The sequence below is a fragment of the Rhizobium sp. 768_B6_N1_8 genome (genome assembly GCF_051811225.1).
GTDB lineage: Bacteria > Pseudomonadota > Alphaproteobacteria > Rhizobiales > Rhizobiaceae > Rhizobium.
Genome location: NZ_JBPWPV010000001.1, coordinates 2725646 through 2780619, shown reverse-complemented (window position 1 = coordinate 2780619; position 54974 = coordinate 2725646). Strand labels below are relative to the sequence as shown.

The 54974-nt window shown below is 61.1% G+C and carries 58 protein-coding genes, 1 other RNA gene and 1 riboswitch (2 of these 60 running past the window's edge); of the genes, 29 read left to right on the top strand and 30 right to left on the bottom strand.

Annotation, left to right across the window (positions count from 1 at the left end):
* Nucleotides 1–1277, top strand: partial view of an FAD-binding oxidoreductase gene (locus AB8B33_RS14335; protein WP_439015898.1) — the 3' portion only. Its footprint begins 136 nt before the window's first position; only the last 1277 of its 1413 coding nucleotides appear in the window; its start codon lies off the left edge, out of view; it ends in the stop codon at nt 1275–1277.
* A gap of 89 nt (nt 1278–1366) precedes the next feature.
* Nucleotides 1367–5080, top strand: a complete 3714-nt coding sequence (locus AB8B33_RS14330) for an AsmA family protein (RefSeq protein ID WP_113325499.1) — start codon at nt 1367–1369, stop codon at nt 5078–5080.
* A gap of 22 nt (nt 5081–5102) precedes the next feature.
* On the opposite strand, the gene AB8B33_RS14325 is transcribed toward AB8B33_RS14330, so the two are convergent.
* The 4 genes from AB8B33_RS14325 to ssrA form a co-directional block, all read right to left on the bottom strand.
* Nucleotides 5103–5324: a ribbon-helix-helix domain-containing protein gene (locus AB8B33_RS14325; RefSeq protein ID WP_113325498.1), complete on the bottom strand. Its 222-nt coding sequence runs from the start codon at nt 5322–5324 to the stop codon at nt 5103–5105.
* 82 nt (nt 5325–5406) lie between these two features.
* On the bottom strand, nt 5407–5595 hold the full coding sequence (locus tag AB8B33_RS14320) for a DUF4169 family protein (RefSeq protein WP_439015897.1): 189 nt from the start codon (nt 5593–5595) through the stop codon (nt 5407–5409).
* A gap of 47 nt (nt 5596–5642) precedes the next feature.
* On the bottom strand, nt 5643–6155 hold the full coding sequence (locus AB8B33_RS14315) for an SspB family protein (RefSeq protein WP_113325497.1): 513 nt from the start codon (nt 6153–6155) through the stop codon (nt 5643–5645).
* A gap of 131 nt (nt 6156–6286) precedes the next feature.
* Nucleotides 6287–6663: a transfer-messenger RNA gene (gene ssrA, locus AB8B33_RS14310) on the bottom strand.
* Nucleotides 6664–6777: 114 nt separating this feature from the next.
* Between ssrA and AB8B33_RS14305 the strand changes: the two genes are divergently transcribed.
* The 6 genes from AB8B33_RS14305 (at nt 6778) to AB8B33_RS14280 (ending at nt 12657) form a co-directional block, all read left to right on the top strand.
* A complete protein-coding gene (locus AB8B33_RS14305) occupies nt 6778–7572 on the top strand; it encodes a thymidylate synthase (protein WP_439015896.1) in 795 nt (264 codons plus the stop codon).
* Between the two features lie 114 nt (nt 7573–7686).
* On the top strand, nt 7687–8355 hold the full coding sequence (locus AB8B33_RS14300; protein WP_439015895.1) for a dihydrofolate reductase: 669 nt from the start codon (nt 7687–7689) through the stop codon (nt 8353–8355).
* 192 nt (nt 8356–8547) lie between these two features.
* The gene (gene hflK / locus AB8B33_RS14295) at nt 8548–9648 is read left to right on the top strand and encodes an FtsH protease activity modulator HflK (RefSeq protein ID WP_113325494.1); all 1101 of its coding nucleotides are present in this window, start codon (nt 8548–8550) and stop codon (nt 9646–9648) included.
* Nucleotides 9649–9651: 3 nt separating this feature from the next.
* Nucleotides 9652–10617, top strand: a complete 966-nt coding sequence (gene hflC, locus AB8B33_RS14290) for a protease modulator HflC (protein ID WP_113325493.1) — start codon at nt 9652–9654, stop codon at nt 10615–10617.
* A gap of 11 nt (nt 10618–10628) precedes the next feature.
* Entirely contained in the window at nt 10629–10814 is a 186-nt protein-coding gene (locus AB8B33_RS14285) for a DUF2065 domain-containing protein (protein ID WP_113181050.1), read from the top strand.
* Between the two features lie 103 nt (nt 10815–10917).
* The gene (locus AB8B33_RS14280) at nt 10918–12657 is read left to right on the top strand and encodes a Do family serine endopeptidase (RefSeq protein WP_113325492.1); all 1740 of its coding nucleotides are present in this window, start codon (nt 10918–10920) and stop codon (nt 12655–12657) included.
* A gap of 292 nt (nt 12658–12949) precedes the next feature.
* Here the strand turns inward: AB8B33_RS14280 and serB are convergent, their stop codons facing one another.
* Nucleotides 12950–13840, bottom strand: a complete 891-nt coding sequence (gene serB, locus AB8B33_RS14275) for a phosphoserine phosphatase SerB (protein ID WP_439015894.1) — start codon at nt 13838–13840, stop codon at nt 12950–12952.
* Between serB and miaA the strand changes: the two genes are divergently transcribed.
* Both miaA and AB8B33_RS14265 read left to right on the top strand, forming a co-directional pair.
* A complete protein-coding gene (miaA, locus tag AB8B33_RS14270) occupies nt 13839–14735 on the top strand; it encodes a tRNA (adenosine(37)-N6)-dimethylallyltransferase MiaA (protein ID WP_439015893.1) in 897 nt (298 codons plus the stop codon). The genes serB and miaA overlap by 2 nt on opposite strands.
* An 81-nt stretch (nt 14736–14816) precedes the next feature.
* Nucleotides 14817–15074, top strand: coding sequence for a hypothetical protein (locus AB8B33_RS14265; protein WP_113323372.1), 258 nt, complete (start codon nt 14817–14819; stop codon nt 15072–15074).
* A 7-nt stretch (nt 15075–15081) separates the two neighbouring features.
* Here the strand turns inward: AB8B33_RS14265 and AB8B33_RS14260 are convergent, their stop codons facing one another.
* Nucleotides 15082–17127: an ATP-binding protein gene (locus AB8B33_RS14260; protein ID WP_439015892.1), complete on the bottom strand. Its 2046-nt coding sequence runs from the start codon at nt 17125–17127 to the stop codon at nt 15082–15084.
* 342 nt (nt 17128–17469) lie between these two features.
* Between AB8B33_RS14260 and AB8B33_RS14255 the strand changes: the two genes are divergently transcribed.
* The gene (locus AB8B33_RS14255; RefSeq protein WP_439015891.1) at nt 17470–19263 is read left to right on the top strand and encodes an acetolactate synthase 3 large subunit; all 1794 of its coding nucleotides are present in this window, start codon (nt 17470–17472) and stop codon (nt 19261–19263) included.
* Nucleotides 19264–19289: 26 nt separating this feature from the next.
* A complete protein-coding gene (gene ilvN / locus AB8B33_RS14250; protein WP_113323364.1) occupies nt 19290–19862 on the top strand; it encodes an acetolactate synthase small subunit in 573 nt (190 codons plus the stop codon).
* A gap of 58 nt (nt 19863–19920) precedes the next feature.
* Here the strand turns inward: ilvN and AB8B33_RS14245 are convergent, their stop codons facing one another.
* Both AB8B33_RS14245 and AB8B33_RS14240 read right to left on the bottom strand, forming a co-directional pair.
* Complete coding sequence (locus AB8B33_RS14245) at nt 19921–21015, bottom strand: SAM-dependent methyltransferase (RefSeq protein WP_439015890.1); 1095 nt, start codon at nt 21013–21015, stop codon at nt 19921–19923.
* Nucleotides 21016–21068: 53 nt separating this feature from the next.
* Complete coding sequence (locus AB8B33_RS14240) at nt 21069–21914, bottom strand: aldo/keto reductase (RefSeq protein ID WP_439015889.1); 846 nt, start codon at nt 21912–21914, stop codon at nt 21069–21071.
* A gap of 151 nt (nt 21915–22065) precedes the next feature.
* Between AB8B33_RS14240 and AB8B33_RS14235 the strand changes: the two genes are divergently transcribed.
* Nucleotides 22066–22659, top strand: a complete 594-nt coding sequence (locus AB8B33_RS14235) for a LysE family translocator (RefSeq protein ID WP_439015888.1) — start codon at nt 22066–22068, stop codon at nt 22657–22659.
* Here AB8B33_RS14235 and AB8B33_RS14230 read toward each other — a convergent pair.
* From AB8B33_RS14230 to AB8B33_RS14220, 3 genes are all read right to left on the bottom strand, one after another.
* On the bottom strand, nt 22651–23121 hold the full coding sequence (locus AB8B33_RS14230) for a DUF2269 family protein (RefSeq protein ID WP_310387561.1): 471 nt from the start codon (nt 23119–23121) through the stop codon (nt 22651–22653). The genes AB8B33_RS14235 and AB8B33_RS14230 overlap by 9 nt on opposite strands.
* Entirely contained in the window at nt 23121–24404 is a 1284-nt protein-coding gene (locus tag AB8B33_RS14225; RefSeq protein WP_439015887.1) for an SDR family oxidoreductase, read from the bottom strand. Before AB8B33_RS14225 ends, AB8B33_RS14230 begins: the two co-directional genes overlap by 1 nt.
* A gap of 99 nt (nt 24405–24503) precedes the next feature.
* Nucleotides 24504–25196 carry a hypothetical protein gene (locus AB8B33_RS14220; RefSeq protein WP_439015886.1) on the bottom strand — a complete coding sequence of 231 codons (693 nt, stop codon included), beginning with the start codon at nt 25194–25196 and terminating at the stop codon, nt 24504–24506.
* A 255-nt stretch (nt 25197–25451) separates the two neighbouring features.
* Between AB8B33_RS14220 and nthA the strand changes: the two genes are divergently transcribed.
* The 4 genes from nthA (at nt 25452) to AB8B33_RS14200 (ending at nt 27878) form a co-directional block, all read left to right on the top strand.
* Nucleotides 25452–26123, top strand: coding sequence for a nitrile hydratase subunit alpha (gene nthA, locus AB8B33_RS14215; protein WP_439015885.1), 672 nt, complete (start codon nt 25452–25454; stop codon nt 26121–26123).
* Nucleotides 26120–26779: a nitrile hydratase subunit beta gene (nthB, locus tag AB8B33_RS14210; RefSeq protein ID WP_113323357.1), complete on the top strand. Its 660-nt coding sequence runs from the start codon at nt 26120–26122 to the stop codon at nt 26777–26779. Before nthA ends, nthB begins: the two co-directional genes overlap by 4 nt.
* Nucleotides 26766–27137, top strand: a complete 372-nt coding sequence (locus tag AB8B33_RS14205; protein ID WP_439015884.1) for a nitrile hydratase accessory protein — start codon at nt 26766–26768, stop codon at nt 27135–27137. The genes nthB and AB8B33_RS14205 overlap by 14 nt, the downstream gene beginning before the upstream one ends.
* A gap of 183 nt (nt 27138–27320) precedes the next feature.
* The gene (locus tag AB8B33_RS14200) at nt 27321–27878 is read left to right on the top strand and encodes a hypothetical protein (RefSeq protein ID WP_439015883.1); all 558 of its coding nucleotides are present in this window, start codon (nt 27321–27323) and stop codon (nt 27876–27878) included.
* 27 nt (nt 27879–27905) lie between these two features.
* Here AB8B33_RS14200 and AB8B33_RS14195 read toward each other — a convergent pair whose 3' ends face one another.
* The 4 genes from AB8B33_RS14195 to AB8B33_RS14180 form a co-directional block, all read right to left on the bottom strand.
* Nucleotides 27906–28688, bottom strand: coding sequence for an anti-sigma factor family protein (locus tag AB8B33_RS14195; protein WP_439015882.1), 783 nt, complete (start codon nt 28686–28688; stop codon nt 27906–27908).
* A complete protein-coding gene (locus tag AB8B33_RS14190) occupies nt 28685–29200 on the bottom strand; it encodes an RNA polymerase sigma factor (RefSeq protein ID WP_439015881.1) in 516 nt (171 codons plus the stop codon). Before AB8B33_RS14190 ends, AB8B33_RS14195 begins: the two co-directional genes overlap by 4 nt.
* Before the next feature lie 10 nt (nt 29201–29210).
* The gene (locus tag AB8B33_RS14185; protein WP_439015880.1) at nt 29211–29591 is read right to left on the bottom strand and encodes a COG4315 family predicted lipoprotein; all 381 of its coding nucleotides are present in this window, start codon (nt 29589–29591) and stop codon (nt 29211–29213) included.
* A gap of 91 nt (nt 29592–29682) precedes the next feature.
* On the bottom strand, nt 29683–30714 hold the full coding sequence (locus AB8B33_RS14180) for a sensor domain-containing diguanylate cyclase (protein WP_113323351.1): 1032 nt from the start codon (nt 30712–30714) through the stop codon (nt 29683–29685).
* A 172-nt stretch (nt 30715–30886) separates the two neighbouring features.
* Nucleotides 30887–30967, top strand: a riboswitch (ZMP/ZTP riboswitch).
* 20 nt (nt 30968–30987) lie between these two features.
* Here AB8B33_RS14180 and AB8B33_RS14175 point away from each other — a divergent pair.
* Together AB8B33_RS14175 and AB8B33_RS14170 are read left to right on the top strand one after the other, a co-directional pair.
* Nucleotides 30988–32289 carry a bifunctional folylpolyglutamate synthase/dihydrofolate synthase gene (locus tag AB8B33_RS14175; protein ID WP_439015879.1) on the top strand — a complete coding sequence of 434 codons (1302 nt, stop codon included), beginning with the start codon at nt 30988–30990 and terminating at the stop codon, nt 32287–32289.
* A gap of 59 nt (nt 32290–32348) precedes the next feature.
* Complete coding sequence (locus AB8B33_RS14170; protein ID WP_113323371.1) at nt 32349–33476, top strand: ATP-dependent DNA helicase; 1128 nt, start codon at nt 32349–32351, stop codon at nt 33474–33476.
* A 68-nt stretch (nt 33477–33544) separates the two neighbouring features.
* On the opposite strand, the gene AB8B33_RS14165 is transcribed toward AB8B33_RS14170, so the two are convergent.
* A complete protein-coding gene (locus AB8B33_RS14165) occupies nt 33545–34237 on the bottom strand; it encodes a MerR family transcriptional regulator (RefSeq protein ID WP_007817771.1) in 693 nt (230 codons plus the stop codon).
* A 447-nt stretch (nt 34238–34684) separates the two neighbouring features.
* Between AB8B33_RS14165 and AB8B33_RS14160 the strand changes: the two genes are divergently transcribed.
* Nucleotides 34685–35437, top strand: a complete 753-nt coding sequence (locus tag AB8B33_RS14160; protein ID WP_310387543.1) for a pyridoxine 5'-phosphate synthase — start codon at nt 34685–34687, stop codon at nt 35435–35437.
* A gap of 150 nt (nt 35438–35587) precedes the next feature.
* Here AB8B33_RS14160 and AB8B33_RS14155 read toward each other — a convergent pair whose 3' ends face one another.
* Nucleotides 35588–36475 (bottom strand): SDR family oxidoreductase, encoded by an 888-nt coding sequence (locus tag AB8B33_RS14155; RefSeq protein WP_439015878.1) that lies wholly within the window; start codon nt 36473–36475, stop codon nt 35588–35590.
* 119 nt (nt 36476–36594) lie between these two features.
* Here AB8B33_RS14155 and AB8B33_RS14150 point away from each other — a divergent pair, with 119 nt between their 5' ends.
* Nucleotides 36595–37041 carry a winged helix-turn-helix transcriptional regulator gene (locus AB8B33_RS14150; protein WP_113323347.1) on the top strand — a complete coding sequence of 149 codons (447 nt, stop codon included), beginning with the start codon at nt 36595–36597 and terminating at the stop codon, nt 37039–37041.
* 88 nt (nt 37042–37129) lie between these two features.
* Here AB8B33_RS14150 and AB8B33_RS14145 read toward each other — a convergent pair whose 3' ends face one another.
* The 4 genes from AB8B33_RS14145 to AB8B33_RS14130 all read right to left on the bottom strand — a co-directional run bounded on the left by AB8B33_RS14145 (nt 37130) and on the right by AB8B33_RS14130 (nt 40817).
* The gene (locus tag AB8B33_RS14145; RefSeq protein WP_439015877.1) at nt 37130–38338 is read right to left on the bottom strand and encodes an MFS transporter; all 1209 of its coding nucleotides are present in this window, start codon (nt 38336–38338) and stop codon (nt 37130–37132) included.
* Between the two features lie 93 nt (nt 38339–38431).
* The gene (locus AB8B33_RS14140) at nt 38432–39055 is read right to left on the bottom strand and encodes a TetR/AcrR family transcriptional regulator (RefSeq protein WP_439015876.1); all 624 of its coding nucleotides are present in this window, start codon (nt 39053–39055) and stop codon (nt 38432–38434) included.
* A 59-nt stretch (nt 39056–39114) separates the two neighbouring features.
* Nucleotides 39115–40032 carry a bifunctional helix-turn-helix transcriptional regulator/GNAT family N-acetyltransferase gene (locus AB8B33_RS14135; protein WP_439015875.1) on the bottom strand — a complete coding sequence of 306 codons (918 nt, stop codon included), beginning with the start codon at nt 40030–40032 and terminating at the stop codon, nt 39115–39117.
* 62 nt (nt 40033–40094) lie between these two features.
* Complete coding sequence (locus AB8B33_RS14130; protein WP_439015874.1) at nt 40095–40817, bottom strand: aspartate/glutamate racemase family protein; 723 nt, start codon at nt 40815–40817, stop codon at nt 40095–40097.
* Between the two features lie 149 nt (nt 40818–40966).
* Here AB8B33_RS14130 and AB8B33_RS14125 point away from each other — a divergent pair, with 149 nt between their 5' ends.
* The gene (locus tag AB8B33_RS14125; protein WP_310387529.1) at nt 40967–41431 is read left to right on the top strand and encodes an Lrp/AsnC family transcriptional regulator; all 465 of its coding nucleotides are present in this window, start codon (nt 40967–40969) and stop codon (nt 41429–41431) included.
* Nucleotides 41432–41440: 9 nt separating this feature from the next.
* Here AB8B33_RS14125 and AB8B33_RS14120 read toward each other — a convergent pair whose 3' ends face one another.
* Nucleotides 41441–42415, bottom strand: coding sequence for an aminoglycoside phosphotransferase family protein (locus AB8B33_RS14120; RefSeq protein WP_439015872.1), 975 nt, complete (start codon nt 42413–42415; stop codon nt 41441–41443).
* Between AB8B33_RS14120 and AB8B33_RS14115 the strand changes: the two genes are divergently transcribed.
* Nucleotides 42404–43684: an NAD(P)/FAD-dependent oxidoreductase gene (locus tag AB8B33_RS14115; RefSeq protein ID WP_439015871.1), complete on the top strand. Its 1281-nt coding sequence runs from the start codon at nt 42404–42406 to the stop codon at nt 43682–43684. The two genes, AB8B33_RS14120 and AB8B33_RS14115, sit on opposite strands and share 12 nt — an antisense overlap.
* 57 nt (nt 43685–43741) lie before the next feature.
* On the opposite strand, the gene AB8B33_RS14110 is transcribed toward AB8B33_RS14115, so the two are convergent.
* Nucleotides 43742–44788, bottom strand: a complete 1047-nt coding sequence (locus AB8B33_RS14110; protein ID WP_113323340.1) for an NAD(P)-dependent alcohol dehydrogenase — start codon at nt 44786–44788, stop codon at nt 43742–43744.
* 197 nt (nt 44789–44985) lie between these two features.
* Between AB8B33_RS14110 and AB8B33_RS14105 the strand changes: the two genes are divergently transcribed.
* Entirely contained in the window at nt 44986–45894 is a 909-nt protein-coding gene (locus AB8B33_RS14105) for an AraC family transcriptional regulator N-terminal domain-containing protein (protein ID WP_439015870.1), read from the top strand.
* Between the two features lie 18 nt (nt 45895–45912).
* On the opposite strand, the gene AB8B33_RS14100 is transcribed toward AB8B33_RS14105, so the two are convergent.
* Nucleotides 45913–46269 (bottom strand): DUF4087 domain-containing protein, encoded by a 357-nt coding sequence (locus tag AB8B33_RS14100; protein ID WP_439015869.1) that lies wholly within the window; start codon nt 46267–46269, stop codon nt 45913–45915.
* A 174-nt stretch (nt 46270–46443) separates the two neighbouring features.
* Here AB8B33_RS14100 and AB8B33_RS14095 point away from each other — a divergent pair, with 174 nt between their 5' ends.
* The 4 genes from AB8B33_RS14095 to AB8B33_RS14080 all read left to right on the top strand — a co-directional run bounded on the left by AB8B33_RS14095 (nt 46444) and on the right by AB8B33_RS14080 (nt 49006).
* Complete coding sequence (locus AB8B33_RS14095) at nt 46444–47094, top strand: TetR/AcrR family transcriptional regulator C-terminal domain-containing protein (protein ID WP_113323337.1); 651 nt, start codon at nt 46444–46446, stop codon at nt 47092–47094.
* A 47-nt stretch (nt 47095–47141) separates the two neighbouring features.
* Nucleotides 47142–48161, top strand: coding sequence for a ketol-acid reductoisomerase (gene ilvC, locus AB8B33_RS14090; protein ID WP_007817741.1), 1020 nt, complete (start codon nt 47142–47144; stop codon nt 48159–48161).
* A gap of 96 nt (nt 48162–48257) precedes the next feature.
* Nucleotides 48258–48464: a hypothetical protein gene (locus tag AB8B33_RS14085; RefSeq protein ID WP_439015868.1), complete on the top strand. Its 207-nt coding sequence runs from the start codon at nt 48258–48260 to the stop codon at nt 48462–48464.
* On the top strand, nt 48461–49006 hold the full coding sequence (locus AB8B33_RS14080; protein ID WP_439015867.1) for a hypothetical protein: 546 nt from the start codon (nt 48461–48463) through the stop codon (nt 49004–49006). The genes AB8B33_RS14085 and AB8B33_RS14080 overlap by 4 nt, the downstream gene beginning before the upstream one ends.
* Nucleotides 49007–49055: 49 nt before the next feature.
* Here AB8B33_RS14080 and AB8B33_RS14075 read toward each other — a convergent pair whose 3' ends face one another.
* From AB8B33_RS14075 to AB8B33_RS14060, 4 genes are all read right to left on the bottom strand, one after another.
* Nucleotides 49056–49631 carry a class I SAM-dependent methyltransferase gene (locus AB8B33_RS14075; protein WP_439015866.1) on the bottom strand — a complete coding sequence of 192 codons (576 nt, stop codon included), beginning with the start codon at nt 49629–49631 and terminating at the stop codon, nt 49056–49058.
* Nucleotides 49628–50005, bottom strand: a complete 378-nt coding sequence (locus AB8B33_RS14070) for a type II toxin-antitoxin system VapC family toxin (protein ID WP_439015865.1) — start codon at nt 50003–50005, stop codon at nt 49628–49630. The genes AB8B33_RS14075 and AB8B33_RS14070 overlap by 4 nt, the downstream gene beginning before the upstream one ends.
* On the bottom strand, nt 50005–50214 hold the full coding sequence (locus AB8B33_RS14065) for an AbrB/MazE/SpoVT family DNA-binding domain-containing protein (RefSeq protein ID WP_439015864.1): 210 nt from the start codon (nt 50212–50214) through the stop codon (nt 50005–50007). Before AB8B33_RS14065 ends, AB8B33_RS14070 begins: the two co-directional genes overlap by 1 nt.
* A gap of 200 nt (nt 50215–50414) precedes the next feature.
* Nucleotides 50415–51515 carry a branched-chain amino acid aminotransferase gene (locus tag AB8B33_RS14060; protein ID WP_439015862.1) on the bottom strand — a complete coding sequence of 367 codons (1101 nt, stop codon included), beginning with the start codon at nt 51513–51515 and terminating at the stop codon, nt 50415–50417.
* A 315-nt stretch (nt 51516–51830) separates the two neighbouring features.
* Here AB8B33_RS14060 and AB8B33_RS14055 point away from each other — a divergent pair, with 315 nt between their 5' ends.
* Nucleotides 51831–53048: a PLP-dependent aminotransferase family protein gene (locus AB8B33_RS14055; RefSeq protein WP_439015861.1), complete on the top strand. Its 1218-nt coding sequence runs from the start codon at nt 51831–51833 to the stop codon at nt 53046–53048.
* Between the two features lie 39 nt (nt 53049–53087).
* Here the strand turns inward: AB8B33_RS14055 and AB8B33_RS14050 are convergent, their stop codons facing one another.
* Nucleotides 53088–54131, bottom strand: coding sequence for a DUF2278 family protein (locus AB8B33_RS14050; RefSeq protein WP_439015860.1), 1044 nt, complete (start codon nt 54129–54131; stop codon nt 53088–53090).
* Nucleotides 54132–54227: 96 nt separating this feature from the next.
* On the bottom strand, nt 54228–54974 hold the 3' portion of the coding sequence (locus AB8B33_RS14045; protein WP_439015859.1) for an aldo/keto reductase. It continues 312 nt past the right edge of the window; 747 of the gene's 1059 nt are visible here — the last part of the coding sequence; its start codon lies beyond the right edge, outside the window; its stop codon occupies nt 54228–54230.

Sequence of the window (54974 nt, the reverse complement as noted above, 5' to 3'; positions counted from 1 at the left end):
CATATATTCCCGCCCAGCTACCCGACGGCGTGCTTTTTGCCGAGACCGCTGACGATGTGAAGACCGCTGTACGGGCCTGCGCCGATCATAAAGTGCCTGTTATCGGTTTCGGCACCGGCTCCTCGCTTGAGGGGCAGGTCAATGCGCCAAATGGCGGAATTTCCATCGATTTCAGCCGAATGAACCGGGTGCTTGAAGTCAATCCGGAGGATCTCGATTGCACGGTCGAGCCGGGCATCACCCGCGAAGCGCTCAACATCCATCTGCGCGATACCGGCCTGTTCTTCCCGATCGATCCCGGCGCCAACGCCTCGATCGGCGGCATGACCTCGACACGGGCGTCCGGCACCAATGCCGTTCGTTACGGAACGATGAAGGACAATGTGCTTGCCGTTACGGCAGTGACCGCTTCCGGCGAGGAAATCCGCACGGCGCGGCGGGCGCGCAAGTCGTCGGCCGGTTACGATCTCACACGGCTTTTCGTGGGTGCGGAAGGCACGCTCGGCATCCTGACCTCGGTGACGCTGCGCCTGCACGGCATTCCGCAGAAGATCGCCGGAGGTGTGTGCGCCTTCCCGAGCGTCAAGGCTGCCTGCGACGCCGTCATCATGACGATCCAGATGGGCATTCCGGTGGCGCGTATCGAGCTTGTCGATGCGCTGCAGATGCGCGCCAGCATCGCCTATGCCGGCCTTCCCTATGAGGAGAGCCCGGCGCTCTTCCTCGAGTTCCACGGCACGGACGAGACGGTGGCTCTGCAATCGGCCGCCTTTGCCGAGATCGCGGCCGAATGCGGCGGCGGCGAATTCAAGTGGGCGGCGAGCCCGGAGGAGCGCACGAAGCTCTGGAAGGCGCGCCATGATGCCTACTGGTCGGTGCGGGCGCTCGCGCCCGGACTTGCCGTACTTTCGACCGATGTTTGTGTTCCGATATCGCGGCTTGCGGATTGCGTTGCCGAAACGCAGGCCGATATCGAGGCGAATGGTTTGCTGGCGCCGATCGTCGGCCATGCGGGCGACGGGAACTTCCATGTGCAGCTTTTGTTCGACGACAAGAGTGCCGCGGGGATTGCCACGGCCGAGGAGTTCGTGGCCCGGCTGAATGTGCGGGCGCTGGCAATGGATGGCACATGCACCGGCGAACACGGGATCGGGCAGGGGAAAATGGCATTTCTAGAGCAGGAGCTCGGGGGTACGGTGGACCTGATGCGCCAGATCAAGCGCTCGCTTGATCCTGACAATATCCTCAATCCCGGCAAGATTTTTCATCTGGGCTGAAAATGGAATAATCTCATGATCTTGGCCCTTGCCCCCGGCATGAATAGCGCTAGTGTCGGCAACAGAATCCCGAATGGAGAATCCCTGACTTGGTAGGCCGGTTCCTCGTCTTTCTAGGAGGAGTGATCGTCGTAGTGCTCTTCGTGGCGCTGCTGGCACCGCTGTTCATCGACTGGACGGATTTCCGGATGAATTTCGAGGATCAGGCAAGCCGCATCATCGGCAAGAAGGTGACGGTGCATGGCACGGTCGACGCGCGGCTGCTGCCGTTTCCGTCCGTGACGCTGCATGACGTGCGCGTCGGCCAGGAAGAGGACGGCACGCCGGTCGTCCAGGTCGAGCAGTTCTCCATGGATGCCGAGCTTGCGCCTTTCCTCTCGGGCGAGGCGCTGATCTTCGACATGCGGGTCGTCAACCCCAAGGTGCGGCTGCGGCTTCTGAAGGACGGCTCGCTGGACTGGATGCGCGGCAGCCAGCCGGAAATTCCGGCCAAGACCGTCGTTCTGGAAAATGTGCATGTCAACGGCGGCGAGATCGAGTTCATCGACGACCAGTCCGGCCGTTCGCGGCATGTGACGGGGCTCAATGCGGAAATGTCGGCGAAGTCGCTCGCCGGTCCATGGCGCATCGAGGGCGATGGCACGCTCGACGGCGAACATGGCAGCTTTTCCATCTCCAGCAATCAGCCGGACGAGAGCGGCGTGTTGCGCGTGCGCACCCGGCTTGCGCCGGACAAGCATCCCGTCACAGTCGATCTCGATGGTGAACTGAAGCTCGTCGACAGCCGGCCGAACTATCAGGGCACGCTGGTTGCGGCGATCGAAAACCGTGAGGGCAAGAGCGAAAAGGGGGAGGCGCCGCCGCGCCTCAAGGGGCGTTTCGAACTCACCAACGACCGCATCCGCGTTCCCGAATACCGTATGGAAGTCGGCTCGACCGACGACCCCTATGTGATCACGGGCGAGGCGACGCTCGACACCGGCAGCGCGCCGGAATTCCTGCTGACCGCCGATGGCCAGCAGATCGACGTCAACCGTATCGGCAATCAGGGTGCCGCGGGCAAGACCAACCGCGACCCTGCGGTTTCGGCACGTCAGCGATTGAACTCGCTGCTCGAAATTGTCGGCCAGGTTCCGATCCCGCAAGTGCCGGGCAAGGCGACGGTGCGCCTGCCGGCAATCGTTGCCGGCGATACGACGATCCGCGACGTGGCGCTGGAACTGAGGCCGGCCGGCAATGGCTGGATGATCGACAATGCCGTCGGCACGCTGCCCGGCCGCACGCAGGTGGAAGGCAAGGGCAAGCTGACGCTCACGGGCGATCCGTCCTTCAACGGCCAGATGGTGGTTGCCTCCACGCAGCCTACGGGCCTTGCCTCCTGGCTGGCAGGTTCGGTCGATCCGGCGATCCGCCAGCTCCGGCAGGCGGGCTTTTCGGCCAATGTCAGCCTGACGCGTGATCTGCAGCGCTTCGAGAACCTGGAGATCGCGATCGGTGCTGCGACGCTGAAGGGTCGGCTGGAGCGGCAGGCGACCAACGGCCAGACGCCGTCGCTTTCCGTTGCGCTCAATGGCGATTCACTCGATCTCGATGCGCTGAGGGCGTTGACTGGTCTCTTTACCGGTCAGGATGCCGGCGACAATGTGCTCGATCACAAGATTGCCGCGCAGCTCAAGGCCGACAAATTCACGGCCTTCGGCGTGCAGGCCGATAATGTCGAGACGACCTTTACGCTCGCTGATGGGGCGCTTTCCGTCGACCGGCTGTCGATCAAGAACCTTGCGGGCGCCGAACTGACGGCGACGGGCAAGGCGGAGGGATCGCTTCTCGACTATAAGGGCACCGGCGAGATCACCTTCAAGGCCGCCGATCCCGGCGCCTTCTTCGCCATGCTGCGCGAGCATCTGCCGCATCATCCTGTAATGGACCGGCTGGTGCGCAACGCCGGCTGGTACGGCAATACGGCGCTGCGCGGCGCGCTGACGCTCGGCGGGGACGACGGCAATGCGCTTTCGGTGACGCTCGCAGGCGTTTCGAACGGCAGCCGCGTCAATCTCGACTACCGCATGTCCGACCTCCTGGCGCTGACGGGCAGCGGCACGACGACGCTGGAGGCGACGCTCGACAATGCCGTGCCGTCGATCCTGTTCGGGCAGGCGGGTCTCGATCCGCTGCCGGTCGACGCGGGCGCCAATGGCCGCATGACGCTGAAGGTAACGGCGGCGGGCAATGATCCTGCCGATGCCGCGCTGACCTTCGCGACAGACCGGACGTCGTTTACGGCAAACGGCAAGGTCGATGTACGGCCCGACACTTTCATGAACGGCAATGTCGCCGTATCGCTCGAAAGCGCCGATCTCGATCCGTATCTGGTCATGAACGGCATCGCGCTGCCTGAGCTTGGCACCGGGCTGCCCTTCAAGCTGCAGACCAACGCGACCATCGATGCCGATAAGGTGGTGTTGGCGGATCTCAACGGGCATGCTGCCGACAATGAATTTGCCGGCGGGCTGACCTTCGATCGCAAGGCGGCAAAGACGACGGCGAGCGGCACGCTCGCGCTTTCCAAGGCCGATCTCGGCTGGCTCGGCGAAGCCGTGTTCGGGCAGATCAACGATCCCGCCAACGGCCAGTTGACAACGGCCGCCCTCGGCCTGCCGCTCTTCCGCGATCTCGACGTCAATCTGAAGCTGACCGCCAAGCAGTTCTGGCCGGGGCTTTTGAACACGGCTGTGAACGATTTCACCTCAAACGTTGCCTACAAGGGCGACGAGCTGCAGCTCAACGACATGGCCGGCAACTGGGATGGCGGCGCGCTCTCCGGCAATATGCTCGTTACGAATGCCAATGGCACGGGCTTCCTGCAGTTGCGGCTTGCACTTGCCGATTCCGATCTCGGCGGCGTCGTCTGGCCGCGCGACGGCGCGCCTGTCGCCAACGGCAAGTTCGGCATGTCTCTGGCGCTCGAAGCTTCGGGCAAGACGGTTTCGGAAATTGCGAGTTCTCTGAACGGCTCGGGCGAAATCCGGCTCGGCGAGACGAGCGTTCGCGGGCTGAACCTTGCGATCCTGGCGCCGCTGCTGGCCGCCACCGATCCGATGCAGGACCAGATCAATGCCGGCAAGATACATCCGATTGTCGAAACGCTGCTGAACAATGGCGAGGCGAAGCTGCCGCCGCTCGGCATTCCCTTCAACGTGACTGACGGTACGCTGCGGGTCCAGAATGTCAGCGTTGCCAACGATCTGGCACATTTGAGCGCCGACGCGCAAATCGAGCTGCCGCAGGGGCGCATCAGCGCGACACTTGGCATCGGCCTCAATCCCGGCGCGGAGGCGCTTTCGGGCGCGGAGCCGGGCATCCGGCTGAACTTCTCCGGCCTGCTGGCCTCGCCCGGCAAGACGATGGATGTGACCGATATTACCAGCTTTCTCTCGCTGCGCGCCTTCGAGCGCGAGCGGCGTCGTGTCGAGCGGCTGCAGACCAATGTGCTGGAAAAGCAGCGGCTGCGGCGCGAGGTGGCGCTCTATCGCTTCAATGACGCCCAGCGGGCTGCAGCTGCCGAGATCGAGCGGCAGCGGCAGGCGGAAGAAGAGCGGCTGAGGGCTCTTGCGCAGCAGGCGGCCCAGCGCAAGGCGGAAGCCGAGGCGAAGGCGGCTGCCGAAGCTGCGGCGCGCGCCAAGGCTGAGGCAGAAGCGAAGGCAAAGGCTGCTTCGGAGGCTGAGGCCGCGCGGCGGGCAGAACAGCCCTTGCAGCCCGGCCAGCTCAATTTCGATCAGTTGCCCGGCGTTCAGGCCCAGTAAGAAGGGCTGGTCAAGCGGACGATCAGGCGTTCGCCACGGCGTTTTTCAGCCAGCACAGAACGTGCAGGCGCAGCGCCGAGGAGAGGTTGCTGTCAGGCGCGCGGCCATCGTCTATTTCTGATATCAGCGCCGCGAGCGGCATGGAACGACCCGCGGCAATCGCCTTCAACTCGGTCCAGAATTCATCTTCCAGCGAGAAACTGGTGCGGTGCCCATGCAACGTCGCCGAATGTTTGCGGATCATCGCCTGCTTCGTCTTCGTTGAGAAAGCGATTCAGTCAGGAACCGCATCTGTCTGATCGCCCAGGCTTTTCACCCGCCGGCGATCAGGTCTTGTCGTCTTCAATCCGGCCCTGATCAAGCGCCTTTTCGGCCTTTTCGTTGAGGGCGCGGGTCAATTGCTTTTCAGCCTTGGTACGGCCGTGGGAGATGCGGTTTTGCTCTGCCTGCTTCTCCTTTTCGGAGCGAGCCTGCTGCTTGCGGAACTGGCGTAGATTGAGGATTTCGGCGCTCACGCGGTTGCCTCCATCATGAAAAAGGGAGGCTTTCGCCTCCCTCGGCATTACTGCTTCTTGCGGAAAGAATCGAGCGAAACGACGGAGCCCGGTTTCTTTTCCTCGCCTTCTGCGGCAGGCTTTGCGGCCGCGTCCTCCGTCTTGACGGCATCAACGGGATAGGCGGTGATCTCGGCGGCCGGAAGTTCCTCGCCGTCGCTCAGCGGTACGTCGAACTCCAGCTCGAAATTGACCGAGGGGTCGTAGAAGCCGCGGATGGCGTTAAAGGGAATGACGAGCTTTTCCGGCACGTCTGAGAAGGACAGGCCGATCTCGAAATGGGATTCGGTGATCTTCAGTTCCCAGAACTGGTGCTGGATGACGATGGTCATCTGCTCGGGATATTTGGACTTCAGGTGCTGCGAGATGCGCACGCCGGGAGCGCCCGTGAGAAACGTGATGAAGAAGTGATGGTCGCCGGGCAGACGGCCCGTCGTTGCGACTTCGGTCAAGACCTTGCGGATGACACCGCGCAACGCGTCCTGTGCCAGAATGTCGTAGCGGATATGATCCTGCCCCATGCTTTTCCTGTCTTTCGTCGGTTTGGAAGTCTTTTCACGAACTTGTATGGCACGTCCGGGCGCTTTGGGAAAGGCGCAAGCCGATTCATGCGTTCATCAAGCATACATGATTTCATCGAAAAAGGGGAGAAGGTGAAGGCTTCTGTTGCCAGGTGCCTTCGGACCCCGCCTTACGGGGCTAACCGTAAGGACTTAGAGCGGAATTCCCGCACCGCCGTTAGGCAGCGAGAGCGTATTCCTTAGCGTTGTTGTCGTTTGCAACTACACTTGTGACCCGATAACGGCGGTATCATGCCGAGCGAAAAGTCGATCTTTACACCCTTGTCGATCCTATTTCGCCCCCATCAAAAGCAGGCCCTTCTCCAAAAGGAGAGCCGCCTGTTTTTGGTGGAGGCGCCGGGTACCGCCCCCGGGTCCAATAGGTTTATTCCACCGCCCGTTTATCGCCATAGCCGGCCCGAAAGCCGGCATGGGTGATATAGTGTTTTTGTGATCGCAAGGGAAGGGGATACGTCATAAAAGCGTCGTGCTCTCCAGGGATTTTGCTTGGATAATCAGCAAGGCGCATTGGTTTGCGGCCGCTTTGCCCTTAAATTGGGTGCAAAAGGAATCGGTGGCGACCATGAAGCAATATCTCGACCTCTTGAGCCATGTGATGGAAAAAGGCACCGACCGGGGTGACCGCACGGGCACCGGCACGCGTTCGGTCTTCGGCTATCAGATGCGCTTCGATCTCGATGCCGGCTTTCCGGTGCTGACGACGAAGAAGCTGCATCTGCGCTCGATCATCTATGAACTGCTGTGGTTCCTCAAGGGCGAGACCAATATCCGCTACCTGCATGAAAACGGCGTCAGCATCTGGGACGAATGGGCCGACGAGAACGGCGATCTCGGCCCGGTCTATGGCGCGCAGTGGCGCTCCTGGCCGGCACCCGATGGCGGGCATATCGACCAGATCGACAATCTCGTGAAGGGCCTCATCAAGAACCCCAATTCGCGCCGTCACATCGTTTCGGCCTGGAACCCGGCAGAAGTGGACGAGATGGCGTTGCCGCCCTGCCACTGCCTGTTCCAGTTCTATGTGGCTGACGGCAAGCTTTCCTGCCAGCTCTATCAGCGCTCGGCCGACATCTTCCTCGGCGTTCCCTTCAACATCGCCTCCTATGCATTGCTGACGATGATGGTGGCGCAGGTGACTGGGCTGAAATATGGCGAATTCGTCCATACGCTCGGTGATACACATCTCTATCACAACCATTTCGACCAAGCGAAGCTGCAGCTGGCGCGTCAGCCGAAGCCGCTGCCGCGCATGCTGATCAAGCGCGATGTGAAGGATATCTTCGGCTTCGTCTACGAGGATTTCGAGCTCGTCGGCTACGCCGCCGATGCCAATATCAAGGCGCCGATTGCCGTCTAAACCTTTGGATTTTAACTTGCAGTGCATGCGTCCGGGGACTATGGACGTTTGTTCGTAGTCTACGGGTAGGTTGTGCGGTCTAAGTTGATGAAAAAAAACGAGAAGAGGGTGCGGATGCCTTCCGCCGCATCTATCGTTGCGCGCAGCTATCCCGATAGGATCATCGGTATCGAGAACACACTTCCCTGGCATCTGCGCACGGATTTGCAGCTATTCAAACAGCGTACCCAAGGTCATGCGGTGATTATGGGGCGTAAGACATTTGAATCTATTGGCAAACCGCTGCCGAAGCGAACTAACATAATATTATCTCGCACCGAGCCTGCGTTTCTGAAGGAATTCCCGACCCTCAAGTGGGCAAGAGACCCTGAGACCGCACTACTTTTGGCTGATATTGAGTCGATTATTTCTGGCAATATGAAGTTTTTTGTTATTGGTGGAGATCAAATCTACAGGGTATTCGAGAAATATATTAACAGTATATTTGTTACCGACGTTTTTTGTGGAAACATAAACGGCGATGCCAAATTCGAACTTGATTTCGGCCAGAGAGATGACGACACAAAAACTGAATGGATTGTCAGATCTGAAGACGATTTCCCAAAGACAGAATTCGATCAGTATCCGTTTCGGATAACTCAGTACGTTCGCCGTAAGCCTTTCCATCGATATCGGGTGAAAGAGGAACTTATGGGACGGGAGCCTGATTTTGCAGTTTTACTTGAGCGATATGAGGCCAAGCTAGAGCAGGATGGGACCGATCAGTTGGACTTTTTTGAGTAAGCCGACTGTATGCAATCAGAGCCTTTGCATCCGGCTAACGGTCCTAAAAGGAACTATTTTCCAATTATATTGACCAAGTTTCTGACGCTGCGTTGAAAGCAGATGCGGTGATACCTATAACGGTCGGATCGCATCCGCCGGCAGCCCCCACGGCGGTCGGATGTGTATGACGTAACGAACAACGAGGTTTTGATGCCCTGGAGCAATCAGAATGGCGGCGGCGGCCCTTGGGGCGGCGGCGGCGGTAATAATCAGGGACCATGGGGGCAGGGGCCGAACCGTCCACGCGGCGGTGGCGGCGGCAAGGGCGGTCCGCCCGATCTGGAAGACATCATCCGGCGCGGGCAGGATCAGCTGCGCGGCTTCATTCCGGGTGGTTTCAACGGCGGTGTCGTTGCGATCATCGTGGCTGTTGTCGCGATCTTCTGGCTTTTCCAATGCATTTATGTCGTCCAGCCGGACGAGCGCGGCGTTGAACTGCGCTTCGGCCAGCCCAAGCAGGAGATTTCCATGCCGGGCCTGCATTTCCATTTCTGGCCGGTTGAAACCGTCGAGACGGTCAAGGTGACGGTGCAGCAGTTGAACATCGGCGCGACCACGGCAGGCTCTTCGAGCGGGCTGATGCTGTCGAGCGACAAGAGTGTCATCAACGTGCAGTTTGCCGTCTTCTATACGATCAGCGATCCCAAGGCCTATCTTTTCGGTGTGGAAAATCCGGCTGAAACACTGCAGCAGGTTTCCGACAGTGCCATGCGCGAAGTCGTCGGCCGCCGTCCGGCGCTGGACGCTTTCCGCAGCAACCGCCAGCCGATCGAGACGCAGGTTCTCAACATCGTTCAGGATACGATGAACCGTTACGGCGCGGGCATTACCGTGACCGGCGTGACGATCCAGAACGTGGCGCCGCCGCGCGAAGTCGCCGACTCCTTCGAAGAAGTACAGCGTGCCGGCCGCGACCGCGACAGCACGATCGAAGACGCCAACCGCTATACGAACCAGAAGCTCGGTCAGGCACGAGGCGATGCAGCCCGCATCCGCGAAGACGCAGCCGCCTACAAGGATCGCGTCGTCAAGGAAGCGGAAGGTGAAGCCCAGCGCTTTACGGCCATCAATGACGAATATTCGAAAGCTCCCGATGTGACGCGCAAGCGCCTGTTCCTGGAAACGATGGAGCAGGTTCTGAAAAACTCCAAGAAGGTCGTGATCGACGACAAGCAGGGCGTTGTGCCCTACCTGCCGCTCAACGAGATCAACAGACCGGCGGCAGCAGCACCGGCACGGCAGGGAGGTTGAACCATGGTATCGAACAGACTTCCCGTAATCCTCATCGCGCTCGCGATCCTTCTCGCCATTCTTTATTCGTCGATCTTCGTCGTGAATGCGCGTGAGCAGGCCATCGTCGTGCGCTTCGGTCAGATCCAGTCGGTGAAGAGCGAGCCCGGCCTCTACTTCAAGCTGCCATTCGGCTTCATGGATGCCGACCGCGTGCAGTTCGTGGAAAAGCGTGCGCTCAGGCTCGACCTCGACAATATCCGCGTTCAGGTTCAGGACGGCCAGACCTTCGATGTCGACGCCTTCGTGATCTACAACATCTCGGATGTGCGCCGTTTCCGCGAAACGGTCTCCGGCGACCGCGACGCTGCCGAAGCACGGTTGCGTGCGCAGCTCGATTCCTCGCTTCGCCGCGTCTACGGTCTGCGTGACTACAATGCCGCGCTTTCGGAAGAGCGTGTGGCGATGATGCTCGAAATCCGCGACGATCTGCGCACCGATGCCGAAAATCTCGGCCTGCATATCGATGACGTCCGCATTCGCCGGACGGACCTTTCGCCGGAAGTGGCTCCGAACACCTACAACGCCATGCGCTCCGAGCGTCTGGCCGAGGCCGAGCGCATCCGCGCCGAGGGTAATGAAGAGGGCCAGCGTCGCCGGGCTGTCGCCGACCGCCAGGTCGTCGAGATTACCGCAGATGCTCAGCGCGATTCGGAAATCCTGCGCGGTCAGGGTGATGCGGAGCGCAACCGTATCTTCGCCGATTCCTTCGGCAAGGATCCGGCCTTCTTCGAGTTCTACCGTTCGATGGCCGCCTATTCCACGGCACTTTCCTCGCCGGACACGACGCTGGTGCTTTCGCCGACCTCGCAGTTCTTCCGCTACTTCGAGAATGCGGACGGCAACCAGCCTGCTGCACCGGGCCAGACCGGGGGCCTCGTGCCGCCTGCGGCCGCACAGCCGGCCGCTCCGGCACTGCCGGCGAACTGACGACAGACTGAATGCAGGACCTCCTGACCGGACTTGCATTCTTCCTTATCATCGAGGGGCTGGTCTACGCACTGGCCCCTCGTTTTCTTATCGAGATGGCGAAGCTTCTCCCCACCGTTCCGGAGCGGCAACTCAGGGTCTTCGGGCTTGCCGCGATAGCGCTCGGCGTCGGCTGTGTCTGGCTTTTGCGAGGCTAGATCACATTCGCAAGGGGATTTCGCGAAAAGGTGATTTCGCCCTCCATCATTCCGCCTTATGCTGGTGCTGTATGTGCGCCTTTACCCCAGACGAGGAAGCTTGATGGCCCCCACGACTCGCTCGCCCTTCAGACGAACGCTCGCGCTGCTGGCCGGCACCGCCCTTCTGGCAAATGTCGGCGCAAGCGGTGTTGCGCATGCGCAAACCGCCCCCGCACCAGCGACACCTGAACAGGCAGCACCGGCTCCTGCGGCCCCTCAACCGGCGCCGGTTTCCCCGGCTGCGGTGGCACCCGCCGCTCCGCCCGTGCAGATGACGGCTCCGGGCAATGGACCGGCTTCGGTCGCCGATCTCGCCGAGGGACTGCTCGATGCCGTGGTCAATATTTCGACCTCGCAGAATGTGAAGGATGACGAGGGCGCAGGCCCGGCGCCGCGTGCGCCCGACGGCTCGCCCTTCCAGGAATTCTTCAACGATTTCTTCAACAAGCAGCAGGGCAATCGCGGCCCCAATCACAATGTCAGCTCGCTCGGCTCCGGCTTCGTTATCGACCCCAGCGGCTATATCGTTACCAACAACCACGTGATCGAGGGCGCCGACGACATCGAGATCAATTTCGCCAACGGCTCCAAGCTGAAGGCCAAGCTGATCGGTACGGACACCAAGACCGACCTTTCGGTATTGAAGGTCGAGCCGAAACAGCCGCTGAAATCCGTCAAGTTCGGCGATTCCAGCGTCATGCGTATCGGCGACTGGGTGATGGCAATTGGCAACCCGTTCGGCTTCGGCGGATCGGTGACGGTCGGCATCATTTCGGGCCGCGGCCGCAATATCAATGCCGGCCCCTATGATAATTTCATCCAGACGGATGCGGCCATCAACAAGGGCAATTCGGGCGGTCCGCTCTTCAACATGAAGGGCGAAGTGATCGGCATCAATACGGCGATCATCTCCCCGTCGGGCGGCTCGATCGGCATCGGCTTCTCAGTGCCGTCGGAGCTTGCCTCAGGCGTGGTCGACCAGCTTCGCGAATATGGCGAGACGCGGCGCGGCTGGCTCGGCGTGCGCATTCAGCCCGTCACCGACGAAGTGGCCGACAGCCTCGGCCTCGACACCGCCAAGGGTGCGCTAGTCGCTGGCGTCATCAAGGGCGGGCCGGTCGATGACGGCTCGATCAAGGCCGGCGACGTGATCCTGAAATTCGACGGCAAGGTCGTCAGCGAGATGCGCGACCTGCCACGCGTGGTGGCCGAAAGCCCCGTCGGCAAAGAAGTCGATGTGGTGGTGCTGCGTGACGGCAAGGAGCAGACCGTCAAGGTAACGCTCGGTCGTCTCGAAGATAGCGACCAGGCCGCCGCCAACGACAATTCGACGGATGACGGTGTCATCAATCCCGATCCCGGTGAAAACAACGATATGGACGAACCGGATCAGGGTGGCGATCAGGGGCAGGCCGCACCTGACGGCCAGGATCCGCAGCAACAGGGCCAGGGACAAGGGCAAAGCCAGAGCCAGGATCAGGCAACGCCCGGTCAGGCTGCTCCGAAGCATGTGCTCGGTCTTTCACTCTCGCTGCTCAGCCCCGAGACCCGCAAGGCCTTCGGCATTGCCGAAAGCGTTGATGGTGTCGTCGTGACTGAGGTTGCGCCGGGTTCGGCCGCTGCCGAAAAGGGTTTGAAGCCCGGCGACGTGATCGTCGAAGTGGCGCAGGAATTCATGAAGTCGCCGGATGCTGTTGCCACCAAGGTGCAGACGCTGAAGCAGGAAGGTCGGCGCAATGCGCAGATGATGGTCGCTGCAGCGAATGGCGACCTGCGGTTTGTCGCAGTGCCGATGGAGTGAGGGCTGTCGGTTGGCGGAGGATGCCGTGACTAGGGTAGTTGATTAGTCGCGGCGACCGCCCAGTTCTCCCTCATCCCTGTGCTTGTCACAGGGATCCAGCCTGCCCAAGTCCTTGGGCAGGAAAGACTTTCTCCCTTTACGGAGAATACGAGTCATTCACCGCGCTGACGCTCGGTGGCTGGATTCCTGTGACAAGCACAGGAATGAGGGTGGGGAGGGCGCTTGTCGCCCCAAGACGCGAAAGGAGCGGTTATGACGCTCCTTTTCAGTTTTCAGCCACGCCTCGTGCGGTTCAAGCCGTCACGAAATCCGTCTTCCGGTAGCCCTGGATATAGAGCAGCGCGGTCAGGTCGCCGTGGTTGATCTGCATGTCGGCTTCGGCAGCGACAGCCGGTTTGGCGTGGAGGGCGACGCCGGAGCCGGCCAGATGCAGCATGCCGAGATCGTTGGCGCCGTCGCCGACGGCAATGGCTTCTTCGGGGGAAATGCCGAGGCGGGTGGCGATGTCGTTGAGAGCATCGACCTTGGCCTGCTTGCCGAGAATGGGTTCCGCGACGTGGCCGGAGAGGAGGCCGTCTTCCTCAAGCAGGAGATTGGCGCGGTTTTCGTCGAAGCCGAGGGTGGCTGCGATGCGGCTGGTGAAGACCGTGAAGCCGCCGGAGACGAGGGCGGTATAATAGCCTTTCGACTTCATGGTAGCGATCAGTTCAAGGCCGCCCGGGGTAAGCGTAATGCGCTTGGCGATCACTTCGTCGACGACCGAGATCGGCAAGCCCTTCAGGAGGGCGACGCGTTCCCGCAACGCCGGTTCGAAGGCGATCTCGCCGTTCATGGCGCGGGCGGTGATGGCGGCGACCTTTTCCTTCAGGCCGACTTCGGCAGCGAGTTCGTCGATGCATTCCTGGCCGATCATTGTCGAATCCATATCGGCGATCAGCAGCTTCTTGCGGCGGGTTTCCTGTTCCTGGATGACGAGATCGATCGGGCTGTTGGCGATGACGGCGTGCAGATTGGCCTCGACTGCCTGCCTGTCGGAGCCGTCTGCGAGCACGATATCGCAGGCAATGCCATCCGCCAGCCAGTAGAGCCCGGATGCCTTGACGGCGTCTGAAGCGCGCTCGGCGATCTCAGGCGAAAGAACGGGGTTTGACGGATTGGCAACAAGCGTGGCAACGAGGGCCATGATGGAAAACCTTCTGAGCGCTGTGAATGCGATCCTGATAACCGGGCCGACTGCCAGCGGCAAGTCCGCGCTCGCAGTGGAGTTGGCCAAAGAGCATGGCGGCGTGGTGATCAATGCCGACAGCATGCAGGTCTATGACACGCTGCGGGTGCTGACGGCGCGACCCTCCGGAGAGGATATGGATGGTGTGCCGCATCATCTCTACGGCCATGTGCCGGCCGCGCAGGCCTATTCGACCGGTTCCTGGCTGCGGAACGTGACAGCGCTTTTGCCGCGCATCCACGCCGAGGGAAAGCTGCCGGTCTTCGTCGGCGGCACAGGGCTCTATTTCAAGGCGTTGACGGGCGGGTTGTCGGAAATGCCCGTCATTCCCGAGGAGGTAAGGCAGCGGCTGCGCGCACGGCTTCTGGAGGAGGGTCCGGAGGTCCTGTATGCGGAGCTTGCGAAGGTCGATCCCGCCATTGCCGAAAGCCTGAACGTACAGGACGGGCAGAGAATTGTGCGGGCGCTTGAGGTTTTCGAGGCGACGGGCCAGTCGATTGCGGAATTCCAGGGGCAGGCGGGGCCTGTCGTCGTCGATCCCGATACGGCCCGCAAGATCGTCGTGCTGCCGGATCGCGCCGTGCTGCATCAGCGTATCAATGGACGTTTCGAGAAAATGCTGGAGCAGGGGGCGGAAGACGAGGTGAGGGCGCTACTCGCGCTTGATCTTCCCCCGGAAATGCCTGTCATGAAGGCGATCGGCGTGTCGCAGATCGCGGCGATGCTGCGCGGCGAGATGACCCGCGCCGAGGTGATTGAGCGTGGGGCCGCCGCCACACGGCAATATGCCAAGCGGCAGATGACCTGGTTCCGCAATCAGATGGATGAAAGCTGGGAGCGGCTTTCGCCTTAGCGCCAAAGCGACCCATGCTTCCCGCCCGCAAACGGCTAGAATGATCTTCGAATCATGACCAATGGAGCTATGGGGGCCGGCATGAACAACTTTCTCGCCAAGACGCTTTCTTCGATCAACGCCTTGATCGCTATCGTCATTCTTGCTTTTTCCACGCTTTCGGGTGCGACTGCAGCAGCGGCGCAGGGTGGATCGGGCATGTTCATCGTCGGAGCAATTTTGGGCGCCATCGGCGGCATCGTGATTGCAGCGTTGATCTGCGGCACCATCGCCTTCCTGGCACTGATCGAGCGGCATCTCTCCGAAATCGCAGCGGCAACGCGCCAGCCGCGTTCGTAGGCAGTACTCAGTCCTTATCGTAAAGGCTGCTCAGCGGCTTCTTCAGGATGCTTTCGCGCAGCGACATGCCGCCCTCGCGACGCGGCGCTGACGTCTGTTCGCCGAAGGCGGGCCTCGACTGCTCGTCGCGGCGCATTTCGCGGCGCAGCGCTTCGAGGCGTGCGTCAATGGAAGTCTGCGGCGAGAGCGGTGGGGTCTCGGGATGTTGCGCGCGGCTTTGCGGCAGCAGTCCGGGGCGATAGGGTTCGAGCGGCGCCTGTGCTGCTGATGGAGCGGCATAGGGCTGGTTGGCGTGGGGCTGAGCAGCGTCCTCGTCTTCGAAATCCTCTTCCGGCTCGTAATCCGCTATCGCTGCACTGTAGTTCTGCTGGAAGGTGGAGATATCGGGGCCTGATGTGATCGCCCGCATGCGGGTGACGATGCGGCGCAGGTCGACGGTGTCAGGGTCTTCCTCGGCATGTTTGCTGGTGGCGCTATGGGCCTTCGGCAGCAGGGTTTCGTCGACGCGCAAGAAGCGCATGCGCATCGGCACCCGGATCGCCTCACCAAAGGCGATCGCCTCTCCATTGCCGATCGAGGAAATGAAGCTCGTCGTCGAGATCGAGGAATTGGGGATGGCCGAGCGGATGATTTCCTGGTCGCGGTCGTTGGCAAGGCGCATGGCAAAGAGCGTCGAGCACTGCGACAGGATCGTCTGGTCGAGTTCGCCGGGGCGCTGGGTGATGATGCCGAGCGAGACACCGTATTTGCGGCCTTCCTTGGCGATGCGGGCAATCGCCTGCCGCGTCGGCACAAAGCCGAGGTTCGGGTCCGAGGGTATATAGCGGTGCGCCTCTTCGCAGACGACCAGCATGTGAATGGCGCCTTCGCTCCAGAGCGCGATTTCGAAGGCCATGCGGCAGAGTACCGAGGCGACGGAGTTGACGACCTCGGAGGGGATGCCGGCGAGCTGGAAGGTGCAGATCGGTCTGTTGTCGCCGGGGATGCGGAAGATCTGCGCGATGGTCTCGGTGATCGTGTCGCTGATCGTGTTGCTGGAGAACATGAAGTGATAGCGCGGATCGTTGATCGCGGCGATGATGCGCATCTTCAGTGAGCGCAGGAAGGGCTTTTCGGCGCGACCTTCCAGCCTGCCGATGCGCTCGTCGATGAGGGCAAGCAGATCGGCGATGCGATAGGGCACCGGAGTGTCGGCGGTGATCGAGCTCTTTTCCGTCTGGCGGCGCACCAGCGAACTGTCGCTGCCGCGAAAGGCGCGTTTGGCCTCCGGCAGGATATCGCGCAGCATGTCGAGTTCTTCGGGCACCGGCGGGCGGCCGCGAAAGACAACTTCGGCGAATTCCTCGAGCCGCATCAGCCAGAAGGGCAGGTCGAGCGTGTCGGTGTCGATGGTGACGGCGTGTTTCGGGAAAGCGGCGGCAAATTCATTATGCGGATCGAGGATCAGCACGCGCAGCTTCGGATCGGCCTCGATCGCCTTGTGCAAGAGCAGCGAGACGGCGGTCGATTTGCCGACGCCGGTCGAGCCGACCACGGCGAAATGCTTCGACAGCATCGAGGGGACATGGATCGCCGCGTCGATGCTTTCATCCTGCGTCAGATTGCCGATGACGGCAGTGGCGCCCTTGCCGGCATCATAGATGCGTATCAGGTCGGCGGAGCGGATGCGGTGGGCGATGGCGCCGAGATAGGGGTAACGCGAAATGCCGGTCGAAAATTCCTCGCGGCCGTCTTCATCGACGCGGACTTCGCCGAGCAGTTCGGTCTCGATGCGGAAGATATTGTCCTGACCTTCGCCCCAGCCCTGGCTACCGGTATTCATGGAAAAGACGAGGGCGACGACGCGATTGCGCCCGACGCTGATCGAAATCAGCCGGCCGACGGACCATAATTCGGTGAGATCGGTGCCGCCGGCTTCCGCCACGGCGGCGATGGTGGCGCGCGATCCGCTGCATGCAACGACACGCCCGAGAAATCGATTCCCCGGCGCAAGGCTGTCGCGGCGATCCTGTTCGCCTGCTTTGCCTGTCGTCATCATGTCGTTGTTGAGCAAAGGGTTACTCCCTGCATTAAAGGGCAGGATAGAATCGATCCTTTAATAAATCCTTCAGCCCCAGAATTGGACGGCCCATTGGACGGTTTGCGCAGTTGACGGCGTGCCGATTTTTTATTGCGGAATGCGTTGACGCTGCGAAATTTTCTGTCTATCACTTCCGCCCATGACAATTTCGAACGTTCTTATCGTGGTGGGAAAGCGCATGGGCAGGATGGTGTAACCATCCGGCGATAGCCACCCATGCGCAAGACGAAGGCTCCTCAGGGGCCTTTTTTTATGCCCGAAATCAGGGCTTCCGGCCACAAACCTCAGATCTCCAGCATCAAACGGAACAGACACATGGCGAGCACGGACAATCAAGCGGCAGACAACAGGATGACGGGAGCGGAAATCGTTCTCCGCGCGCTGAAGGACAATGGTGTCGAGCACATCTTCGGCTATCCCGGCGGTGCCGTGCTGCCGATCTATGACGAGATCTTCCAGCAGGAGGATATCAAGCACATCCTCGTGCGCCATGAGCAGGGCGCCGGCCATGCGGCCGAAGGTTACGCCCGCTCCACCGGCAAGGTCGGCGTCATGCTGGTCACGTCAGGCCCCGGTGCCACCAATGCCGTCACGCCGCTGCAGGATGCGTTGATGGATTCCATTCCGCTCGTCTGCCTCTCCGGCCAGGTTCCGACGCCGCTGATCGGTTCGGACGCCTTCCAGGAATGCGATACGGTCGGCATCACGCGCCCCTGCACCAAGCACAACTGGCTGGTCAAGGATGTCAACGAGCTCGCCGCCGTCATCCATGAGGCCTTCCGTATTGCCCAGTCGGGCCGTCCGGGTCCCGTTGTCGTCGATATCCCGAAGGACGTGCAGTTTGCCACCGGCACCTACACGCCGCCGGCCGATCATGCCATCCAGAAGAGCTACCAGCCGAAGATCCAGGGTGACCTGAACCAGATCCAGGCGGCGATCGAGTTGATGGCCAACGCCCGCAAGCCGGTCTTCTATACGGGCGGCGGCGTCATCAATTCCGGCCCGGAAGCCTCCCGCATGCTGCGCGAGTTGGTCGAATTGACAGATTTCCCGATCACCTCGACGCTGATGGGCCTCGGCGCCTATCCGGCTTCCGGCAAGAACTGGCTGAAGATGCTCGGCATGCACGGCTCCTATGAGGCCAACATGGCGATGCATGATTGCGATGTCATGGTCTGCATCGGTGCCCGTTTCGACGACCGTATTACCGGTCGTCTGAACGCCTTCTCGCCGAATTCCAAGAAGATCCATATCGATATCGATCCGTCTTCGATCAACAAGAACGTCCGTGTCGATGTCGGCATCCGTGGCGATGTCGGCAATATTCTGGAAGACATGATCCGCCTGTGGCGGGCACTGCCGAAGAAGCCGGAAAAGAACCGTCTCGATGCCTGGTGGGGCGATATTACCCGCTGGCGCGCCCGCAATTCCTTCGCCTATACGATGAGCAAGGACGTGATCATGCCGCAATATGCGCTGGAACGTCTCTTCGCGTTGACTAAGGATCGCGACACCTACATCACGACCGAAGTCGGCCAGCACCAGATGTGGGCGGCCCAGTTCTTCGGCTTCGAACAGCCGAACCGCTGGATGACCTCGGGCGGCCTCGGCACGATGGGTTATGGCCTGCCGGCAGCGCTCGGCGTGCAGATCGCCCATCCGGAAAGCCTCGTCATCGATATTGCCGGCGATGCCTCGATCCAGATGTGCATTCAGGAAATGTCGGCAGCGATCCAGCACAACGCGCCGATCAAGATCTTCATCATGAACAACCAGTACATGGGCATGGTGCGCCAGTGGCAGCAGCTGTTGCATGGCAACCGCCTGTCCAACTCCTATACGGAAGCGATGCCTGATTTCGTGAAGCTCGCGGAAGCCTATGGCGCCGTTGGCCTGCGTTGCGAGAAGCCTGACGATCTCGATGCGACGATCCAGGAGATGATCGATGTCAAGAAGCCGGTTATCTTCGATTGCCGCGTTGCCAATCTCGCCAACTGCTTCCCGATGATCCCCTCGGGCAAGGCCCATAATGAAATGCTGCTGCCGGACGAAGCCACGGACGAAGCGGTCGCCAACGCGATCGACGCCAAGGGCCGTCAGCTAGTATAACAATAGATAGGTAGGAACCCAGGATCATGAACGCACACCTTCAACCCACCGGCTCTGCCTACTTCATCTCTCCGGAAACGGCGGCCGTCGAGAGCCATACGCTCTCGGTGCTGGTCGATAACGAACCGGGCGTACTCGCCCGCGTCATCGGCCTGTTCTCCGGCCGCGGCTACAACATCGAAAGCCTGACGGTTTCGGAGACGGAGCATGCGGCGCATCTGTCGCGCATCACCATCGTCACCCGCGGCACGCCGCATGTGCTGGAGCAGATCAAGGCGCAGCTCGAACGCATCGTACCTGTCCATCGCGTGGTGGACCTGACGGTACGCGCCCGCGAGCTCGGCCAGGACCGGCCGATCGAGCGGGAAGTGGCGCTGCTGAAGGTGATCGGCAATGGCGAGACCCGCGCCGAGACGCTGCGCCTAGCGGACGCCTTCCACGCCAAGGTGGTGGATGCGACGATCGATCACTTCATCCTGGAGATCACCGGCAAGTCTTCGAAGATCGACCAGTTCATCGCGATCATGAAGCCGCTCGGCCTCATCGAAGTCTGCCGCACTGGCATTGCCGCGATGAACCGCGGCGGGCAGGGCATGTAAGGGTTACAGCCCGGGCAGGTGATATTGCTCGGGCACGTTCTTCGACGCGACAATAGATTCACCGATCTTTCTTCGATAGTACCACGGCCGCCATGTAAGGTTCGTGAGGTCTCGGATCTTTCGTCAAGCGGTGCTCAAATCGAGCAAACAGCTCATCGACAAACGTGGTCCGTTCGAGGGCGCGCGGCGTGATGCTGGCGATCGTCGGGCCGCTCCATGCCCGCGTCGCGTTCGCATGATGTTTGGTGAACGTCACTCTGTCGCCGCTGCTATCGCATTCCGGCCAGAACGGATCACTGACCTTAACCAGGTCGAGGTGTTCCAACGCCAGTTCAGCGAAATATCCGGATTGCCTGAAAGGAGCCTGAATATCCTCCAGGGATCGAAGGCCGATTGGTATCGTAATTTGCTCCTGCTCCCGTTGCGACAGCAAACCGTCTTTTCTCATGTCTCCGATTGCTGACCATAGTTCGCCGAGCAGCCATTCCCAGCCCGTGTCGGCTTCGGCGCGCGCCGTGAAGCCGGCCACGAGTTTCGCGCCTGGTCGCATCTCTCGTGACCGCTGCGTCAGAAAGCATTCCCAGTCGCGCGCTTGCTGCGCCGCGACAGCGGCGGCGACAGCCGGTGACCTGCTCATTCCCGCGAGGACATGATCTGCCGCTTCGATTTCGTTGGTGCTCATCCACTGCAACGCCCAGGTCGACCAGCCAAGATGCACTCGGCCAGGCGGAAGCAGCGGCGCGAAATATGATTTGCCGATCGCCAAAGGGAAAACATCGGCGGTTCCCGTCATGTAGCTGTCGGGGTCTGCGATCAGGGCTTCGAACAGAGATGAGAAATCGTTGGACGGAAGGTCGGTGTGGATGACTTCGATGGGAACGGTCGCCCCTGCATTCAAACGCAAAAGTTCAATCGCCTTTCGCATGGGGATCATCGAATTTCGGCCCTGGGAACAGCCGTAGTCGACGATGGTCACAGGACTTTCGCGAATGTCCACTGTCCGGCATGCAGCTTCCCATAGGGAAAGCAGAGCAGTAATACCGGTGGCCTGCACGGCGGAATGGCGATTGTAGAAACCGCCCCCTTGCATAGCCGCCAAATCATTTCGCGTCGGACCACCTGGCATGGGATTGCCTCGCTTGGTGTTGCCCAAAACTATCAGGCTTTCCCCGGCATAGCGAGCCAAATCCCCTGCGCCGCAAGGGATCAGAGCATCTCCAACGGCGTTTTCTTTGATGGCGGCGGGAAGGCGGCGTCGAGGGCTTCCCAGTCCTCGTCGGTGATATCGAGGGAGACGCAGTCGCGGTTTTCGCGGGCGCGCTCGATATTCGAAGTCTTGGGGATGACGAAGACGCCGTCGCGTTCGAGCAGGAAGGCGAGAGCCAGCTGGGCCGGTGTCGCCTGATAGGCCTTGGCGATATGGATCAGGTCGGGGTGGTGCAGGATGCGGCCCTGTTCGATCGGCGAATAGGCCATGATCGGAATGTTGCGGCTCTGGCACCAGGGCAGGAGATCGTATTCGATGCCGCGGCGGGCGAGATTGTAGAAAACCTGATTGGCGGCGACGTTCCGACCGCCGGGAACGGAGAACAGTTCTTCCATGTCGTCGGTATCGAAGTTGGAGACGCCCCAGGCACGGATCTTGCCGGCCGCTTTCAGCGTCTCGAAGGCTTCGACGGTTTCAGCCAGCGGATAATTGCCGCGCCAGTGCAGCAGATAGAGGTCGATGCGGTCGGTGCCGAGGCGTTCGAGGCTGCCTTCGCAGGCGGTGATCGTGCCGGTGCGGCTGGCATTCCAGGGATAGACCTTGCTGACGATGAAGGTCTCGTCGCGGCGTCCCTTGATTGCCTGTCCGACGATTTCCTCGGCGCCGCCGTCGCCATACATTTCGGCGGTATCGATCATCGTCATGCCGAGATCGAGGCCGGCCTTGAGACTTGCGATCTCTTCCTTCGCATGGCCGGCATCCTCGCCCATGCCCCAGGTGCCCTGGCCGAGCGCCGGCACTTCGGTGCCATCGGGAAAGGCGATGGTGGGGATGGGGTCGTCCATGTCCGTTCTAATCCTGTGCGTGCTCGATAGACTATCAGGTAATCCTGTCACCATGACAATCATGTTATGGTGACAGGGGTTTAGGGCAATTATGCTGACCTAATTCCAATAAGCCGCCACATTTCGACACGTGCGGCCCGGGGAGGGTTTCATGCCGCTGGATACGTTTCTGGCACTGCTGCTTTTTGCCTTCACGACCTCGATCACGCCGGGGCCGAACAATATGATGCTGTTTGCCTCGGGCGTGAATTTCGGCTTTCGCCGCACCATCCCGCATATGTTCGGCATCGGGGCGGGTTTCCTGTCGCTGCTGCTTGCCGTAGGTCTGGGGCTCGGGGCGCTGCTGCATACGGTGCCGACGGTCTATATCGCGCTGAAATTTGCCGGTGGCGCCTATCTCGTCTGGATCGCCTGGAAGATTGCGACATCGCGGTCGCTGAGCGAAGGCAAGAGCGGCGTGAAACCGATGTCCTTCCTCGGAGCCGCGGCCTTTCAGTGGGTCAATCCGAAGGCTTGGGTGATGGCGGTCACGGCGATGGCAACCTATACGAATCCGGAGCTTTATCTGATCAGCGTGCTGCTCGTCGGCCTTGCCTTTGCGACGGTCAATGTGCCCTCGGTTTCCACCTGGGCGGGCTTCGGTTCGGCGCTTCGGCAGTGGCTTTCCGATCCGGTGCGGCTGAAATGGTTCAACATCACCATGGCGGTGCTGCTCGTGCTCAGCCTGTGGCCGATGCTAAAATAGCGTCGGCTTTGATAGCATTAACAAGAGAATGCCTGTTACCGCGAAGAAGGCCGGAAAGCCGAAGGCGAACCAGACGCGGTAGAGGCTGAAATAGGCCGGCGGCAGGGCAGTGCCCGAGGCGGCTGCTGCGCGGGCGAGATTGCGCAACCGGATCTGGATCCAGACGACCGGCAGCCAGAAGATGCCGGTGACGACATAAAGCACCAGCGATAGCGCAATCCAGCTTTCCGTCAGATCCCAGCCGATGATGCGGGCAAGAAGATAGCCTGTCACCGGCTGGAGAATGGCGGCTGTGGCCGTAAAGACCGTATCGGCGATGACGACGGTGCCGGCGACATGGGCGATCAGGACAGGGTTAAGGGTGCGATGGGCCATCACCATGAAGAAGGCGATGCCGGCGCCGGTGCCGAAGAGCACAGTTGCGCCGACAACATGGGCGAGAAGCAGCAGTTCTGCGAGCATCAGCGTTCATCCAGGATGGCGAGTGCCGCAAGCGTCAGCAGCAGCGATGGCAGGATCTTGACGAGCGGCCCAAGCGGATCGAGCCAGAGCGCGGACTCCAGCATCGTGCCGCCCAAGAGATAGGCGAGGGAGACGACGAGCATGCCGAGGAGGGCGCGGCGGGCGAATGGACGCAAGAGGACTGCAGCGCCGAGCGCGATATCGATCAGGCAGGTGAGGACTGTCACCGTGACCGCAGCACCCGCGGGCATGAAGGGCAGGAAGTGAGCGCTTGCCTGCGCGGGGGCCAGAAGCGGGATGAGGCCGGATAGCAGCCAGAAGAGCGACAGCCCGGCAATGACCGGCGCCTTCAGGAGATAGAGGCGGGCAAACCATAGGTCCTGAACGCCGGAGGGATGGGCGGCGAGCGTCTCCGCAGCCGAGAGTGTCGGCAGACCCGAGGGCGTGGGGCGGTCCATGCGCACACCCTCGGACATGACGGTCATGGCGGTAGAGCGTAGCGGCGAGCGCCAGCCGAGATGGCCGGCAATATCGGCAAGCCATGAGACCGGCCTTGCGATTGCCGGCGGGATGGAGATGACAGGCGCATCCGGCAGGCCGAGCCAGGCGCGATGCAGTTTGACGAGGCTTGCGAGCGTGTGCCGTTCCTCAGCGGCGAGTTCGATATCGCTACCGGAGGGGAGTGCGCCGGAGATCGCGGCCGAGACGGCAGAGGCGACATCTTCGGCGGCGACGGTTTCGACCGGACTGTCGGCATGGATGAGCGGCAGGGCAAGGGGGAAGGATGCAAGCGCGCGCAGAAGTGCGGTGCCGCCGTGGGCATTGCGGCCGAGCACGAGGGATGGGCGCAGGACCACGTAAGGCAGGCCGGATGCCGCAAGCGCTGTATCGGCAGCACGCTTGGTGGTGAGGAAGGGCAAGTGGCTGCCGGCGCCGTCGGTTCGGGCCGAGATCTGGACGATGAGTGTCACGCCGGCTGGTCGCGCCGCTTGCTGGAGCGCGATCATTGCGCGTTGCTGGGTGGCTGCGAGATTGTCTGAAAGACCGTCCTGGAGGGCGCCGGCGCTGTTGACGACTACGTGCTGGCCTTCCAGCACGGCGGCCCAGTCGGCCACATTGGTCATCTTCTCCAGATCGGCCCGGATCCAGCGGATAGCGGGCTGGCGAACCCGTGCCCGGTCGGGATTGCGGGCAAGCCCGGTCACGGTGCAGCCGTCCGCAAGCAGCCGTGCTGCGATCGCCGAGCCGATGAAGCCTGTGGCACCGAGAATCAGGATGTTCATAGTGGGAGACTACCGAAAAACGGCATATCGAGCAGGGGGCGGCCGTGTAATGCCCGCGTATCGCTCGCAAGAAACTGCCTCGCTTTCATGCCGGATGGCTCAGGCGATAAGGCGGGGATCGAGTTTGGCCATGGGAATAGCGCATTCGGTGACGATCCGCGCCGCCACGGACGGGTCGAGCGGCGGCCTGACGTGGAAGAAGGCAAGTTCCAACGCCAGGCCGATCGCGAAAGGTCGCCTGCTGATGGGCACGATATTTCGATCGAGAGCATCGGCCAACTTCGGCCACAGGCGGCGAACATAGGCAAGGGGCGTATCGCCTGGACGGTGTTCATCCATCAATCGCGGTATTCCGAACTGCGGATGTCCGATGGTTGAAACCACGTAACGAAGCGCTTCCATCGCCATCTCTTGCGAGATCAGAGCACCGGACCTTCTTGCCGCGCCGTATGTCAGGTTGAGCAGGGAATCATGGTTTTCCAGAAGGAAGGCGTTCGGCAGATTGCCAGTATAATAGCGGGAGCCATCCTCGGTTTCCATGGCGATGAGATCAGCGTCGTCGCTGAGCTGTCCGGCGGAAGCGATATCAAAGGCGGTGAGGACGCACGAAAAACCGCCAACCGATCCCAGGGCTGCGAACAGATCGATCGAATGAACATTGCCGTCGGTCGCCATTTCCTGAATCACGTGGTCGAGCAGGGCGCGTGCAACCAGCCCCGGGCTCTGCACGGTATCTTCGGTCTCACGCCGGCGCGGATCGGCAGAGGCCGAGCTGTCGGCAAGGCTCTCCATCTCCTCTCGCGGAGGGGCGGACGGGGGCGCGGGTGGCCTGGTGCTGCGGCCGAATGTCGGAACTTTCATGTGTGCGATGTTGAGATGAAGCCGTTAACGTTTGGTTAGGATCACGGCGAAAAATAAGGAGTTGCTTAATTAGCTCCATCTTCAACCTTTGCCGATTGCATTCATTGGGGCACTTCTTGGCGAGAAATACGCTTGGCGGTCCTCCGATCGGCGCATAAGATCGAGCGCTCTACCCTGGAGAGCGCCATGCGGCACAGAGACGACCACGCAGATCATGACCACGATCACCATGATCATCACCACGACAACCACTATTCGGACATGCAGGCGCGTGTGAAAGCGCTGGAAACGCTGCTGACGGAGAAGGGGCTAATCGATCCGGCGGCGATCGATGCGATTGTCGAGACCTATGAGACGAAGGTCGGCCCGCGCAATGGCGCGCGTGTCGTTGCGAAAGCCTGGAGCGATCCGGATTTTGCCGAATGGCTGAAGCGGGATGCGACGGCGGCGATTGCGAGCCTTGGCTATACGGGTCGGCAGGGCGAGCATATGCGCGCTGTCTTCAACACGGCTGACACGCATAACCTCATCGTCTGCACGCTCTGCTCCTGCTATCCGTGGTCGGTGCTCGGCCTGCCGCCTGTCTGGTACAAGGCGCCGGCCTATCGCTCACGCGCGGTCATAGATCCGCGCGGCGTGCTTGCGGAATTCGGGGTGACGCTGCCTGAGAGCAAGAAGGTTCGCGTCTGGGATTCGACGGCGGAACTGCGTTATCTCGTCATTCCCGAGCGGCCTGAGGGGACCGAAGGCATGGACGAGGAGGCGCTTGCCGATCTCGTCAGCCGTGATGCGATGATCGGAACGGCCATTGCTGGCAGCCCGAAGGTCTCGGCTGCCGGCACAAAGGTGCCGGCGTGAACGGCCCGCACGATCTCGGAGGCCAGATGGGCTTCGGCCCCGTCGCGCCCGAAACGAACGAACCCTATTTCCATGCCGAATGGGAGAAGCGGGCGCTCGGCATCACACTGTCCTGCGGCGCTTTCGGCGCCTGGACGATCGACGAGAGCCGGCATGCGCGCGAAAGCATTCCGCCGGCCGATTATCTTGCGGCGAGCTATTACGAAATCTGGATCCGCGGCATCGACATGCTCCTGGAACGCCATGGTTTTGCGAGCCGCGAGGAGCTGCTGTCCGGGCACAAGCTGCAGGATGGCGCGGTGCCGAAGCGGGTGCTGAAGGCCGATATGGTATCAGGGGTGCTCGCCAAGGGCGCTCCCTGCGACCGGCCGGTCGAGACCGCGCCGCTTTTCGTTGTCGGAGAAGCGGTGAAGACGAAGAATTTCAATCCGGCGAGCCATACGCGGCTGCCGCGTTATGCGCGTGCCAAGACGGGCGTGATCGAGGCGGTGCAGGGTTCCTTCGTCTTTCCCGATGACAACGCGCATGGCAAAGGCGAGAATCCGCAATGGCTCTATACCGTCGTCTTCGATGGCGGCGAGATCTGGGGCGAGGGCGCCGATCAGTCGCTGACGGTCTCCATCGATGCCTGGGAGAGCTACCTTGAGCGTGTGTGAGATCCCGTCTCAACTGGCGCAATCGCCGGGTCTGCCGAAGTCGCCGGAGGGTGATCCTGTTTTCCCCGAACCCTGGGCGGCGGAAGCCTTTGCCATGACCGTGCAACTGCATGAGAAGGGTCTGTTTGCCTGGAGCGAATGGGCGGCGGTCCTGTCCAGGGAATTGCATAAGCCTGGCCGGGCCGAGGATGGCAGCGATTATTTCGACTGCTGGGTGGCGGCTCTTTCCGATCTGCTCGTCAGCCGCGGTGTGGCGGATGCTTCCGCCATTCTCGACCTGCAGAAGAGTTGGCAGCGGGCGGCGGAAGCGACGCCGCATGGCAAGCCGATCGAGCTTGCCAACGATCCCCAGCGCTGAGATTACGGCCTGACGCTATCGATCGAATTTATCGAAAGGCACACGCTCAAGTTTTATATTTATGCAAGGAATCACGGCGATGATGCCATCGCAAACCCAGCTGATTCCCGCTCAGGCATGACGCCCGGTCAAACCTGCACATTGCGCCCATGATGGTCGAGCACATGCGCACGAGGACCATGCATGACTTCGATTTCATCGACCAATGAAGCCGCCTTGCTGATCCTTCAGCAGAGCGTTTCGCCTGTGAATTCCACCGACGCCAAGAAGACCGATGGTGACAATCTGGTGGCGATTGCCCATGGCCAGCCGGTCAAACAGACATCCGGCATGAGCCCGCAGCCGACGGCCGCGCAGTCCAAGATCTCGGATGCCTTGTTCAGCGTGAACGATCGAAGCGTGACCCAGATGAAGCTCGATCTGATTGACCGCGCAGGCGAAGCGCTCGGCGTGAAAAAGAGCGACTATGCATCGATGGATGCGTTCGTCGCTGCGACGAAAAAGGCATTCTCGGATCTCAAGAGCAAGTCGGACGGGGCGCAGGCCATTGCCAAGATCGAGCGCGATCTCGGTCTGGATAAGCTCGGCATCACGCTGGAAGACCTTATCGACGGCGCTGATGATCCAGACAAGAACGACAAGGTCACGCAGGCCTTGAAGAAGCAGCTTGCCGAGGGTGCTGAGGGCGGTTCCATGCTCAAGCAGGATGAAATCGGCCGCTACCAAGTCGTATCGGCCTGATCGCGTAGTCTGCGTGCAGTTCTCCTCTTATGACGGGAACTGCCGGTAGCATTCCTCGGCCACCTTGCGCAGCATGTCGCGTGAGATCTCGCCCGTTACCGCATAGCCGAGTTCGCCATCGATCCAGTAAAAGGTCTCGACGTCGTTGGCGGAGGCGAAGCGGAAGCTTGTCGTCCTGTTTTCCTTGTTGCGGCCGACGATGACGGTGAGGCGTTCGCCGCCCTGGTCCTCATACATGAACATGGCACCCGGCCTGTTATCGACAGGCAGCAGGCGGCCGCCGACAAGGCGGAAGCCAAGGGATTTCAGGTCCGGCACTTTGAGATCGGGGATTGCCAGCCGCTTGCCGAGCCAGGTCGCCAGATGTGCTTCCTCATTGGCGAAGACCTCGACCGGGTGGCGCACTTCGCCGGCATAGACGAGGAAGGCGGTTTCGGCCTGCTTCGGCAAGGTCTCGGATTCGGCCAACTGCAGCGGCGGGCGTTGGAAGAGCGGCGGGATGAAGCGATCGCTGACGGCGCCAAGCGCGAAGAGCATGACGGCGGCAGCGGCAAGGGCAGAGCGTGTCTTCCAGGGGGAGGCAGTGTCAGCCGGTGCCACCATCCGGAGATCGGTGTCGCGGCTCTTCTCATAGCCTGAAAACAGGGACTTGATGCCGGCATTCTGCGCCTGCCAGCCGGCGACCATGGCGGCTTCCTCGGGGTTTTCGGCGAGGTAGGCTTCCACGCGGGCGCGGGCGGCCTCCGGCAATTGCCCATCGGCAAAGGCGTGCAGGTCCGCTTCGGTCACGGTGGGGTTGGTCTCGTTCATTTCGGTCTCCGAAGCGTAATCACATTATCGGCTTTCATATGGTCGCTCATGCGCTGGCGTGCGCGCGACAGGCGCGACATGACGGTGCCGATCGGGATGTCCAGCATGGTTGCCACTTCATGATAGCTGTAGCCTTCGATGACGACGAGCATCAGGACGGCGCGGTAGTCTTCCGACAGACTGTCGAGAGCCTGTTCCAGCCGCAGGCGCTCCAACGGATCGGCCTGGGCATCAGGACCGGCAAGTTCTTCGACGGCGTCGAGCTCGACAAGCCGGTCGCGGGGGCTGGCGCGGCGGGTGTTGCGATAGAGGTTGGTCATCGTCGTCAGGACCCAGCCGCGCAGGTTGATGCCGCGCCACTGGCCGCGCCGGGCCAGAACCTTTTCCACGCAATCCTGAAGCAGATCCTCGCCTTCGACATCCGAGCGGGTGAGGCTGCGGGAATAGCGCCGGAGCGAGGGAAGGAGGGCCAGGATCTGGCCCTCGAACGTATCGGGTGAGGGGGGCTTCACGCTGGCCTCATCAGGGCTTGGCAAGATCCCAGGAGCCGCCTACGCCGTCGCCGGTGATGTCGCCGGACTTGGTGTCCTTCACCCAGTAATAGAGTGGCATGCCGTCCTTGGCCCACTGCTTCTTTCCATCCTTACGTTCAACGAGTGAGTATGCACCATCGGCCTTGGCGTCGCTAGGAGCAAGGAAGGGCGGCCAGTTGGTGGCGCACTTGTCGTAGCAATTCGTGACGCCCTTTTCGTCCTTCTTGTAGGTGTAGAGCGTCATGCCCTTTTCACCGGCAAGAACCTTGCCCTTGGTCGTTTCGACGGTGGTGACCGCGGGGGCGGCGAAGGCTGCAGTGGCGGTGGCAGCAACGACTGCCAGCACGGACAGGAATTTCACGGACTTCATGGTCTCTCTCCTCGGGTTGGGCACGCATTTTTGCGATACCGGAGATGAGACACGGCAGGCGTCCGTTTTATTCCCGTTTCTCTTTCAAACGTCAGTTCGGATTGAAAACCACATAGCAGTCCCGTCCGGCAGCCTTGGCGCTATAGAGGGCGCCATCGACGTTGCGCAGCAGTTCGCGGCGGCGGCGGCCACCTTGCGGGGCGAGTGCGGCACCGATGCTCAGGCGGGCGAGGATCGTATTCCCCTCGATGGTGAAGGGGCTGCGGAAGGCCGAGAGCAGGCGTTCGGAGACGGAGACCAGCGCTTCGGTGTTCGGCGGGTTCGGTACGAAGATCGCAAATTCGTCGCCGCCCATGCGCACGACGATGTCGCCGGAGCGGATGACCGAACGGATGCGGTTTGCCGCCTCGCGCAGCACCTCGTCGCCGATATGGTGGCCGAGCGTATCGTTGATCGACTTGAAGCCGTCCATGTCGAGATAAAGGGCGCCGAAGGTCTGGCCGGAGGCAAGGGCTGATTCCAGCGCGCGGTCGACGATGGCATCGAGTGCGGCGCGGTTGAGGAAGCCGGTCAGCGGATCGGTCATGGCCGCCGTGCGCAGGCTGCTTTCGGCAAGGCCCATGACGAAATTCGCCTTCTGCAGCCGCAGAAGCGCGCTCGCGACACGGGCGAAACGGCGAAGATTGGCTGCCTCTTTTTCAGTGAAGAGGCGCGGCTTCTGATCGAGAATGCAGAAGGCGCCGATGACCAGTTCGTTTTCCAGTTCCAGCGGTGCGCCGGCATAAAAACGGAAATGCGGTGGGCCTGTCACATAGGGCGCGGCATTGAGCTCCGCATCCTGTTCCAGATCGGGAACGACGACCATGTCGTTGGCAAAGACGACACGGGTGCAGAAGGAAAGGTCGCGCGGGCATTCCGAAAGCTGCATGCCCGCTTCGCCGGCGATGCGCAGCCAGTCCTCGTCGACGATGTTGACGGCGGCATAGGGCATTGCGAATGCATTCTTGGCGAGCTCGGCAAGTGCTGCAAGCTCCGGCGTCGGGCTGCTGCTGATGGCGCTCAGCGAGCGCACGGCAAGCAGTCTCTGCGGTTCGTTGACTGGAATTCGGACAGTCTGTCCCATTCGAATCTCCGCCTCTTTGTCATAGACAGGAGCTAAAGTGGCGCTCTTGCCAATCTCCGCAAGAGCTAAAATTCACCAGCGTTAACTGGCAGTTGCCGCAGGCGGCGTCGCGGCGAGCCGTGCTGATGACGCTTGCGAGGCTAGGCAGGGCAACGGAAAGGTTCTAGTGTCGGCCCGCCTGCGTGACTGGCGAGACAGATGGAGAACCATCGGGAAGCGCAGGCTGCCGATGCCGCTCGCCTGGGCACCAAAATAACCCCTGTAACCTGTGCCATGCCCATGCAGATAGAAAATCCCCGCCTTATCGAAGCCCTTTCGCAACTTGATCAGCTCACCAACTGGGAACAGCGTCCACGCGGCGAAATGCGCGTCGGACTGGAGCCGATCCTCGATCTCTCCGCCCGTCTAGGCGATCCGCACCGCGCCTTCCGCTCGATCCATGTGGCGGGCACCAAGGGCAAGAGTTCGACTTCGGCGCTGCTCGAAGCAGGCTTGCGCCATGCCGGCATTTCCGTCGGGCGTTATGCCTCGCCGCATGTGGAGCATATTTCCGAGCGTGTCAGCCTGAATGGCCAACCGGTCGAAGAGGCTGTGCTCGCCGAGGCGCTCTTCCTGGGGCTCGATGCTCTCAAGGCCGCAAGGGCGGAAGGGACGGCAGCGGAAGCTGCAACATGGTTCGACATACTGACAGCGGCCGGTTTCCTGATTTTCCGCGATGCGGGCGTTCAATGGGCCGTGATCGAGACGGGTCTCGGTGGCCGGCTGGATTCAACCAATATCGTCGACAGCGATGTTTCCATCATCACCAATATCGGCCTCGAGCATACGGAGATATTGGGCAAGACACGGGCGGCCATTGCCTTCGAAAAGGCCGGCATCATCAAGCCGCGCTCGACCGTCGTTACGCCGCTCGATGCGGATGATGAAGCCGGTGCCGTGATTGCCAAGCGGGCAGCAGAGATCGATGCCCGTCTGATCCGTCCGGATTTTTCCGGAGCGTCGACGATTGCCGGGCGCAATGTCGCAGTCGCGGGTACCGCGCTCGATGTGCTCGGTGAACTTGGCGTCAAGGCGCGCGAGGGCAAGGTGGTCGGTGGATGGCTGATCGATGCCGATGCCGAGCGGGAATCGCAGTTGCCGGGACGGCTGGAGCGTTTCATCGTGCCTGTTGCGGGCAGGGGTGTTGCCGTTGCGCTCGACGGGGCACATGTGCCGTTCAATCTCGAAGCAGTGCTTGACGACCTCTCCGGCATGGAAGGATTTGTCGGGCCGGGCATTGCTGTCGTGGCGATCGCGGCAGACAAGGATGCCGCCGGGCTTCTCGAGGTGATGGGCCGCTACGGCGTCTCGCCGATCTTCACCTCGGTTTCCAATCGTTTCCGCTCTCCTGCCGAATTACAGACGCTTGCCGGTCAGATCGGTCTCGCGAGCGAGGTGATCGACGATCCGCAGACAGCCTATGAAAAGGCGCTCGAACGGGCAGCGGCCTCCGGCGCCTGGGTGATCCTGACGGGATCGCTCTATCTCGTTGGCTTGCTGCGCGAGCGGGTCATCAGCGAGGCTGCGAAGAGCTAGGTCGCTTCAAGGAAAATTCCGCCTTGCCTATGCCGGGCGAATCCTGCCAAGTCGCTTCCATGCAATTCGCCCCACAACAGGATGAAGCCCTGAAAGCCGTTTCGAACTGGCTGAAGGAGGGCAGGTCGCCGCTCTTCCGTCTGTTCGGCTATGCCGGCACGGGCAAGACGACGCTTGCCAAGCATTTTGCCGAGCATGTCGATGGCGACGTACTGTTTGCCGCCTTCACCGGCAAGGCGGCACAGGTGCTGCGCTCGCGCGGGGCGTCGAATGCCAAGACCATCCATTCGCTGATCTACCGGCCGCGCGGCGAGGAAGAGATTGCCGACGAGGAAACCGGCAAGACATCGATTGCGCCGATGTTTTCCATCAACCGCCAGAGCCCGGTCGCCAAGGCGGCACTGATCATCGTCGACGAGTGCTCGATGGTGGACGAGGCGCTCGGCAAGGACCTGATGAGCTTCGGCACGCCGATCCTCGTGCTCGGCGATCCTGGCCAGCTGCCACCGGTCACCGGCGGCGGCTACTTCACCAATCAGGACCCAGACTACCTGCTGACCGATATTCATCGGCAGGCGCGCGACAATCCGATCATCAAGCTTGCCATGCAGGTGCGTGAGGGCAACGAGATCATGTATGGCGACTATGGCAAGGCGCAGGTGATCTCGAAGAACGAGGTGACGCAGCCGCTGGTCATGGATGCCGATCAGGTGCTCGTCGGCACAAACAAGACGCGGCGGCGCTATAACCAGCGTTTGCGGGAGCTCAAGGGTTTTACGACCGAACATCCGCAGACCGGCGACAAGCTGGTCTGCCTGCGCAACGACCCGGCCAAGGGCCTGCTGAATGGCTCGCTCTGGCAGGTCATGACCTCATCCAAGGAAACGACCAAGCCCGGCATCAACCTGCTGGTCCGCCCCGAAGATGACGATATGGATCGTGGGGCTGCGAAGATCAAGCTTCTGAAGCAAGCCTTCGAGAATGTGGAAGGCGAGATCCCCTGGAACACACGCAAGCGCTATGACGAGTTCGATTACGGCTATGCGCTGACGGTGCACAAGGCGCAGGGTTCGCAGTGGAACAATGTCGTATTGTTCGACGAAAGCTGGGCCTTTCGCGATACGCGCGAGCGCTGGCTTTACACCGCGATTACGCGCGCAGCAGAGACGCTGACAATCGTTCGCTAAGATTGGCGTCCGCTGGAAACTGGCGTTTGTGCTCCTACAGGGATGCGGTGGCGGCCGCTGCCAAGTGATCAGGCCTGCACGATGCCGAGGAGAACCGCCTTGGCGATCGCCTGAAAGCGGTTGTTGGCTTGGAATTTCATGATGATATCGGCTTCCAGCGCGCGCGTTTCCTCATGCCTGAGGTCGAGGGCGCGGGCGATGCGCTGCGTCGAATATCCCTCGGCCATCAGCTCCAGGCATTGGCGCTCCTGATCGGTCAGGCTTGCCGGATCCCTGTTGTCGTTGATCGGCGGCAGGTCGAGGCTGCTGTCGTAATCGAGAAGGTCGCTCACCTGCTGCAGCTGCCGGTGCAAAGTCGACATTTCGGCCGTCAGTTCGCGCTTGCGTTGGGAGAGGGCCTCGCGGAAGATCGACTCGGCCTCTTCCTGGGAGGCCGCGCTGCGCAACACGTCCATCAATTCCTGGATGACGGCGATCGGCATGCCGGTTTCGCGGCAGACGGTGATGACCGCCATGCGCATGACATCATCCTGATCGTAAACGCGCATCAGACCGATGCGGTTTGCGGAAATCAGGCCCTTCTCTTCGTAGAAATGCAGTGTCCTGTGCGTGACGCCGAATGCGTTCGCCATGTCGGCGATCGGAACGGGACCTTGTGGGATATCCGGCGGCAAAGCGGCCGAAGGCAGGAACCGGTATTTTGACCGGGCCTCCGAAGCAATACCGGCGGCAGCAAACAAACGTTTGGAACCGTCTGGCATGAACCCTCCTGGGGCAGATAGTTGCACCTCATGCGGCTTTGCCAGTTGCTTCCGGAGCGCGGCGAGCGGGGTTTTCCTCTAGCGTTCTTATCGTTGGAAGAAGCAGTACTCGGCGTACTTACTCGTTACGTGGCGCCCACTTTATGCGCGGACGGGTTCTTTTGTAAGTGCTAAAAATAACCGTTTTTAAATGGGATAGCAATGTTGCGGCATCTCAATCCGCCTCTTGCTTGGTATGTGGTAAAATAAAACCACACGGTTCGTCGTCGCTGACGAATGATCTTCGAAGGGAACGGGAATTACTTTTTTCGGTACGCCCCTGACGTCGATCGTCATGGTGGGCGCGACTATCAAGGACAGGCATGAATGCATGTGCGAATCTCATTGGCGTTCGCGGACAGCTTGCCTTAAAAGCAGGACCAGTCGCCATCCCAGACGGATATTGCCATGCCCGCCAAACTCTCCGTGAACCTCAATGCTATCGCCATGCTGCGCAACCGGCGCGATCTGCCCTGGCCAAGCGTGGAAGGCCTCGGTCGCATCGCGCTTGCCGCTGGTGCCTCAGGGCTGACCGTGCATCCGCGGCCGGACCAGCGGCATATCCGCTTTTCCGATCTGCCCGTGATCCGCAATCTGATCGACGACGAGTTTCCGGAAGCCGAATTCAATATCGAGGGCTATCCGACCGAGGAATTCCTGGAGCTTTGTGCCAAGGCCCAGCCGGAGCAGGTGACGCTGGTGCCTGATGATCCCTCGCAGGCGACCTCCGATCACGGCTGGGATTTCCGCAGGCATCAAGCCTTCCTGACCGATGTCGTAGCGCGGCTGAAGAAGATGGGATTCCGTGTTTCGCTGTTTGCCGATGGAGATGGTGATGCTGAGGCGGTAAAGGCCGCGAAAGCGACGGGTGCCGACCGAATCGAGCTTTACACCGGCCCCTATGGCGGCTGCTATGATGCGCTTGAAAGGGTGGGGCCGATCCTCGAAGGGCTCGGCAAGACGGCGGATGCCGCACTCGCGCTCGGCCTTGCCGTCAACGGCGGCCATGATCTCACAGTGGAAAATCTTCCCGCGCTCGTGAAGCGCATTCCCGCTCTCGCCGAAGTCTCGATCGGCCACGGCCTGACGGCGGATGCGCTGCAATATGGCATGGCGGAAACGGTGCGCCGCTTCTGCCGGGCCTGCGGCCAGAAGATCTGAAAGAAGAGGCCCGCCCTCGGTGGATGTGGGGCGAGCCTTAGAGCGCCGTGCGTCCATTCGGACGCACAAAGGACGCTCTAACTCTTTGAATCTACGCATCAGGCTTTCCGAAAATCGATTCCGATTTTCGGGCCGATGCTGTAGGCCGGCTCAGGCTGTGAGCGCGGCCTTGTTGGCGACGAAGTAGTCCTTCAGCGACTGCGGCTGCTTGCCCGTCAGCTTCGTGAAATCGTCGGTGACGATGTCGAACTTGCCCGCGCGGGTATTGGCATCGGCCGAGACCAGCATGTCGGCAACGAAGCCCGGCAGGCCGGCGCCGCGGATGCCCTGGCCGAGCTGTTCGTCGGTGACATCAACGACATCCAGCGGCTTGCCGGTGGCTTCGGTGGCGATCACGGCAATTTCCTTCGGCGTCAGCGACTGCTTGCCGGTCACCGTGTAGGTGGCGCTGGCGGAGATGCCTGATGCCAGCACCGAGGCGATGGCGAGCGCGCAATCGTCACGCGAGATGGTCGAGATCCTGCCGTCACCCGCCGAAGTGAACCATTTTCCGGTCTGCAGATTGTGCGGCATGCTGTGCAGGTAGTTGTCGTGATACCAGGCGTCGCGCACGATCGTGTAGGGGATGCCGCTTTCCTTGATGGCGTTTTCGGTGCCGAGGTGGTCGGGCGCGAAGGTGACAAGCGAATTGTCAGGGGCCGGCATGGAAGTGTAGGTGATGTGCTTCACCTTGGCCTTCACGGCAGCGGCGACGGCAGCCTTGTGCTGGATCAGGCGCTTGCCGGGGGTGTCGAGGGCGTCAGTGCTGATGATCAGCAGGCGATCGACGCCGGCAAAGGCGGCTTCGAGGCTGCCGGCGTCATCGAAATCCGCCTTGCGGGTGACAACACCCTTGGCGGCGAGGCTCGAGAGCTTTTCCGGGCTGCGGGTCGCGGCAATGATGTTTGCAGGGGCGACCTTGTAGCTTTCGATCAGGTGATGGACGACAAGCTGGCCGAGCTGGCCTGCAGCGCCGGTGACGAGAATGGTTTCGCTCATGATATCCTCTAGTGGTTGACAGGTGGTCTCAAAAAGAGAGTAACACTAGAATAGGAATTGACTGGGTGCTGTAAAGAAGGCAGTTTTTCGGGACTTCGTTACCAAAAGGGAACCACCTCATGGCAGGCACAGTCGTCAATCTGAAGGCCAGAGCGCGCCAATCAAAAGGACCGGCCGATGGGCCGGGCGGCGCGCGGCGCGAGATCGACCTTGCCAGCCTGGATTTCACCAATTGCCCGGTCAGGGATATGATGCAGCAGATCGGCGGCAAATGGTCGACGCTGCTTCTGGAGGCGCTTGCCAAGCAGCCCTATCGCTTCGGCGAACTGCGCCGCATGATCCCGGATATTTCCCAGCGCATGCTGACCCAGTCGCTGCGCGACCTGCAGCGGGACGGCTATATCGAGCGGGAGGTTTTTCCGACGAAGCCGCCGAGCGTGGAATACCGGATGACCGATCTTGGCCGCTCGCTCTACACGGTGCTGTCGCAGCTTCTGAACTGGGCCGAGGCGAACCATGACGATGTTCGCGCGGCACGGCTGCGGTTCGACGCAGACGCTGTATAGAGCGCAATTCCGGACGCAAAACCGCTGCACGCTTTTGCTGGAATTGCTTTAGGGGATCAGGCGGTCGAGCCGCCTGACCTAGACTTGATTACTTCTCGCGGCCTTCCGTCAGGAAGAACAGGAAGGCGACTGCGGGGAAGCAGAAGCCGATCCAGGCCGCCATCGACCAGCCGCCCGTCGCATAAGCCCAGCCGCCGAGCGCCGAGCCGATGGCGCCGCCGGTGAAGAAGGTCGCCATGAAGAGGCCATTCAGGCGGCCGCGATGTTCCGGGCTCAGGCCGTAGATCGCACGCTGACCGCAGACGAGATTGGTCGTCACGCCGAAATCCAGCAGGATCGCCGCAGCCGTCAGCAGGATGAGTGCCATCAGCGAGCCATCGGTGGCGAAATGGCTGATGAGAAAAGAGCCCATGCCGAGCAGCATGGCGAGCGTCGAGGCGACCTTCGTCATGCCGCGGTCGGCAAGGCGGCCGGCGATCGGCGAGGCGATGGCGCCGGCGGCACCGGCAAGTGCAAACAGCGCGATGCCGTTCTGCGAGATGCCGAAGGCGGGGCTTGCGAGCAGCAGCGGCGCGGTCGTCCAGAACAGGCTGAAGGCGCCGAACATGCCTGCCTGATAAAGGGCACGGCGCTGCAGCACGCGAGAATGCACTGCAAGGTGGGTCATCGAGGCCAGCAGTTCGCCATAACGCAGCTTCGTGTGGGGGACGCGGACCGGCAGATTGGCGCGCAGCACGATGCCGAGCGCGATCATGACGGCGGCGGTGACGTAATAGACCATATGCCAGGAGGAAGCTTCGGCGACGAGGCTTGCGAAGGGGCGGGCGAGCATGATGCCACAAAGCAGTCCGCTCATGACATTGCCGACGACCTGGCCGCGCGTCGCGTCCGGCGCCATGCTGGCGGCGAAGGGGACGAGGACCTGGGCTGCGACCGAGGCCAGGCCGATACAGAGCGAGGCTGTCAGGAACATGCCCGGCGTGGAAGAGAAGGCCGCACCAACAAGCGCAAGTGCCGAGGCGGCAATCAGCGTCAGGATGAGGCGGCGGTTTTCAAAGAGGTCGGCGAGCGGCACGATCAGGAGCAGACCGAGGCCATAGCCGATCTGCGTGAGCGTGACGATGAGGCCGGTTGCGGCTGGCGAGAAGCCGAGATTGGCGCTGATCGGGCCTGCCAGCGGCTGGCCGTAATAGAGGTTGGCGGCGACGAAGCCGCAGGAGGCTGCAAAAAGGAAGGTTAGCCAAGGGGATAGGGCGCGGGGCGCGACCTTATCCGGCGTGGTGGCTGAAACGCTCATCAGAAACTCCAATAGGCAATGATCGGGAGGATTGAATGCAATTTAATCGTCTGCCGCCACCCGATCCCTGATCTGATGACGATATTTCGGTCGTCAAGTCACGAGCCGCATCGCGGCCTCGACTGTAGCCATCATCTCTTTCTCGCCGCGTCCCGTCCTCCCGATGACACGCAAGCCCTTGGTCAGGCAGAGAAAGGTGAGGGCCGTGGCATCGGCATCAACGGTTGACGGAATAGTGCCATCGGCCTGGCCGATGCGGATGAGATCGGCCATCAGCTTTTCGTCAGCGGAAAAGGCGGCGGCCACATGCTCTGCAGCTTCTTCGTCCAGCAGAGAAAGATCGTTTGCGCCGCCGACGACGAGGCAGCCCTTGAGGCCCGCTTCACCATGGGAAAGCTCGGCGTAATACGTGACCATCTGGAAGACCTTTTCGCGGCCGGTCTTTGCGGATGCGATCTTTGCCTCCAGCCGGCCGCGGCCGAGCTGACGATAGCGCTTGAAGGCGGCAAGGAAGATGCCGCGCTTGTCCTTGAAGGCCTTGTAGACGCTGCCGGAGGCAAGGCCCATGGCTTCGGTCAGTTCGCTGATGGAGGCGGCATGGTAGCCGCGCTCAGAGAAGACGCGCAGCGCAGCATCGAGTGCTGCGTCCATATCGAATTCGCGCGGGCGGCCGCGGCTGCGGGTTTTTACATCAGGTGTCAGGGTGTCAACGGTCATGCGCCTAATTAGGGAATGACCGTTTCCAAATCAAGTGAAATTTCTGCGACGCAGCAAGGTCAGAGATCGAGCACCCAGGTCTGGCCGTTGGCTTCCGGGCCGAACATGCGGTGTCTCTCCTCGGAGACAAGCCGGAAGCCGGCCTTTTGATAAATGGTGCGGGCGGTGTGGAGGAAGTCGTTGGTCCAGAGCGAGATCTGCCGGTATCGCTTATGGCGCGAGAAGGCGACGCACTCATCGACAAGCCGTTTGCCGAGGCCGAGACCGCGCGCGGCCTTGTCGACGTAGAGAAGGCGGAGCTTCGCAATGCCGTCGCCGCCATTGGTGATCAGCACGGAGCCGAGATTGATGCCGCCGCGCTCGGCGATCCAGCAATATTCCATCTCGGAGTCGAAATTGGCGAGGAACTTGCCAGCGACATCGGCGACCAGCCCTTCGAAGCGCAGATCCCAGCCATATTCCTCGGCATAGAAGCGCCCCTGGCTCTGGACGATCCAGCCGATATCACCGGCGCGATGCGGGCGGATGATGGCGGCTGCCGGTCTTGCCTGTGGATCGAGGATCGAGCGGATCGTGCGCATGGCGGCAACGGCGGCCTGCGGCTCGCCATCGGCCAGCGTGTCGAAGCGGGCGGCGATCTGGGCATTCGAGCGGCGGCCAAGCTCTTCGAACTGGCTGCGTCCCTTGCCGGTGACAGTAAGGATCTGGCTGCGCTGGTCGGCGGGATCGGGCGTCGCCTCGATGAAGGCTTCTTCGCGGAAGCGTTTGAGGATGCGGCTGAGATAGGCGGGGTCGAGCTGCAGGTCGCGGGCGAGAGCGCCGGCATTGACGCCATCATGGGCGCCGATCTCGAAGAGCACACGCGCATCCGTCAGCGTGAAGGGCGTGTCGAGATAGGCCTTGTTCAGCAGGCCGAGGAAGTTCGTGTAGAAGCGGTTGAATTCGCGGGCGGATTCGATGAGGGAAAGGTCGGTCATGGCAGGGTCTCCTGATGGAAACCCTGCTGCTTTTATTTGACTGAGTCAACTAAATTGAGGGCTCAGGCTGCGTCTTCTTCTTCGTTTGCGATTTCTCCCTCGAGCGCGAAATCGACGGCGGCGCGGGCATGGATTGCCGTCGTATCGAATCCAGCAAGGGGAAGGTGATCCGGGTTGAGGATCAGGCAGATCTCCGTGCAGCCGAGAATGATGCTGTCGGCGCCATTGGCGCGGGCGCGTTCGATCACCGCCATCAGCTTCTGGCGAGAGCTGTCGAGTACCTTGCCGGCGCAGAGCTCGTTGAAGATGATGTCGTGCACGGTGGTGCGGTCGGCGGCGTCGGGCACCATGATGTCGAGGCCGAGGCCCTTCATGCGGTCGGTATAGAAGCCATGCTCCATCGTGTAGCGCGTGGCAAGCAGCAGCGGGCGCTTGCAGCCGGCTTCGTGGATCGTCTTGGCGGTCTCGTCGATGATATGGATCAGCGGCACGGAGATGTGCGAAGAGACCTCGGGTGCGATCAGATGCATGGTGTTGGTGCAGATCAGCACGCAATGGGCGCCGGCAATCTGCAGGCGCAGTGCGATATCGCCGAGGCGCGACGCAGCCATATCCCAGGCGCCAGCCTTCTGCAGGGAAACGATTTCCTCGAAATTCACCGAATGCATCGTGAGTTCGGCCGACGCCAGGCCGCCCAGGCGCTCGCGCACCATTTCGTTGATGAGACGGTAATAGACCGCAGAACTTTCGAAGCTCATGCCGCCGATCAGGCCGATGTTTTTCATGGATTCTCGCTCCCTATGGTGTTTTCGAATGCGGGAATGATGCAGCAGATCAGACGCTACGTGTTTGCATTGTTTGTGCTTTTGCATCGATATGTGCTAAGGTTTTGCGGCGTTTCTCAGTTTCTTGCAAAATTTCAGCGTGGGCCATCATGATCGACGATCGCGACAGGCGGATTCTCGATATCCTGCAGGACGATGCAGGCATCTCCGTGACCGACCTTGCAGAGCGTGTGGCCTTATCGGTCTCGGCCTGTTCGCGGCGCATCCAGCGGCTGGAGGAGAGCGGCTACATCGCGCGTCGCATCGTCGTGCTGGATCGCGAGCGGATGGGCGTGCCGACCACGCTCTTTGCGCTCATCAAGACGGCGCATCATTCCGACGAATGGACGGAGGCCTTCCGCCGCGCGATCAGCGATATCCCCGAGATCGTCGAAGCGCACCGGCTGACCGGCAATTACGATTACATCCTGAAGATCGTCCTGCCGCGTGTCGAGCACTACGATGTCATCTACAAGCGGATCGTGCGGCGGATCGAGCTTTTCGACGTTTCGGCATCGATCTCCATGGAGCTGATGAAGAGCGGCACGGCGATCCCCGTTAGTTACGCCAATTGAGCGAGCGACCTAGAGCAAAGCCGCTTCCAATGCTGATCGGTTGCGGAGCATCCAGGATGCGCTCCTTGTGCGCCACGCTATGGCCCATAGAGATTCTGGGTCTTTTGTCTCCGGCGTGACGCGGGCCTCTTTCGCCTGCTCGGCAGCATCGTAAACAGCAAATGTGAGCAGTTTATCGAAAAAGCCATCTCGCTGCGCTTTCGAAAAACCATAACCGTTGAGCAAATAGCGAACCTGCCGTGCTCTCGTCATAGCCGAGCCAAGGTTCATTCTTTCCGCTATATCGTCATCGAAAAGCTGGGCGTTCAACCAGCAAGCTTGCGCCAGTTCGATGTCTATTCCGACCGGTCCGGCAACCTCCCAATCGATGAGGGCGATTGGCGAGTTGGAGCGAGAGACAATGTTCCAAGAGCCGGTGTCGCAGTGACCAATGACACGCGGACCGGTTCCGAGTTCGCGGCCAAACCACCCGCGCCAGATCGCATTGTCCGGAACCCTGAACGAAGACGTCGCCTCGTGGAGTTGCCGGAGCATATTTCCGAGCCGCGTCATGGCCTCATCACTCCAGGGCAGCGGATGGACAAACTCTCCCTCGATAAACGAGAGGGTTTCGCGGCCCCGCTCGTCAAAACCTGTGCCGACGACACGGGGACATGCGGCGAATCCCACCTGCGCAAGATGTCTCAGCAGCGAAATAGTGGTCGGGGACCAGGGGCCGCTCTGGCGATAAACGATACTGCCCTGCCGAGACACTTCGCTGCGCCCGCCGCCAGTTAAAATGATTTCCTCGTCCATGCCCGGAATGTATGCGGAAAACGGTTTTGATGACAATGAGGATGGCACGGACGTGAAGGGCATATCTGCAACGATCAAAGCCGATCGGGATGCAGGGGAGATATGCCGAAACAGCGGTTGAATACTTCCGGCGAAAGGCGACATTTGCTGCAGCAGAATGACAAAAAGGGGTAGGTCATGAGCGAACATCACGTCGTCGTTGTCGGCGGCGGTTTCGGCGGGCTGCAGCTCGTCAATGGATTGAAAGGCCTGGGATCAAGGGGAGGGGGCGTGAAGATCACGCTCATAGACCGGCGCAACCACCATCTCTTCCAGCCTCTGCTTTATCAGGTAGCAACGACCATCCTCTCCACTTCAGAGATCGCCTGGCCGATCCGCCATCTCTATGCCGACCGGCCCGAGGTGACCACGCTGCTCGGCGAGGTCAACGGCGTCGATGCCAAGGCAAAGACCGTTTCCTTACGCAGCGGTATGGTGTTGAACTACGATACGCTGGTGCTGGCGACTGGTGCTACGCACGCTTATTTCGGCCACGACGAATGGGAACCTGTCGCTCCGGGCCTGAAGACGCTGGAAGATGCGACGACGATCCGCCGCCGCGTGCTGCTCGCGTTCGAGCGGGCGGAAGTGGAAAGCGATCCGGCAGTGCGCGACGCGTTTTTGACCTTCTCCATCGTCGGGGCTGGCCCGACGGGCTGCGAGCTTGCCGGCATCATCGCCGAGCTTGCGCATTTCACCCTGCCCAAGGAATTCCGCAACATCGATACGCGCAAGACCCGCGTCGTGCTGATCGAAGCCGGGCCGCGCGTGCTGCCGGCCTTTGCCGAGGAGCTTTCGGCCTACGCGCAAAAGGCACTCGAAAAGCTCGGCGTCGAGGTGCTGACGGGAACGCCGGTGACGCAGTGCACGGCTGATGGCGTGACCGTCGGCGAAAACTTCATTCCGAGCCGCACCATCGTCTGGGCCGCCGGCGTGCAGGCTTCGCATGCGGCGCGCTGGCTGGGCGTGCCCGCCGACCGGGCGGGGCGCACCATCGTCGAGAAGGACCTGACGGCGCCGGGCCTGCCCGATGTCTTCGTGGTCGGCGATACAGCCTCTGTGATGCGTGAGGATGGCAAGCCGGTGCCGGGCATTGCGCCGGCGGCCAAGCAGCAGGGCGGCTATGTGGCGAAGGTCATCCGCGCCCGCATATCCGGCAAGCCGGCGCCAGGGCCGTTCAAATACTGGCATCAGGGCAGCCTTGCGACGATCGGCAAGAGCGCGGCGATCATCGATTTCGGCCGTTTCAAGCTCAAGGGCTGGCTCGCCTGGTGGATCTGGGGTCTCGCCCATATCTACTTCCTGATCGGTACGCGCTCGCGTTTCACCGTCGCCTGGAACTGGTTCTGGATCTATATGAGCGGCCAGCACAGCGCCCGGCTGATCACCCAGCGCGAGACCATGCGCGACGACGGGTAGGGGCGAAACAGACTGCAAAGAAAAAGGGCGGCTCCGGGAGCCGCCCTTTTTGTTTCATCAGGCTGCCAGCGAGGCGATGTCGATGACGAAGCGGTAGCGAACGTCGCTCTTCAGCACCCGCTCATAGGCTTCGTTGACCTGCTGGATGTTGATCTTCTCGATCTCGGAAACGATGTTGTGCTCGCCGCAGAAGTCGAGCATTTCCTGGGTTTCCTTGATCGAGCCGATCATCGAGCCGGAAATGCTCTTGCGGCCGGGGACCAGCGAGAAGGCGTGAACCGGGATCGGGTTTTCCGGAACGCCGACCACCACGAAGGCGCCATCCACCTTCACGAGGCCAAGATAGGCGTTCCAGTCGATCTCGGCGCTGACGGTGCAGATGACGAGGTCGAAGGCGCCGGCGAGCTTCTTGAAGGTTTCCGGGTCGTTGGTGGCGTAATATTCCTTGGCGCCGAGCTTCAGGCCGTCTTCCTTCTTGGAGAGGCTCTGGGAGAGCACGGTGATATCGGCGCCCATGGCAGCACCGAGCTTGACGCCCATATGACCGAGGCCGCCCATGCCGACGATTGCGACCTTCTTGCCGGGGCCGGCCTTCCAGTGGCGCAGCGGCGAATAGAGCGTGATGCCGGCGCAAAGAAGCGGTGCGGAGGCATCGAGCGGAAGGTTGTCCGGGATGGACATGACATAGCCTTCCTTGACGACGATCGAGTCGGAATAACCGCCCTGGGTGCGTGTCTTGCCGTCGGCTTCGAAATCATTGTAGGTGCCGCTGAGACCCGGCATGTACTGTTCACGGTCGAGGTCGCGTTCGGCGCAGCCGATGCAGGAATCGACGAAGCAGCCGACGCCGACACGGTCGCCGACCTTGAACTTGGTCACGGCGGAACCAACGGCCGTCACGATGCCGGCGATCTCATGGCCGGGCACGATCGGGTATACGGCGTTCTTCCACTCGTTGCGGACGGTATGGATGTCGGAATGGCAGATGCCGGCAAACTTGATGTCGATGACGACGTCGTCCGGGTTCGGGTTGCGGCGCTCGAAGGTGAAGGGGGTGAGCGGCTTGGAAGCGTCGGTGGCGGCGTAGCCTCTTGCAATAGGCATGGGAGCCTTCCTTTTCGATTTCAGGGGTGGGGTGAGAGGATGCCCGGACTATTGCCCGGAACCGCGCATCAGCGTTAGAGCGATACTCTCTGCTTTTTGCACGATCCTGCAAAAGTGAGCCGGCCACCTGTTTGCGAAATGGAAAAGGAGCTTTAGATAAGACCGATATCGCTGGCGTGAGACAGAAAGAGTTGCCCATGACCTTGCCCTTCAATCCCTATCGGGAAATCGTCGATATCGCGATGCGCTTTGCGCCCGGCGATGGCGAGTTCCGCACGTCGATCGGCAATCTTCACATTAGCCGCCGCTCCAATCCCAGCGATCCGTTGCATAGCAGCTACAAGCCATGTTTTGCCTTCGTGCTGCAGGGCGCCAAGAGCCTTCGCCTCGGAGATGAGTTCATCAGCTACGGAACCGGGGATTATCTGCTGACTTCGCTCGATCTGCCGGTCGCCTGGCGCATCGCCGAGGCCAGCCCCGAGGTGCCGCATCTTTGTCTCGGGCTCGCGATCGACTCCGAAAAGCTGCTGGAGCTTTTGAGCCGCATCGACATTCCGCGGCCTGCCGCCCATACCGACGGCCAGCGCGGCATGGCTGTCAATGTCGCGCCGCCGGAACTTCTTGACGCTGCCGTGCGCCTGCTGCGCTTGCTCGATCGTCCAGACGACATTCCGGCCATGGCGCCGCTGATCGAGCAGGAAATCCTCTACCGGGTGCTGACCGGGCCGGATGGGGCGCGGCTTATCAACATCGCCACGGCCGACAGTCACAGCAACAGGATTGCGCGCGCCGTCGCCTGGCTGAAGGAGAATTTTGCCCGGCCGCTGCGCATCGAGGAGCTGGCCGATCATGTTAGCATGAGCGCGTCTTCGTTCCACCATCACTTCAAGTCGGTGACGGCTATGACGCCGATGCAATATCAGAAACAGCTTCGCCTGCATGAGGCGCGCCGGCTGATGCTGGTGGAGCGGCTCGATGCGGGAACTGCCGGCCACCAAGTCGGCTATCAGAGCCCGTCTCAGTTCAGCCGCGAATATAGCCGCCTCTACGGCGCTTCACCGGCGCGCGATGTCGATGGCGCGCGCGAGGTCATGGCAGCAGAATAAGGGGCAGCTGAGTAGACCTCAGCCAGGAAATTTCAGCGCCTTGTCGTTGCGGCACTTGGCGAGCGTAAGCTGGCGGAAGGAGAGGATGCGCGTAATGCGCTCCTTGCCGTCGGTCTCAACGTTCATGCAGGCGCAGGCATAGCCGTAATTGCCGTTGGTGCGCACATAGTCGTGCTCGGAGATATCAGGGATCAGGTCCATGCCCTCGGGTTCGTCGCCGCTTCCCTGCGTCATGATCGTCCAGGTATTTTGTGAATCGTCCAGCCACCAGTCGGCAGGCGTGGGGTTCTGGATCCAGCCGCAGCGCGTCTCGGCGGCAAGGGCCGGCAGTGCGAGGGCAAGCGACAGGGCAGCGGTGAGGGCTATTGTTTTCACGGGCGATTCTCCTTGGGCATCGATGTTCGGCGATTTGCCTGCCTTCGAACAGCCGAATTCCGCTGTTTCATATGATACGAAAAAATCTCCTGATGGTTCTTGACGAGAGCCTGCGATCTGGCGCATAAACGCCACGAACCGTACCGTACGGTACGTAAATGGGGAGTTGAAACCGTGTCAGTCGATGTCGCAGAGCCGAGCGAGTTTTCGCCACGCCAGAACGCTGTTCTGGAGCAGGCGCTGCAGCTTCTCGTCGACGGAGGCGAGAAGGCGCTGACGACATCGGGTGTGGCGCGCGCCGCCAATTGCTCCAAGGAAAGCCTCTACAAGTGGTTCGGCGACCGTGACGGTCTGCTCTCGGCCATGATCGCCTATCAGGCGAGCAAAGTGCGCACCTTCGAGCGCAGCGGCGAGCGGCTGACCTATACGAGCCTGCACGACCATCTCGTCATCTTCGCCCGCGATCTTCTCGAAGTTCTGGCCGGTGACGTATCGCTGGCGCTGAACCGGCTGGCGATCGGCCAGTCGCATCGCGACGGCTCGAAGCTCGGCAAGCTCTTGCTGGAGCGCGGCCGCCGGCAGATCGACCGCCGCGCCATGGCGCTGATCGATGCGGGAAAAAGGGCAGGGCTGCTGCGTTTCATGGATGCCGACGAGGCCTATCATACGCTTTACGGCCTCATCGTTTCCGACCTGCATGTGCGCATGCTGCTCGGCGAGCCGGGGCTCAAGGATACCGCGCGTCAGGCGGAGAAGGCGGTCACCGCCTTCCTGCGCCTTTACGGCACGGAGAAAGTTCTGGCGGAGATGCCGATCCTCGGCTGAACCGCTTTTTGACAGTCAACAAGACAAGCAAAAGGGAAGGAATTTCAATGCGCGTCTATTACGATCGTGATGCCGATCTCAACCTCATCAAGTCGAAGAAGGTCGCCGTCATCGGCTATGGTTCGCAGGGTCGCGCACATGCGCTGAACCTCAAGGATTCCGGCGCCCAGAATGTCGTCATCGCGCTCAAGGCCGGTTCGCCGACCGTCAAGAAGGCCGAAGCCGACGGCTTCAAGGTCATGACGGTTGCCGAAGCTGCCGCCTGGGCCGACCTGATGATGATGGCAACCCCGGACGAACTGCAGGCCGACATCTACAAGGCCGACATCGCCGGCAATATCCGTGACGGCGCTGCTATCGCCTTCGCTCACGGCCTCAACGTTCACTTCGGCCTCATCGAGCCGAAGGCGACTGTCGACGTTGTCATGATCGCCCCGAAGGGCCCGGGCCACACGGTTCGCGGCGAATACCAGAAGGGCGGCGGCGTTCCCTGCCTCGTTGCCGTTCACCAGAACGCTTCCGGCAATGCACTTGAACTCGCTCTCTCCTACGCCTGCGGCGTCGGCGGTGGCCGTTCGGGCATCATCGAAACCAACTTCCGCGAAGAGTGCGAAACCGACCTCTTCGGCGAACAGGTCGTTCTCTGCGGCGGTCTCGTCGAGCTTATCCGCGCTGGCTTCGAAACGCTCACCGAAGCCGGTTACGCGCCGGAAATGGCCTATTTCGAGTGCCTGCACGAAGTGAAGCTGATCGTCGACCTGATCTATGAAGGCGGCATCGCCAACATGAACTACTCGATCTCCAACACGGCCGAGTGGGGCGAATATGTCTCCGGTCCGCGCATCATCACCGCCGAAACGAAGGCCGAGATGAAGCGTGTTCTCAAGGACATCCAGACCGGCAAGTTCACCTCCGACTGGATGCAGGAATACCGTGCCGGCGGCGCGCGCTTCAAGGGCATCCGCCGCCTGAACGACAGCCACCAGATCGAGGAAGTCGGCACGAAGCTCCGCGCCATGATGCCCTGGATCGGCAAGAACAAGCTGGTCGACAAGTCCGTCAACTAAGCTGTTTTGATGACGTGATATTAAGGGCCGGGGCGAAAGCTCCGGCCTTTTCGCTATTAAGTGCTCGTTTGAGATAAAACCGTTCTTGGGGCTGACGTGTTTGAAGCAATCATGAGGTCTGCAAGGCAGGATCTGAAAGAGGGACTTGAGTCTCTTTACTCTTCATTTCAGGATTATCCGTTTCCGCAGTCGCTGCATGCTTCGCCTCTGCGCGACCCGGAGAAAATTCTCTCGGACCTGAAATCGGCGCCCCTGCGCGAGTTGAGCGCCGAGCGCTCGGACCATATTCAGCGAGCGCGATGACGACTGTGGGTTCGGCTTACGAGTTCAAGCATTTCCTGCCACGGATCCTTCATCTGGCGGTCATACGTCCTGGCTCCTACGGCTTCGAACCGCCCGTCATCGCTTCGAAGCTTGCCTTATGCGACTGGAAGCGCTGGCCTGTCGTCGAGCAGACGGTGGTGGCGAATGCTGTCTATGCTGCATGGGCCTTCAAGAGATTGCAGAACCCCGATTTCGATCCGTTCGCCTGGAATTGGATACTGGCGATGGTAAGGCTCGATCTCCAGTTCGAATCCTGTCTCAGCCTGTGGGTCCGGCAGCCGACACCGAATGCGTTTCTGCAGCTTGCCCGTGTCGACCTGAAAGGTCTCTATCGAGGCAATGGCTTCTGGGAGGATATCGCAGCCGAAAAACGCCGTCTCGTCCTTGATTGGCTGACCAGCGCGACTGTCGAAAACGCGGTGATCGGATTGGTGGACATGATACCAGCAGAACAGCAGTGGCAGATCGACCTTCTGCTGGATGAAATTGGAGAATTACGGCGGGTTGCCTTGGCGCGCTGAAAGGCCTGAGGATTAGAGCTGCTCGGCCTCGGCAAAAGCTCCGGCCTCTTCATTTGCGAGTGCTAAGATGCAGCCAGCGGGTCGGCTTGTTGTCATAACCGCCGCCATCCACTTCGTTGAGCGTGACATTTCTCCAACCACCAGTAACGAGCAGTTCCTGCAGCCATTCCGTTGAAGGGTAATTGTAGTAGCGCCCGAAATCATCATGGCCGTCGGCGATGCCGGCTTTGAAGCTCGCGTGGAAGACGCCGTCTTTCTTCAGGGCGTTGCGGATAAGGGCAAGGATGGCGGACAGATCTGTGCGGGGCACATGCAGGAGGCTCGCCTCGGCCCAGACGCCATCGAATTCCTCCCGCGCCGCAAGCTCCTCGAAACGCATGACCGTGACCGACCTGCCGATCAGTTTCTCTGCCTGCCTGGCAAGCTCAGCTGAGCCATCCGTCGGAGTTACGTCGAAGCCCTTGGACAGCATGTAGGCGCAGTCTTGTCCCCCACCGCAGCCGAGTTCGAGAATGCGTGCCTTCTCGGGGAGGGCGGAGAGGAAGGCATCGAGCCTCGCTGTCGGCGGCCTGCGGTCGCGAGTGGCGTAAGTCTCGGCATTGTCATCGTAGAAAGAGTTGGTCACGGGCTCTCCTCGATATAAACCACGCGGTCTAGGTCCTTGAAACGGGCGTCGAGCGTCAGAACGTCGGCGTCATGCAGTTCGGCGGTGGCGTAGATGATGGCGTCGGCTAGGACGAGCTTGCGTTTCGCCGAGACTTCGGCGGCGCGGCGGGCCAACGCCGTGTCGAAAGGGGCCGCGATGCAGGTGGCGGTATAGGCGAAGAAGGAATCGACTGCTTCTTCACCGCGTTCGCGCTCCAGCCATTTGGCGAGTTCGAGCTGGACGATGGTGGGGACGCTGCATTCGGTTCGCCCAGGCATCTCGCCTTGCAGGCGATCTGCGGCCGGGCCTTGGGTCAGCCATTCGATCCAGGCTGAGCTGTCGACGACGCGCATCAGAACCGGTCCTTCCGGTGGCGGTAGTCGTTCGGGTCGGCGCCTTTGGCCATGCCCTTGAGATCTGTCAGTTCGGGGACGGGCATGAGAAGGACGCCCTTGCCTTTCGGGATGAAGACGAATTCCTGGCCTGCGGACCAGTGCTGCTGCTCGCGCACTTCCTTCGGAATGGAGATCTGAAATTTGGAAGAGAGGGTTGCGGTTGCCATTCTTACCTTTCCTCTATCGATTGGCGAATAGTAAGAATTCGACCGACGTTGATCAATGGCGAACCGTTTTCGGCGTCGATGCAATCTCCGTTATCACATGGCTGCCCCGGCCATAAAAAAACCGGGCGGTGCGCCCGGTTTCGAAGTTGTCACTGTAGCTCTACCCGTCGAGAACGCTGCTGCGTTTCGGTTATCTAGCTTTAGGCAGAGATGAGGCGCGTCCAGCCGCGCTCATCGTTCGTTACGCCCTTCTGCAGGCTGACGAGTTGCTGGCGCAGTTCGGTGGTCAGCTTGCCGGTCTGTCCGTCTCCGACCAGGAACTCGCCGCCGGCGTGCCGAACCAGGCCGATGCCGGCGAGGACCGCGGCCGTGCCGCAGGCGAAGGCTTCGACGAGCTTGCCGCTGGCGGCATCGGCCTGCCATTCCTCGAAGGAGTAGGGGCGTTCCTCGACGCGCAAGCCCTTCTCCTTGGCGAGTACGATGACCGAGGCGCGGGTGATGCCCGGCAGGATCGTGCCGCCAAGCGGCGGGGTCACGATCGATCCATCGTTCATGACGAAGAAGACGTTCATGCCGCCGAGTTCCTCGACCCAGCGATGTTCGGCTGCATCGAGGAAGACGACCTGGTCGCAATCCTTCTTCGCCGCTTCAGCCTGCGCCACGAGGCTGGCTGCATAGTTGCCGCCGCATTTTGCGGCACCGGTGCCGCCGGCGGCTGCGCGCGTATAGGCGGTCTCGACCCAGAGGGAGACAGCCTTCGCGCCGCCCTTGAAATAGGCGCCGACCGGGGAGGCGATGATGCAGAAGATATATTCCTGGGCCGGGCGAACGCCGAGGAACGCCTCGTTGGCGAACATGAAGGGGCGAAGGTAGAGGCTGGCGTCTCCGGAGGGGATCCAGTTCTTGTCGACACGAACCAGTTCTTCGACGGCCTTCAGGAAGAGTTCTTCCGGCACTGCGGGCATTGCCATGCGGGCTGCCGACTGCGCGAAGCGGCGGGCGTTCTCTTCCGGCCGAAAGAGCAGGATGCGGCCATCCTCCGCCTTGTAAGCTTTCATGCCTTCGAAGATTTCCTGAGCGTAGTGCAGCACGGCGCTTGCGGGGTCCAGCTCCAGAGGGCGCCTCGGCGTAACCTTCGCATCGTGCCAGCCCTTATCGGCAGTCCATCGCGCCAGGACCATATGATCCGTGAAGACCTTGCCGAAGCCGGGCGTTTCCAGTGCCCGGATGCGGTCGGCGTCGGAGACGGGAGACTTGTGGAATTCGATTTTGATTTCAGGAGAGGTCGACGTCGCAGTCATTGCTGGCACCTTGATAGTCCATTGAATAATGGCCGGCACACTACTGCCGCCGGGCCGGTTTTGGAAAGGTCTGAATCGGCCGGTTTCTGCTTTTGATCAAAGGAATAATCGCGTGATGTGGCGAACGTTCACGCAACGAGGCAGGCCATTCGGTTCGGCTGCGTGAAATCTCGAACGGCAGCCCAATCGGCACCATGGCTCGGGAATACAGGACTTCCAAACTTGTCACAGTGACAAGAAAATAGGTCAGCATTATTGACATAAATTCCACTGCATGGTGAGCTGCTGATATTATAAAAAATACGAGGAAACCCCATGCTGAACTGGGACAATATGTTTGCGACGCGCTCCACAAGGATGCGCGCTTCGGAAATCCGCGAGCTTCTGAAACTTCTCGACCGGCCGGATATCATCTCCTTTGCCGGCGGCATTCCGGATCCGGCGCTGTTTCCGGACAAGGAGTTCAAGCAGGCCTATGCGGATATTTTCGACAGCTCGGCCGTCAATTCAGCGCTGCAATATTCTGTTTCCGAAGGCTACAAGCCGCTGCGCGAGTGGCTCATCAAGCAGATGGCGGGCCTCGGCATTCCCTGTGCGCTCGACAATGTCTTCATCGTCTCCGGTTCGCAGCAGGGCCTCGATTATCTCGGCAAGCTGTTCCTGTCGCCCAACGATACGGCGCTGGTCACCTGGCCGACCTATCTCGGCGCTCTGCAGGCTTTCAATGCTTACGAGCCGTCCTACGATCAGTTGACGCCTGGCGGCAACCGCACGCCGGATTCTTACCGCGAGGCTGCAGCGCAGAAGGGTGGCAAGGTGAAATTCGCCTATCTCTCGGCTGATTTCTCCAATCCGACCGGCGAGACTGTCGACCGCGATGGCCGCGAGAAGGTTCTGAAACTTGCCGAAGAGCTCGATATCGCCGTCATCGAAGACGCCGCCTACCAGTCGCTGCGTTATGACGGCGATCCGATCCCGCCGATCCTGGCGCTGGAGATTGCCGAGAAGGGCCATATCAACGATACGCGCACGATCTATTGCGGCAGCTTCTCCAAGACGCTGGCGCCAGGCCTGCGCGTCGGCTTCATCGTTGCCAATGCGCCCGTCATCCGCAAGCTGGTGCTGATGAAGCAGGCGGCCGACCTGCATTCTTCGACGATCAACCAGATGGCGATTTCCGAGGTTGCCGAGCGCGGCTTCGATGCGCAGGTCGCCAAGGTCAGGGCGGTCTACAGCCAGCGCCGCAACGCCATGCTGGCAGCGCTCGAAAAGTATATGCCTGCAGGCACGAGCTGGACCAGGCCGGAAGGCGGCATGTTCATCTGGGTGACGCTGCCGGAGGGTATGGACGGCGCCAAGCTACTTGCCAAGTCGCTCGAAAGCGCCAAGGTCGCCTTCGTTCCGGGCCAGGCCTTCTTTGCCGATGGTTCGGGCGCAAATACCTTTCGCGTCAGCTTCTCCTGCGCCAACGACCAGATGATCGACGAGGGCGTCAGCCGTCTCGGCAGGCTGATCGCCAGCGAGATCGGCTGATGCGACTTCAGGCCTATAAAAATTAGGGTTGGGCGGCGATCAGAAGATCGTCGTCCAGCCTTCGTTCGCGGTTTCGCTCTTGCCGTAGCCGACACGATCGGCAACCGCGCCATCGGCATTGATGAGGATGATATCGCCGCCTTTGTTGGCGAGCTGCGGGCCGCCATCCTCAGGATCGAGCGTGATGGTGCGGAATTCGCCCGAGGCGAGCGAGCCCGTCAATTTCTGCCGGCGGCCTTCGCCGTCTTCCAGCGACCAGCCTTCGATCGACATCGCCACATCCGAGCGATTGATGAGTGTCACCGTCTCGTCCTCGGTGCCGTCAGGGCGGTTCACCGGATTGATCATGGCGGCGACGATGCGCAGTGACGAGGCAACGATCGGCTGCGGGCGGCGGGTGCCTTCGCCGCGGCCCTGGCCGCCCCTGTTGTCGCCGACAGGGTGTCCGGTATTGGCATCCGTATTCCAGTTCTGCGACTGGAAGCCGAGGAAGATCGCCGCCCAGTGATCCTCATCCGAAAAATGGATCAGCAGCGCGCCGTCCTGATTGGGCGCATTGGTGGCGCGGAAGCTGCCGCTGTCGCCCTGGTTCATATGGATGTCGTGGATGCCGTTGCCGGGCTCGAAGCCGAAATATTCATCCGGCTTGTTGTTTTCCGGTCCCCAGGCTTCGCCGAAGGCGTAGAAGTGGATGGACTTGTCGGCGATGCCTTCCTGCACGATGGGTTCGATGAAATCGCGCAGGTCGTTCTTCGGGCCGTCGAGCTGGAAGGGCGCGACATTCATATCCTCGCGCTCGATCATGCCGCCGCGCACATAGTCGATCGCCAGATCCTGCCGGTCGCCTCTGATGTCGGTGAGGCCCATCGGCAGGACGGCGAGTTCGGCCGTCAGTGTCTCATGCTGGAAATCCATGACATTGGCGTAGAGCAAGTCGTGCGGCGATTCCTTCGAGCGCACGTTCATGGCAATGCGATAGCTGATGCCACCGGCCTCGATGCGGATTTCGATATGCGGGTCGTTGTCGTCGTCAAGGGCGAGCGCCGAAGCTGTACCCTTCAGCACCTTGTAATTCCGGAGCATGGTGAACCTCGTGGTGGGGGCAGGGGTTCACGATAGCATAGCGGAAATGCATCTTTTGTGACGCTGATTTTCCGCCATGCAACGCTTTGGAGAGTCTTATTTCTTCACATGCGGCGCGAAGAGCTCCATGTCTGCTTCGCTCAGGCGGTCATTGGCGGTGTTGAGCTGGTGCCAGTAGGGGTAGATGACCGGGGGCACGCTGACATCGTCGAGGCGCTTGCGCTCCTCATTCGAGAGCTTGAGGTCGGCGGCGGCGAGGTTGTCCTTGAACTGGGCTTCGGTACGTCCGCCGATAATGACGGAGGTCACCGCCTTGCGGCCGATCAGCCAGGCAAGTGCTACCTGCGCTGCGGAAACGCCGCGTTCCTGCCCGATCGCCACCAGCGTCTCGACGATGTTCCAGAGGCGGTTTTCGTCGCGGATCGGCGGTTCGGTCCAGCCGGCGAACTGGCGGGTGCCTTCGGGGGCGGCGGCATTGCGGCGATGTTTGCCGGAGAGCAGGCCGCCGGCGAGCGGGCTCCAGACGAGTACACCGAGACCCTGGTCGATCGAGATCGGCAGCAATTCGTATTCCGCGTCACGGGCTTCCAGTGTGTAGTGGATCTGCTGGCTGACGAAGCGCTGGTACTTGTGTTCATTGGCGATGCCGAGCGCCTTCATGATGTGCCAGCCGGAATAGTTCGAGCAGCCGACATAACGCACCTTGCCCTGCTTGATCAGAGTGTCGAGCGCTTCCATTGTCTCTTCGAGCGGCGTCTCACCATCCCATTCATGGACCTGGTAGAGGTCGATGACGTCGGTCTTCATACGCTTGAGGCTTGCCTCGCATTCGCGGATGAGGTG

Coding starts and splice junctions, on each gene's coding strand:
- AB8B33_RS14325 (WP_113325498.1), bottom strand. CDS start 5,324: ATGATCCGCAAACATTCGGCGACGTTGCATGGGCACCGCACCAGTTTC.
- AB8B33_RS14315 (WP_113325497.1), bottom strand. CDS start 6,155: ATGGGGCAGGATCATATCCGCTACGACATTCTGGCACAGGACGCGTTG.
- AB8B33_RS14305 (WP_439015896.1), top strand. CDS start 6,778: ATGAAGCAATATCTCGACCTCTTGAGCCATGTGATGGAAAAAGGCACC.
- AB8B33_RS14300 (WP_439015895.1), top strand. CDS start 7,687: ATGCCTTCCGCCGCATCTATCGTTGCGCGCAGCTATCCCGATAGGATC.
- hflK (WP_113325494.1), top strand. CDS start 8,548: ATGCCCTGGAGCAATCAGAATGGCGGCGGCGGCCCTTGGGGCGGCGGC.
- hflC (WP_113325493.1), top strand. CDS start 9,652: ATGGTATCGAACAGACTTCCCGTAATCCTCATCGCGCTCGCGATCCTT.
- AB8B33_RS14285 (WP_113181050.1), top strand. CDS start 10,629: ATGCAGGACCTCCTGACCGGACTTGCATTCTTCCTTATCATCGAGGGG.
- AB8B33_RS14280 (WP_113325492.1), top strand. CDS start 10,918: ATGGCCCCCACGACTCGCTCGCCCTTCAGACGAACGCTCGCGCTGCTG.
- miaA (WP_439015893.1), top strand. CDS start 13,839: ATGATGGAAAACCTTCTGAGCGCTGTGAATGCGATCCTGATAACCGGG.
- serB (WP_439015894.1), bottom strand. CDS start 13,840: ATGGCCCTCGTTGCCACGCTTGTTGCCAATCCGTCAAACCCCGTTCTT.
- AB8B33_RS14265 (WP_113323372.1), top strand. CDS start 14,817: ATGAACAACTTTCTCGCCAAGACGCTTTCTTCGATCAACGCCTTGATC.
- AB8B33_RS14255 (WP_439015891.1), top strand. CDS start 17,470: ATGGCGAGCACGGACAATCAAGCGGCAGACAACAGGATGACGGGAGCG.
- ilvN (WP_113323364.1), top strand. CDS start 19,290: ATGAACGCACACCTTCAACCCACCGGCTCTGCCTACTTCATCTCTCCG.
- AB8B33_RS14240 (WP_439015889.1), bottom strand. CDS start 21,914: ATGGACGACCCCATCCCCACCATCGCCTTTCCCGATGGCACCGAAGTG.
- AB8B33_RS14235 (WP_439015888.1), top strand. CDS start 22,066: ATGCCGCTGGATACGTTTCTGGCACTGCTGCTTTTTGCCTTCACGACC.
- AB8B33_RS14230 (WP_310387561.1), bottom strand. CDS start 23,121: ATGCTCGCAGAACTGCTGCTTCTCGCCCATGTTGTCGGCGCAACTGTG.
- AB8B33_RS14225 (WP_439015887.1), bottom strand. CDS start 24,404: ATGAACATCCTGATTCTCGGTGCCACAGGCTTCATCGGCTCGGCGATC.
- AB8B33_RS14220 (WP_439015886.1), bottom strand. CDS start 25,196: ATGGAGAGCCTTGCCGACAGCTCGGCCTCTGCCGATCCGCGCCGGCGT.
- nthA (WP_439015885.1), top strand. CDS start 25,452: ATGCGGCACAGAGACGACCACGCAGATCATGACCACGATCACCATGAT.
- AB8B33_RS14200 (WP_439015883.1), top strand. CDS start 27,321: ATGACTTCGATTTCATCGACCAATGAAGCCGCCTTGCTGATCCTTCAG.
- AB8B33_RS14195 (WP_439015882.1), bottom strand. CDS start 28,688: ATGAACGAGACCAACCCCACCGTGACCGAAGCGGACCTGCACGCCTTT.
- AB8B33_RS14185 (WP_439015880.1), bottom strand. CDS start 29,591: ATGAAGTCCGTGAAATTCCTGTCCGTGCTGGCAGTCGTTGCTGCCACC.
- AB8B33_RS14180 (WP_113323351.1), bottom strand. CDS start 30,714: ATGGGACAGACTGTCCGAATTCCAGTCAACGAACCGCAGAGACTGCTT.
- AB8B33_RS14175 (WP_439015879.1), top strand. CDS start 30,988: ATGCCCATGCAGATAGAAAATCCCCGCCTTATCGAAGCCCTTTCGCAA.
- AB8B33_RS14170 (WP_113323371.1), top strand. CDS start 32,349: ATGCAATTCGCCCCACAACAGGATGAAGCCCTGAAAGCCGTTTCGAAC.
- AB8B33_RS14165 (WP_007817771.1), bottom strand. CDS start 34,237: ATGCCAGACGGTTCCAAACGTTTGTTTGCTGCCGCCGGTATTGCTTCG.
- AB8B33_RS14160 (WP_310387543.1), top strand. CDS start 34,685: ATGCCCGCCAAACTCTCCGTGAACCTCAATGCTATCGCCATGCTGCGC.
- AB8B33_RS14155 (WP_439015878.1), bottom strand. CDS start 36,475: ATGAGCGAAACCATTCTCGTCACCGGCGCTGCAGGCCAGCTCGGCCAG.
- AB8B33_RS14150 (WP_113323347.1), top strand. CDS start 36,595: ATGGCAGGCACAGTCGTCAATCTGAAGGCCAGAGCGCGCCAATCAAAA.
- AB8B33_RS14145 (WP_439015877.1), bottom strand. CDS start 38,338: ATGAGCGTTTCAGCCACCACGCCGGATAAGGTCGCGCCCCGCGCCCTA.
- AB8B33_RS14140 (WP_439015876.1), bottom strand. CDS start 39,055: ATGACCGTTGACACCCTGACACCTGATGTAAAAACCCGCAGCCGCGGC.
- AB8B33_RS14135 (WP_439015875.1), bottom strand. CDS start 40,032: ATGACCGACCTTTCCCTCATCGAATCCGCCCGCGAATTCAACCGCTTC.
- AB8B33_RS14130 (WP_439015874.1), bottom strand. CDS start 40,817: ATGAAAAACATCGGCCTGATCGGCGGCATGAGCTTCGAAAGTTCTGCG.
- AB8B33_RS14125 (WP_310387529.1), top strand. CDS start 40,967: ATGATCGACGATCGCGACAGGCGGATTCTCGATATCCTGCAGGACGAT.
- AB8B33_RS14115 (WP_439015871.1), top strand. CDS start 42,404: ATGAGCGAACATCACGTCGTCGTTGTCGGCGGCGGTTTCGGCGGGCTG.
- AB8B33_RS14120 (WP_439015872.1), bottom strand. CDS start 42,415: ATGTTCGCTCATGACCTACCCCTTTTTGTCATTCTGCTGCAGCAAATG.
- AB8B33_RS14110 (WP_113323340.1), bottom strand. CDS start 44,788: ATGCCTATTGCAAGAGGCTACGCCGCCACCGACGCTTCCAAGCCGCTC.
- AB8B33_RS14105 (WP_439015870.1), top strand. CDS start 44,986: ATGACCTTGCCCTTCAATCCCTATCGGGAAATCGTCGATATCGCGATG.
- ilvC (WP_007817741.1), top strand. CDS start 47,142: ATGCGCGTCTATTACGATCGTGATGCCGATCTCAACCTCATCAAGTCG.
- AB8B33_RS14080 (WP_439015867.1), top strand. CDS start 48,461: ATGACGACTGTGGGTTCGGCTTACGAGTTCAAGCATTTCCTGCCACGG.
- AB8B33_RS14070 (WP_439015865.1), bottom strand. CDS start 50,005: ATGCGCGTCGTCGACAGCTCAGCCTGGATCGAATGGCTGACCCAAGGC.
- AB8B33_RS14065 (WP_439015864.1), bottom strand. CDS start 50,214: ATGGCAACCGCAACCCTCTCTTCCAAATTTCAGATCTCCATTCCGAAG.
- AB8B33_RS14060 (WP_439015862.1), bottom strand. CDS start 51,515: ATGACTGCGACGTCGACCTCTCCTGAAATCAAAATCGAATTCCACAAG.
- AB8B33_RS14055 (WP_439015861.1), top strand. CDS start 51,831: ATGCTGAACTGGGACAATATGTTTGCGACGCGCTCCACAAGGATGCGC.
- AB8B33_RS14050 (WP_439015860.1), bottom strand. CDS start 54,131: ATGCTCCGGAATTACAAGGTGCTGAAGGGTACAGCTTCGGCGCTCGCC.